This window comes from Amycolatopsis speibonae (assembly GCF_042647925.1).
GTDB lineage: Bacteria > Actinomycetota > Actinomycetes > Mycobacteriales > Pseudonocardiaceae > Amycolatopsis > Amycolatopsis speibonae.
In genome coordinates, this window is sequence record NZ_JBHRWK010000161.1 from 1 (window position 1) to 56,224 (window position 56,224).

The 56,224-nt window shown below is 69.7% G+C and carries 54 protein-coding genes and 1 pseudogene (1 of these 55 cut by a window edge); 17 read left to right on the forward strand and 38 right to left on the reverse strand.

Translation table 11 applies throughout. The annotated features are described in order from the left end of the window. Positions 1–220: 220 nt before the first annotated feature. Positions 221–2,563 (reverse strand): FtsK/SpoIIIE family DNA translocase, encoded by a 2,343-nt coding sequence (locus ACFOSH_RS43715; protein WP_378247670.1) that lies wholly within the window; start codon positions 2,561–2,563, stop codon positions 221–223. Here ACFOSH_RS43715 and ACFOSH_RS43720 point away from each other — a divergent pair. From ACFOSH_RS43720 to ACFOSH_RS43750, 7 genes are all read left to right on the forward strand, one after another. Further along, a complete protein-coding gene (locus tag ACFOSH_RS43720; protein WP_378247672.1) occupies positions 2,553–2,747 on the forward strand; it encodes a hypothetical protein in 195 nt (64 codons plus the stop codon). The two genes, ACFOSH_RS43715 and ACFOSH_RS43720, sit on opposite strands and share 11 nt — an antisense overlap. A 114-nt stretch (positions 2,748–2,861) precedes the next feature. Beyond that, positions 2,862–3,671 carry a lysophospholipid acyltransferase family protein gene (locus tag ACFOSH_RS43725; protein ID WP_378247674.1) on the forward strand — a complete coding sequence of 270 codons (810 nt, stop codon included), beginning with the start codon at positions 2,862–2,864 and terminating at the stop codon, positions 3,669–3,671. 48 nt (positions 3,672–3,719) lie between these two features. Further along, a complete protein-coding gene (wrbA, locus tag ACFOSH_RS43730) occupies positions 3,720–4,334 on the forward strand; it encodes an NAD(P)H:quinone oxidoreductase (protein ID WP_378247676.1) in 615 nt (204 codons plus the stop codon). A 70-nt stretch (positions 4,335–4,404) separates the two neighbouring features. Beyond that, on the forward strand, positions 4,405–4,710 hold the full coding sequence (locus tag ACFOSH_RS43735) for a hypothetical protein (RefSeq protein WP_378247678.1): 306 nt from the start codon (positions 4,405–4,407) through the stop codon (positions 4,708–4,710). After that, a complete protein-coding gene (locus tag ACFOSH_RS43740) occupies positions 4,710–6,245 on the forward strand; it encodes an alpha/beta hydrolase (protein ID WP_378247680.1) in 1,536 nt (511 codons plus the stop codon). The genes ACFOSH_RS43735 and ACFOSH_RS43740 overlap by 1 nt, the downstream gene beginning before the upstream one ends. 68 nt (positions 6,246–6,313) lie before the next feature. Next, entirely contained in the window at positions 6,314–6,862 is a 549-nt protein-coding gene (locus ACFOSH_RS43745; protein WP_378247682.1) for a hypothetical protein, read from the forward strand. Positions 6,863–7,192: 330 nt separating this feature from the next. Beyond that, on the forward strand, positions 7,193–8,164 hold the full coding sequence (locus tag ACFOSH_RS43750) for an EamA family transporter (protein ID WP_378247684.1): 972 nt from the start codon (positions 7,193–7,195) through the stop codon (positions 8,162–8,164). On the opposite strand, the gene ACFOSH_RS43755 is transcribed toward ACFOSH_RS43750, so the two are convergent. Next, complete coding sequence (locus tag ACFOSH_RS43755) at positions 8,141–8,752, reverse strand: DUF305 domain-containing protein (protein ID WP_378247686.1); 612 nt, start codon at positions 8,750–8,752, stop codon at positions 8,141–8,143. The genes ACFOSH_RS43750 and ACFOSH_RS43755 overlap by 24 nt on opposite strands. A 153-nt stretch (positions 8,753–8,905) precedes the next feature. Here ACFOSH_RS43755 and ACFOSH_RS43760 point away from each other — a divergent pair, with 153 nt between their 5' ends. Further along, complete coding sequence (locus ACFOSH_RS43760; protein ID WP_378247688.1) at positions 8,906–10,327, forward strand: amino acid permease; 1,422 nt, start codon at positions 8,906–8,908, stop codon at positions 10,325–10,327. On the opposite strand, the gene ACFOSH_RS43765 is transcribed toward ACFOSH_RS43760, so the two are convergent. The 7 genes from ACFOSH_RS43765 to thyX all read right to left on the reverse strand — a co-directional run bounded on the left by ACFOSH_RS43765 (position 10,257) and on the right by thyX (position 18,623). After that, a complete protein-coding gene (locus tag ACFOSH_RS43765) occupies positions 10,257–11,831 on the reverse strand; it encodes a VWA domain-containing protein (protein WP_378247690.1) in 1,575 nt (524 codons plus the stop codon). The two genes, ACFOSH_RS43760 and ACFOSH_RS43765, sit on opposite strands and share 71 nt — an antisense overlap. A 273-nt stretch (positions 11,832–12,104) precedes the next feature. Next, positions 12,105–12,887: a pentapeptide repeat-containing protein gene (locus ACFOSH_RS43770; protein ID WP_378247692.1), complete on the reverse strand. Its 783-nt coding sequence runs from the start codon at positions 12,885–12,887 to the stop codon at positions 12,105–12,107. 185 nt (positions 12,888–13,072) lie between these two features. Beyond that, a complete protein-coding gene (locus ACFOSH_RS43775; protein WP_378247771.1) occupies positions 13,073–14,761 on the reverse strand; it encodes a ribonuclease J in 1,689 nt (562 codons plus the stop codon). Between the two features lie 5 nt (positions 14,762–14,766). Then, complete coding sequence (dapA, locus tag ACFOSH_RS43780) at positions 14,767–15,780, reverse strand: 4-hydroxy-tetrahydrodipicolinate synthase (protein WP_378247694.1); 1,014 nt, start codon at positions 15,778–15,780, stop codon at positions 14,767–14,769. Positions 15,781–15,890: 110 nt separating this feature from the next. Continuing rightward, positions 15,891–17,396 carry a serine/threonine-protein kinase gene (locus ACFOSH_RS43785; protein WP_378247696.1) on the reverse strand — a complete coding sequence of 502 codons (1,506 nt, stop codon included), beginning with the start codon at positions 17,394–17,396 and terminating at the stop codon, positions 15,891–15,893. An 82-nt stretch (positions 17,397–17,478) separates the two neighbouring features. Then, positions 17,479–17,871 (reverse strand): ACT domain-containing protein, encoded by a 393-nt coding sequence (locus ACFOSH_RS43790; protein ID WP_378247698.1) that lies wholly within the window; start codon positions 17,869–17,871, stop codon positions 17,479–17,481. Then, entirely contained in the window at positions 17,871–18,623 is a 753-nt protein-coding gene (gene thyX, locus ACFOSH_RS43795) for an FAD-dependent thymidylate synthase (RefSeq protein ID WP_378247700.1), read from the reverse strand. Before thyX ends, ACFOSH_RS43790 begins: the two co-directional genes overlap by 1 nt. Before the next feature lie 133 nt (positions 18,624–18,756). On the opposite strand from thyX, the gene ACFOSH_RS43800 reads away from it, so the two are divergent. Both ACFOSH_RS43800 and ACFOSH_RS43805 read left to right on the forward strand, forming a co-directional pair. Then, complete coding sequence (locus ACFOSH_RS43800) at positions 18,757–19,287, forward strand: toxin-antitoxin system HicB family antitoxin (protein ID WP_378247702.1); 531 nt, start codon at positions 18,757–18,759, stop codon at positions 19,285–19,287. 10 nt (positions 19,288–19,297) lie between these two features. Beyond that, positions 19,298–20,206 carry a DUF4097 family beta strand repeat-containing protein gene (locus tag ACFOSH_RS43805; protein WP_378247704.1) on the forward strand — a complete coding sequence of 303 codons (909 nt, stop codon included), beginning with the start codon at positions 19,298–19,300 and terminating at the stop codon, positions 20,204–20,206. A gap of 564 nt (positions 20,207–20,770) precedes the next feature. Here ACFOSH_RS43805 and ACFOSH_RS43810 read toward each other — a convergent pair. Beyond that, positions 20,771–21,991: a winged helix-turn-helix domain-containing protein gene (locus ACFOSH_RS43810; protein WP_378247706.1), complete on the reverse strand. Its 1,221-nt coding sequence runs from the start codon at positions 21,989–21,991 to the stop codon at positions 20,771–20,773. A 59-nt stretch (positions 21,992–22,050) separates the two neighbouring features. Between ACFOSH_RS43810 and ACFOSH_RS43815 the strand changes: the two genes are divergently transcribed. Next, positions 22,051–22,611, forward strand: a complete 561-nt coding sequence (locus ACFOSH_RS43815) for a GNAT family N-acetyltransferase (RefSeq protein WP_378247708.1) — start codon at positions 22,051–22,053, stop codon at positions 22,609–22,611. Positions 22,612–22,677: 66 nt separating this feature from the next. Here ACFOSH_RS43815 and ACFOSH_RS43820 read toward each other — a convergent pair. Then, a pseudogene (locus ACFOSH_RS43820) lies at positions 22,678–22,911 on the reverse strand (GtrA family protein); the annotation flags it as partial. A gap of 323 nt (positions 22,912–23,234) precedes the next feature. On the opposite strand from ACFOSH_RS43820, the gene ACFOSH_RS43825 reads away from it, so the two are divergent. Continuing rightward, a complete protein-coding gene (locus ACFOSH_RS43825; protein WP_378247710.1) occupies positions 23,235–23,756 on the forward strand; it encodes a YqaA family protein in 522 nt (173 codons plus the stop codon). Positions 23,757–23,824: 68 nt separating this feature from the next. Here ACFOSH_RS43825 and ACFOSH_RS43830 read toward each other — a convergent pair whose 3' ends face one another. The 13 genes from ACFOSH_RS43830 to ACFOSH_RS43890 all read right to left on the reverse strand — a co-directional run bounded on the left by ACFOSH_RS43830 (position 23,825) and on the right by ACFOSH_RS43890 (position 37,489). Then, on the reverse strand, positions 23,825–24,271 hold the full coding sequence (locus ACFOSH_RS43830; RefSeq protein WP_378247712.1) for a tetratricopeptide repeat protein: 447 nt from the start codon (positions 24,269–24,271) through the stop codon (positions 23,825–23,827). Then, positions 24,268–25,014, reverse strand: a complete 747-nt coding sequence (dapB, locus tag ACFOSH_RS43835; RefSeq protein ID WP_378247714.1) for a 4-hydroxy-tetrahydrodipicolinate reductase — start codon at positions 25,012–25,014, stop codon at positions 24,268–24,270. Before dapB ends, ACFOSH_RS43830 begins: the two co-directional genes overlap by 4 nt. Further along, complete coding sequence (locus ACFOSH_RS43840) at positions 25,011–26,375, reverse strand: M16 family metallopeptidase (RefSeq protein WP_378247716.1); 1,365 nt, start codon at positions 26,373–26,375, stop codon at positions 25,011–25,013. Before ACFOSH_RS43840 ends, dapB begins: the two co-directional genes overlap by 4 nt. 97 nt (positions 26,376–26,472) lie before the next feature. Next, on the reverse strand, positions 26,473–28,722 hold the full coding sequence (locus ACFOSH_RS43845) for a polyribonucleotide nucleotidyltransferase (protein WP_378247718.1): 2,250 nt from the start codon (positions 28,720–28,722) through the stop codon (positions 26,473–26,475). A gap of 246 nt (positions 28,723–28,968) precedes the next feature. Next, the gene (gene rpsO, locus ACFOSH_RS43850) at positions 28,969–29,238 is read right to left on the reverse strand and encodes a 30S ribosomal protein S15 (RefSeq protein WP_003084034.1); all 270 of its coding nucleotides are present in this window, start codon (positions 29,236–29,238) and stop codon (positions 28,969–28,971) included. Positions 29,239–29,366: 128 nt separating this feature from the next. After that, a complete protein-coding gene (thpR, locus tag ACFOSH_RS43855) occupies positions 29,367–29,876 on the reverse strand; it encodes an RNA 2',3'-cyclic phosphodiesterase (RefSeq protein ID WP_378247720.1) in 510 nt (169 codons plus the stop codon). 2 nt (positions 29,877–29,878) lie between these two features. Then, complete coding sequence (locus ACFOSH_RS43860) at positions 29,879–30,358, reverse strand: XRE family transcriptional regulator (protein ID WP_378247722.1); 480 nt, start codon at positions 30,356–30,358, stop codon at positions 29,879–29,881. 115 nt (positions 30,359–30,473) lie between these two features. Beyond that, the gene (locus ACFOSH_RS43865) at positions 30,474–31,436 is read right to left on the reverse strand and encodes a bifunctional riboflavin kinase/FAD synthetase (RefSeq protein ID WP_378247724.1); all 963 of its coding nucleotides are present in this window, start codon (positions 31,434–31,436) and stop codon (positions 30,474–30,476) included. A gap of 39 nt (positions 31,437–31,475) precedes the next feature. After that, entirely contained in the window at positions 31,476–32,399 is a 924-nt protein-coding gene (gene truB / locus ACFOSH_RS43870) for a tRNA pseudouridine(55) synthase TruB (RefSeq protein WP_378247726.1), read from the reverse strand. A gap of 29 nt (positions 32,400–32,428) precedes the next feature. Then, the gene (locus tag ACFOSH_RS43875) at positions 32,429–33,739 is read right to left on the reverse strand and encodes an MFS transporter (protein WP_378247728.1); all 1,311 of its coding nucleotides are present in this window, start codon (positions 33,737–33,739) and stop codon (positions 32,429–32,431) included. 143 nt (positions 33,740–33,882) lie between these two features. Continuing rightward, complete coding sequence (locus ACFOSH_RS43880; RefSeq protein ID WP_378247730.1) at positions 33,883–35,211, reverse strand: MATE family efflux transporter; 1,329 nt, start codon at positions 35,209–35,211, stop codon at positions 33,883–33,885. 44 nt (positions 35,212–35,255) lie between these two features. Continuing rightward, positions 35,256–36,437, reverse strand: a complete 1,182-nt coding sequence (locus ACFOSH_RS43885) for a preprotein translocase subunit SecY (protein WP_378247732.1) — start codon at positions 36,435–36,437, stop codon at positions 35,256–35,258. Between the two features lie 56 nt (positions 36,438–36,493). Beyond that, on the reverse strand, positions 36,494–37,489 hold the full coding sequence (locus ACFOSH_RS43890; RefSeq protein ID WP_378247773.1) for a DHH family phosphoesterase: 996 nt from the start codon (positions 37,487–37,489) through the stop codon (positions 36,494–36,496). 40 nt (positions 37,490–37,529) lie between these two features. Here ACFOSH_RS43890 and ACFOSH_RS43895 point away from each other — a divergent pair, with 40 nt between their 5' ends. After that, positions 37,530–38,573, forward strand: coding sequence for a TRM11 family SAM-dependent methyltransferase (locus ACFOSH_RS43895; RefSeq protein ID WP_378247734.1), 1,044 nt, complete (start codon positions 37,530–37,532; stop codon positions 38,571–38,573). Positions 38,574–38,879: 306 nt separating this feature from the next. On the opposite strand, the gene ACFOSH_RS43900 is transcribed toward ACFOSH_RS43895, so the two are convergent. From ACFOSH_RS43900 to rimP, 7 genes are all read right to left on the reverse strand, one after another. Next, entirely contained in the window at positions 38,880–39,746 is an 867-nt protein-coding gene (locus ACFOSH_RS43900; RefSeq protein WP_378247736.1) for an alpha/beta hydrolase, read from the reverse strand. Next, positions 39,727–40,203 carry a 30S ribosome-binding factor RbfA gene (gene rbfA / locus ACFOSH_RS43905; RefSeq protein ID WP_020637755.1) on the reverse strand — a complete coding sequence of 159 codons (477 nt, stop codon included), beginning with the start codon at positions 40,201–40,203 and terminating at the stop codon, positions 39,727–39,729. The genes ACFOSH_RS43900 and rbfA overlap by 20 nt, the downstream gene beginning before the upstream one ends. Before the next feature lie 28 nt (positions 40,204–40,231). After that, the gene (locus tag ACFOSH_RS43910; RefSeq protein ID WP_378247739.1) at positions 40,232–40,525 is read right to left on the reverse strand and encodes a DUF503 domain-containing protein; all 294 of its coding nucleotides are present in this window, start codon (positions 40,523–40,525) and stop codon (positions 40,232–40,234) included. 74 nt (positions 40,526–40,599) lie between these two features. After that, positions 40,600–43,632: a translation initiation factor IF-2 gene (gene infB, locus ACFOSH_RS43915; RefSeq protein ID WP_378247741.1), complete on the reverse strand. Its 3,033-nt coding sequence runs from the start codon at positions 43,630–43,632 to the stop codon at positions 40,600–40,602. A gap of 144 nt (positions 43,633–43,776) precedes the next feature. Further along, on the reverse strand, positions 43,777–43,992 hold the full coding sequence (locus ACFOSH_RS43920; RefSeq protein ID WP_101606280.1) for a YlxR family protein: 216 nt from the start codon (positions 43,990–43,992) through the stop codon (positions 43,777–43,779). Between the two features lie 110 nt (positions 43,993–44,102). Continuing rightward, on the reverse strand, positions 44,103–45,143 hold the full coding sequence (gene nusA, locus ACFOSH_RS43925) for a transcription termination factor NusA (protein ID WP_378247743.1): 1,041 nt from the start codon (positions 45,141–45,143) through the stop codon (positions 44,103–44,105). After that, complete coding sequence (rimP, locus tag ACFOSH_RS43930; RefSeq protein WP_378247745.1) at positions 45,140–45,679, reverse strand: ribosome maturation factor RimP; 540 nt, start codon at positions 45,677–45,679, stop codon at positions 45,140–45,142. Before rimP ends, nusA begins: the two co-directional genes overlap by 4 nt. A 135-nt stretch (positions 45,680–45,814) precedes the next feature. Here rimP and ACFOSH_RS43935 point away from each other — a divergent pair, with 135 nt between their 5' ends. Beyond that, the gene (locus ACFOSH_RS43935; protein ID WP_378247747.1) at positions 45,815–46,753 is read left to right on the forward strand and encodes a ferritin-like domain-containing protein; all 939 of its coding nucleotides are present in this window, start codon (positions 45,815–45,817) and stop codon (positions 46,751–46,753) included. 85 nt (positions 46,754–46,838) lie between these two features. Here ACFOSH_RS43935 and ACFOSH_RS43940 read toward each other — a convergent pair whose 3' ends face one another. The 5 genes from ACFOSH_RS43940 to ACFOSH_RS43960 form a co-directional block, all read right to left on the reverse strand. Beyond that, positions 46,839–47,459 carry a hypothetical protein gene (locus ACFOSH_RS43940; RefSeq protein WP_378247749.1) on the reverse strand — a complete coding sequence of 207 codons (621 nt, stop codon included), beginning with the start codon at positions 47,457–47,459 and terminating at the stop codon, positions 46,839–46,841. Positions 47,460–47,547: 88 nt separating this feature from the next. Then, positions 47,548–48,525 carry an aminotransferase class V-fold PLP-dependent enzyme gene (locus ACFOSH_RS43945; RefSeq protein ID WP_378247775.1) on the reverse strand — a complete coding sequence of 326 codons (978 nt, stop codon included), beginning with the start codon at positions 48,523–48,525 and terminating at the stop codon, positions 47,548–47,550. A 52-nt stretch (positions 48,526–48,577) separates the two neighbouring features. Beyond that, a complete protein-coding gene (locus ACFOSH_RS43950; RefSeq protein WP_378247751.1) occupies positions 48,578–49,339 on the reverse strand; it encodes an isocitrate lyase/PEP mutase family protein in 762 nt (253 codons plus the stop codon). A gap of 467 nt (positions 49,340–49,806) precedes the next feature. Further along, positions 49,807–51,312 (reverse strand): PH domain-containing protein, encoded by a 1,506-nt coding sequence (locus ACFOSH_RS43955; RefSeq protein ID WP_378247753.1) that lies wholly within the window; start codon positions 51,310–51,312, stop codon positions 49,807–49,809. Further along, a complete protein-coding gene (locus tag ACFOSH_RS43960; RefSeq protein WP_378247755.1) occupies positions 51,309–51,851 on the reverse strand; it encodes a PH domain-containing protein in 543 nt (180 codons plus the stop codon). Before ACFOSH_RS43960 ends, ACFOSH_RS43955 begins: the two co-directional genes overlap by 4 nt. A gap of 56 nt (positions 51,852–51,907) precedes the next feature. Here ACFOSH_RS43960 and ACFOSH_RS43965 point away from each other — a divergent pair, with 56 nt between their 5' ends. After that, complete coding sequence (locus tag ACFOSH_RS43965; protein ID WP_378247777.1) at positions 51,908–52,528, forward strand: TetR/AcrR family transcriptional regulator; 621 nt, start codon at positions 51,908–51,910, stop codon at positions 52,526–52,528. Here ACFOSH_RS43965 and ACFOSH_RS43970 read toward each other — a convergent pair. Together ACFOSH_RS43970 and ACFOSH_RS43975 are read right to left on the reverse strand one after the other, a co-directional pair. Next, positions 52,511–53,164, reverse strand: a complete 654-nt coding sequence (locus tag ACFOSH_RS43970) for a GOLPH3/VPS74 family protein (protein ID WP_378247757.1) — start codon at positions 53,162–53,164, stop codon at positions 52,511–52,513. The two genes, ACFOSH_RS43965 and ACFOSH_RS43970, sit on opposite strands and share 18 nt — an antisense overlap. A 2-nt stretch (positions 53,165–53,166) precedes the next feature. Continuing rightward, positions 53,167–54,621, reverse strand: a complete 1,455-nt coding sequence (locus tag ACFOSH_RS43975) for an ArnT family glycosyltransferase (protein ID WP_378247759.1) — start codon at positions 54,619–54,621, stop codon at positions 53,167–53,169. Positions 54,622–54,736: 115 nt separating this feature from the next. Here ACFOSH_RS43975 and ACFOSH_RS43980 point away from each other — a divergent pair, with 115 nt between their 5' ends. Next, the gene (locus ACFOSH_RS43980; RefSeq protein ID WP_378247761.1) at positions 54,737–55,945 is read left to right on the forward strand and encodes a sensor histidine kinase; all 1,209 of its coding nucleotides are present in this window, start codon (positions 54,737–54,739) and stop codon (positions 55,943–55,945) included. Further along, positions 55,942–56,224, forward strand: the beginning of a protein-coding gene (locus tag ACFOSH_RS43985) for a response regulator transcription factor (protein ID WP_378247763.1). Its footprint extends 368 nt past the window's final position; only the first 283 of its 651 coding nucleotides appear in the window; it begins with the start codon at positions 55,942–55,944; its stop codon lies off the right edge, out of view. Before ACFOSH_RS43980 ends, ACFOSH_RS43985 begins: the two co-directional genes overlap by 4 nt.

Sequence of the window (56,224 nt, forward strand, 5' to 3'; positions counted from 1 at the left end):
CACCGGATGCGACGACCGGTGATCCACCACACCCACCCACCAAACACATGATCAACAAACACCATCAAGACCATCCAACAAACACGCCGGTGGATCCAGGCTCAACGTCTCTATTTCCACACACCCGTCACCCTGAGTGATCTCTCACGCTCTCGCCGGCCACAACGACCCGACACCTTTGCCCGGCCCGTCGATAACCGTCATTAACACTCACGAGGCGTCAGTCGTCGGAAACGTCCCCACCGTTCGCGTCCCCGCCACCGCGGATCATGAACAGCACCGACTCCAGCTCCTCCGGCTTGATCAGCACGTCCCGCGCCTTCGAGCCCTCCGAAGGACCGACGACGCCCCGGCTCTCCAGCAGGTCCATCAGGCGTCCGGCCTTGGCGAAGCCGACCCTCAGCTTCCGCTGCAGCATCGACGTCGAGCCGAACTGCGAGGTGACGATCAGCTCGGCGGCCTGCAGCAGGACGTCGAGGTCGTCGCCGATGTCGGAGTCGATCTCCTTCTTCTCGCCCGCCTTCGCCGCGGTGACGCCGTCCTGGTAGTCCGGCTGCGCCTGCTCCTTCGCGAAGTTCACCACGGCGGCGATCTCTTCGTCGCCGACGAAGGCGCCCTGGATACGGACCGGTTTCCCGGCGCCCATCGGCAGGTACAGGGCGTCACCCATACCGATGAGCTTCTCCGCGCCCGGCTGGTCGAGGATGACCCGCGAGTCGGTGAGCGAGGAGGTCGCGAACGCCAGCCTCGACGGCACGTTGGTCTTGATCAGGCCGGTGACGACGTCGACCGACGGGCGCTGGGTCGCCAGGACCAGGTGGATCCCGGCGGCACGCGCCTTCTGGGTGATCCGGACGATCGCGTCCTCGACGTCACGCGGGGCGGTCATCATCAGGTCGGCGAGCTCGTCGACGATCGCCATGATGTACGGGTACGGCGCGTACACGCGCTCGCTGCCCGGCGGCGCGGTGATCTCGCCCGAGCGCACCTTCTTGTTGTAGTCGTCGATGTGCCGGACCTTGTTGACCTGCATGTCCTGATAGCGCTGCTCCATCTCCTCCACCAGCCAGGCCAGCGCGGCGGCGGCCTTCTTCGGCTGGGTGATGATGGGCGTGATCAGGTGCGGGATGCCCTCGTACGGGGTCAGCTCGACCATCTTCGGGTCGATCAGGATCATCCGGCACTCGTCCGGCGTCGCCCGCGCGAGCAGCGACACCAGCATCGAGTTCACGAAGCTCGACTTACCGGAACCGGTGGACCCCGCCACCAGCAGGTGCGGCATCTTCGTCAGGTTCGCGGTGACGAAATGGCCTTCGATGTCCTTGCCGAGCCCGATGACCATCGGGTGGTTGTCCTTGACCGTGGACGGCGCGCGCAGCACGTCGCCGAGGCGCACCATCTCGCGGTCGGAGTTCGGCACCTCGATGCCGACCGCGGATTTGCCGGGGATCGGCGCCAGCAGCCGGACATTGTCGGTAGCCACCGCGTAGGCGATGTTCTTGGTCAGCGCGGTGATCTTCTCGACCTTCACACCGGGGCCGAGTTCGACCTCGTACCGGGTGACGGTCGGGCCCCGCGTGAAGCCGGTGACCTGCGCGTCGACGTTGAACTGCTCCAGCACGCCGGTGATCGCCTCGATCATGGCGTCGTTGGCCTTGCTGCGGGACTTCGGCGCTTCGCCGAGCTTCAGCAGATCCGGCGGCGGCAGCTTGTAGTCGCCCTCGACGGTCCTGGTGACCGCCAGCGGCGCCTCAGCCTTCTTCGGCTTCTTCTCCTCGACAGCGTTTTTGGATGAACTCTGCGGGGCGGGCTTCGGCGGGCGCAGCGGCGTCGGCACTTCGGCCAAAGCCGCCTCGATGTCGAGCTGCTCGCCCTCTTGGTCACCCGAGGCCTGACGGCGCCGCGACGGCTTCCGCAGGCGCACCGCCTTCGGGTCGGCTTCGGTGACGGCGTCGCGTTCGTCGTGGATGGCCTGGCGCTCGGCCTCGGCCTCTTCGATCTCTTCGGGGTCGAGACCCCAGTTGCGCAGCCGGTGCGGGATCTCGCGGACCGGGGTGCCGGTGAACACGAGCGTGCCGAACAGCAGCGCCAGCACCAGCAGCGGCACGGCGACCCACGTCGTGACGCCCATGGTCAGCAGGCCGCCGGAGAACGCGCCGATCACCCCGCCGGCGTACATCCGGCCGTCGTTGGTCTCGGGCAGCGCGGTGAAGATGTGCAGCATGCCGAGCACGGCCAGGATGACCAGGATGGTGCCGATGACCATCCGCGGCCGGGCCTCCGGCACCGGTTCCGAGCGCATCAGCGCGACGGCGACGACGCTGAGCACCAGCGGCAACGTCACCGCCCCCGCACCCAGCAGCGAGCGGGTGCCGACCTCCACCCAGCCGCCGATCGGGCCCGCGGCCCGCCACCAGACGCCGAACGCGATCACCAGCGCCAGCGCGATCAGGCCGAGCGCGAGACCGTCGCGGCGGTGTTCGGGTTCGAGTTCGCGGCCGCGGCCCACCGTCCGCGCCAGGGTGCCGAGGCCCTTCGCGAGCAGGTTCCAGATGCCGCGCACGCCCTTGGAGAACGTGCCGGACGACTTCTTCCGGGGTGCCGGACGCCGTGGAGCGGGCTTCCTCGCAGCCGTTGACCTGGGCTTCGCCGGGGTACGCGGCTTTCGCGCCGGCCCCTTGCTGCCGCCGCTTCGCGCCGTACTCCGCTTCCTGGTCGTCGACCCGCTAGCCATGTCTCCACGGTAACCGCCTCGACCCTCCAGCCCCGGCTGCCACTCGGAGCACATGCGGAACATTCGTCTCAGGTCACAGCTTGAGCGGCCATCCGGGTGAAAAGCGGTTCATGACATGCTCTGCCCCATGTTCGCGCTGCATCAGGATGAAAATTCGGCTCGCCGCGCCCCAGCGATCTGGCGCACGATGCTGAACATCGACCGGGGGCTGGTCAACTTCGTCGGCAAACTCACCGTGACCGGCGGTGTGCCGGCGGAACTGCGCCGGAAGCCCTTGCTCATGACGGCCAACCACATCGGCGTGTTCGACGCGTTCGTGCTGATGGCGGCCTGTAAACGGATCGGCATCAACCCGCGGTTCATGCTGGCGGGCGGCATCCTCGACGCGCCGGTCATCGGCCCCGCGCTGCGGGTCAGCGGCCACCTTCGGGTCGACCGCAAGGAGTCTTCGACCGCCATCGGCCAGTTCGCCGAAGCCGCCGAGGCGCTGCGGACCACCCATGACCCGCTGATCGTCTATCCCGAGGGCCGGATCAGCCACGATCCCGGACTGTGGCCGGAGCGGGGCAAGACCGGCGCCGCGCGGCTCGCGCTGGCGGCCGGGGTACCGGTGATCCCGATCAGCCAATGGGGCGCGCACGAGGCCGTGTACTGGGGGACGGAGACCGTCAACGGACCCGCCGACCTGCTGCCGCTCGCCAAGTCCGGGCTGAGCGCGCCCATGCGGCGGCCGCGGTTCCAAGTGCACTTCGGCGACCCGGTGGACCTGTCGGAGGTCGAGCCGGAGCGGCCGGGCGCCGGGGTCCGCGCGCACGCCAAGATCATGCAGGCGATCACCGACGGCATGGTCCCGTTGCGCCGCGGCGAGCTGGACAAGCCGCGGTTCCACGACCCGACGCGGCCGACGGACACGGTCAGTCCCTGGAAGAAGTACTGAGTCCCGGATCATGGGACGGGTGTTCACGCTCGCCTAAGGTCGGCGGACGTGAGCACCCGCATCCTCGTCGTCTACTACAGCGCGACAGGCAACACCGCGAAACTGGCGTCGGCGCTGGCCGAAGGCGCGCGTGAGGCCGAAGCCGACGTCCGTGTCCGCACGGTTCCCGAAACCGCGCCGCCCGGCGCGGTGGCGAGCAATCCGCGCTGGCAGGCGTGGGTGGACGCGGGGCCGCACCACGAGACGGCGACGCTCGAAGACCTGGAGTGGGCCGACGGTTTCGCGGCCGGGAGCCCGACCCGCTTCGGTGGCCCCGCCGCCCAGCTGAAGTCCTTTTTGGACAGTACCGGCGGCCTGTGGGCCAAGGGAAAGCTGGCGAACAAGGTCGCGACGTCGTTCACCACCGCGTCCACCGCGCACGGCGGTCTCGAAGCGACGCTGCTGGCGACGAACAACATCTTCTACCACTGGGGCGCCATCGTCCTGCCGCTCGGCTACACCGACCCCCGGTTGCTCGAATCGGGCAATCCGTACGGCGGCTCGTTCGTCTCGCGCAAATCCGCCGAACCCGACGAGCTCGCCCTGGACGCGCTCCGGCTGCAGGGGCGGCGGCTCGCCACCGTGTCGCGCTATATCGCCGACGGCCTTTTCAAGGACGGGTGACGGGAACCGCACGGCCGTCCCCCGCGTCGTAGAGTGGTCACACAGCGTCACTCCACGGGGAGGAAGCGGGATGGCCGGCGGGTACGAGGTGGTCCTGGAAGCGATCGGCTCCGCGTCAAGCGCGGCGAAACGGGCTTCGGACGACGTCGGGCAAGTGGACCTCGCGGTCACGCTCGCCGGCGTCGCGGCTGGTTTGCCGGGTGGCGTGTCCGGCGAAGCGGCCCGGCTGCTCGCGGACGCCTGGGGCCGTGCGGTGCCGGGCTGGGCCGCGAACACCTCGGACTACGCCGAGCGGCTCGGCGAAGCGGCCGTCCGCTACCGCTCGAACGAGCAGGAGGCGTCGAGGGACCTGCGCGCCGCCGGGACGCCGGTCTGATGCTCACCTGGGGTGACGTGCGCCGGTGGGATCCGGCCGCGATCGGCCGGGTCGCCGACGCGCTCAACGACGGCTGCTCCCGGATCATCGCCGCGAACGACGACGTCGAAGCCATGGCCCGTTTCACGGGCTGGGCGGGTGACGCCGCCACCGCCGCCTCGACACGGGGCGAATCGCTGACCTCCACCCTGGAACAGCTCGTCGCCGAGGCGTCCGCTGTCCGGCGGGGCGCGCACGAGGTGCAGATCGCGCTGGACCGGATCGTCGCGTTCGTGCGGGAGACCGACGAGCTCGCTTCGCGGCACGGCCTTCTCATCAGCGCCGGGGGTGATATCCGGCCATCCGGTCCCGTTCTGCCCGACCAGCCGCGTGTGACGGCGGAACTCGCCGACCGGGTCGAACAGATCCTGCGCCGCGCGACCGACGTCGACGCCGATTTCGCCGCCATCATGCGTCGGGCCCTCCGCGGCGAGATCACCGAACAGGGCGGCAGCACGCTCGCCCAGGCGGCGGACGCCGGAGCCGCGCAAAGCGGCCTGTCGATCATCGGCCCGCCGGAGAACGGCTCCCCCGGTGACAACAAGGCCTGGTGGGCCAGCCTGTCGGATACGGCGAAAGTCGCCCTGCTGCAAGGGAATCCGGGTCTCGTCGGCAACCTCGACGGCATCCCGGCGACCGACCGCGACGCCGCCAACCGCGCCGTCCTCGCCCGCGAGATCGCACGGCTGCAGGGTGATCCCAAACTCAAGGGCTTGGAAGCCATCCGTGACCGGCTCGAACGCACGGGACCCCAGGCGTTCCTGCTGGGGCTGGACACCGGCGGCGACGGGAAGGCGATCGTTTCCGCGGGCAATCCCGACACGGCGGCGAACGTCGCGACGTACGTGCCGGGGACCGGTTCGGAACTGTCGAAGATCGGCGGCGATCTCAACCGTTCCGACAAGATGTGGGCCGCGGCGACGACCTCGGGCTCCCCGTCGACCGCCGTCATCACCTGGCTCGGCTACGACGCGCCGAACGAGATCACCGACGCCGCGAAGGACAAGTACGCCGACGGCGGCAAGGCCGCGCTCGCCGGATTCCAAGACGGGCTGCGGGAAACACACCAAGGACCGCCTTCGCACAACACCGTGATGGGCCACAGTTATGGCACCACCGTCGTCGGCCACGCGGCCCGCGACGGCGGCCTCGCCGCGGACGAACTCGTCTTCGTGGCGAGCCCCGGCGTCGGCGCGCACGACGTGAGCCAGTTGCACCTCGATGGAGTGGATCAGGGCGAGACCGGCGAGCATGTGCACTCGACCGTGGCCGAACACGACGTGATCAACCTGGCCAATGTCGAGATCGCCGGGTACGACCCGATCCTCGGCCAGGACCCGACCGACAAGGACTTCGGCGGGCAGGTGTTCACCTCGGCGCCGGGCACGGACGGGTGGGGCGGATACAGCACTGAAGCGCACAGCGAATACTGGGAAGACAACAACCCTTCGCTGAACAATCTCGGCCAGATCATCGCCGGGAAACCGACGACGTGAATCGCCGGGCACTTCCCTCGATCCTCGTCCTGCTGATGCTCTCGGCGGCCTGTTCCTCTGGAGACGACATGAAAGCGACGATCACCGAACAGCAGGCTCGCGACAAGGTCGAGCAGTACATCCAGGGTGCGCTGTCGGCGCTGCCCGCCGCAGCCGAGCTGAAGCCGTTCACCCGCAACCGTTCGGAGTGCACGGACCCGACCGACAAAGGCCCGCAGGGCCGGTTCGAGATCTCCGCGACCTACGAGATCACCGGCTTGGATCCAGCCCACTTCCCCGAGAATTTCACTGCTGTCATCCAATGGTGGGAGTCGCACGCGTTCAAGGTCCTCACCGACTCCCGGCCGACGGATCAGTACGTCTTCGCGCGCAACACCGGCGACGCCTTCGACATGTCGATCAAGGCGAACGATCTCGGCAAGTTCTATGTCGGCGCGACCTCACCCTGCGTCTGGCCGAACGGCACTCCTGAACCCCAAGCTCTCGAAGCCACCGAAGCCGAGCAGCCGGTCGCCGCTCCCCCGGAACCGGCCCCGGCGCCCAAGCCGCGTCGCGCTCCCGTCGACGACGAGGACTTCGCCCAGACCGACTGGACCGACGGCGGCACCTCCTACTGACGCGGGGTTCCGGACCGCGCCCCTCACTTGGGTCGTGAGTGGTAAGTGCCGTTAGAACGGCACTTACCACTCACGACCACCCCGACCCACCACACGTCCCGCGCCCTTATCGCCTGAAGCCCCCTTTACTACCGTCAGGGCGGGGCGGGGAAGGAGGCCCTCACGGACAGGCCGCCTCCAGACCGCGCCCCTCACCGTGGTCGTGAGTGGCAAGTCGCGTTCTAACGACACTTGCCACTCACGACCACCCCGACCCACCCCGACCTGCACCGAGCCCAGCCGCTGGGAAAACGGGTCGCCCCGCCCGCACCCGACCTCTACCCTCCGGCCGTGACCGCCGAACTCGCCGCCGCCCCCACTCCGCACGTCGCGCATCGCGGCCGGGGCATCACGCTCATCCTGCTCGCCGCGCTCTTCTTCGGGACCTCCGGCGTACTGGGCAAACCGGCGATGCAGGCGGGCCTGTCACCCGAGCAGGTCGCGGCGATCCGCATCGGGCTGTCGGCGATCGTGCTGCTCGCGCTGGTCGCGGTCTTCCGCCCGAAACTCCTGAGGGTGACGAAGCGCGAGTGGCCGCTGCTCCTGGCGTACGGCTCGCTCGGCGTGGCCGGCGTCCAGCTCATGTACTTCCTCGCGGCGGGCCGGATCCCGGTCGGGATCGCGATCCTGCTCGAGTTCACCTCGCCGGTGCTGATCGCGCTGTGGGTGCGGTTCGTGCGGCGGGTGCACCTGCCGCGGGCGATGTGGGCGGGGATCGCGCTGGCGATGGCGGGGCTCATGCTGGTCGCGCAGGTCTGGGAGGGCCTCAGCCTGGACGTCGTCGGGTTGCTCGCCGGGCTGGGCGCGGCGGTCTGTTCGGCGGGGTACTTCCTGCTCGGCGAGCGCGGCGTCGCGGACCGGGATCCGCTCGGCATGGTCACCTGGGGGATGACGATCGGCGCGGTCCTGGTCTGCGCGGTCGCCCCGCCGTGGACGATTCCGTGGAGTGTCCTCGGCAAGGCGACGTCGTTCGGGCCGTGGCAGCCGCCGGTGTGGTCGCTGCTGGTCGCGCTGGTGCTGATCGCGACAGTCATCGCGTACGCGACGGGCATGGCGGCGCTGCGTCATCTCCCCGCCTCGGTGGCGAGCGTCGTGGGACTGGTCGAGCCGTTGATCGCGGCGGCCGCGGCCTGGCTGCTGCTGGGTGAGGCGCTCAGCTGGATTCAAGCCGCTGGCGCGGTGGTGCTGCTGACCGGCGCGTACATCGTCCAGTTGACCACGAACGTGGTCCAGACGGACTCAACCGTTCTGGAAGCCCCGTAGGTCGCCGATCTCCTGCTGCTGCGAACGCGACGTCGTCGCGGCGAGATCGCGGGCGTCGGGGTTGCGGCCGTGCTGCGTCTCGGCGTCGGCGATGCGGACTCCCGCCTCGCGCTGGCGAAGCAGCCGTGTGACGAACTGGCGGTCGAAGTCCTTTCCGGACAGTCCCGCCAGTCCCGCCATGTCGTCCGGGCCGATGTACCCGTCGTGCTGGACGTGTTCGATGTTCGGGTCGTCCGGCGCGGGCTGGCCCCACGACTCGATGAGCCCGGAAAGCCGCGCGATCTCCGGCTCGTGCGTGTCGATGATCCGCTTCGCGAGCGCCTTCAGTTGCTCGTTCGCCGCCCGGGTTTCCGCCAGGGAAGCCAGATCCACACCCTGCTGGTGGTGCGCGAGAGCCTGCCGCGCGAACGTGAGATCGGCGTCGTTGAACGGAACGGCCGCCTGCTGCGCCACGGGCGACGACCCGGGAGGCGGCGTCTGCGACCGGGGTGCCGCGTCCGAGCAGCCCGCGAGCACGACGGCGGCCAGGGCGGTGGCCAGGGCGGTGGCCAGGGCGACGGGCAGGGATCGGAGGACGGCGTGCGGCATCGAAGAGCTCCTCGGAACGCGCGGTGGAGGGACCTAGGTTGGCAGAGTCCACTTCGGCCTGTTCACCGGGGGTTGCGCAAACACTTTTCCTCTCGCACTTGCGGTGGGACAATCCCGCGATTCACCGCCACCGGCGACAGGAGGTAACCGCGAATGAGCGCAGAAACCACTCCCGACCGGACCACCGAACGGGCGGGCCTTCGCCCGGACCTGCGACAACGCCACGTCCGGATGATCGCGCTCGGCGGGATCATCGGGGCGAGCCTGTTCATCGGCAGCGGCGCGGTCATCCACACCGTCGGCCCGGCGGCCGTCCTCTCCTACGCCATCGGCGGCCTGATCGTCGTGCTGGTGATGCGGATGCTCGGCGAAATGGCGACGGCCGCGCCGTCACAGGGTTCCTTCATGGAATACGCGCGGACTTCGCTCGGCGGCTGGGCGGGTTTCACCGTCGGCTGGTTGTACTGGTACTTCTGGGTCGGCGTGGTCGCTTTCGAGGCCGTCGCCGGGGCGAAGATCCTCCAGACCTGGATTCCCGTTGTGCCGCAATGGATCTTCTCGCTGATCTTGATGCTGTTGCTGACCGCGACCAACCTCGCCTCGGCCCGTTCGTTCGGAGAGACGGAGTTCTGGCTCGCCTCGGTCAAGATCGCCACGATCGTGGTGTTCCTCGTGGTGGGCGTCCTGTTCGTACTCGGGGCCTGGCCAGGAGGATCGTTCTCGGTCGGCAACATCGCGCAGGACGGCTTCCTGGTCAACGGCCCGTTCTCGGTGGTGCACGGCGTGGTTATCGTGATCTTCTCCTACTTCGGCGCGGAGATCGTCACCATCGCCGCCGCCGAATCACGGGAGCCCGAAACGGCCGTGCGCAAGGCGACCTCGTCGATCGTCTGGCGGGTCATCGTGTTCTACGTCGGATCCGTGACGCTGCTGGTGATGATCACGAGCTGGCGGGACATCCCGACGACGACGAGCCCGTACGCCGCCGCGTTCGGCCGGTTCGGCATCCCCGCCGCCGAGACGATCGTCAGCGCGGTGGTGCTGACGGCCGTGCTTTCGGTGCTGAATTCGGGGCTGTACACCGCTTCCCGCATGCTGTTCGCGTTGCACGGCAACGGCTGGGCACCGAAGTGGATCGCGGACACGAACCGGCGCGGCGTGCCGTGGAAGGCGATCCTGGTGTCCACTTCGGTCGGTTACGTCGCCGTGGTGATGAACTTCGTGTCACCGGACAAGATCTTCTACTTCATCATCAACTCCGCCGGCGCGGTCGCGTTGTTCGTCTACGCGATCATCGCAGGCTCGCAGCTGCGGATGCGGCGCCGCCTGGAGGCAGAGGCACCGGAGCGGCTGAAGCTGCGAATGTGGGGCTACCCCTGGCTGAGCTGGCTCACCCTCGCCGGGACGCTGGCCGTGGTCGCGTCGATGCTGTTCGTGGACGCGGACACGCGGGTCCAGCTGTACCTGAGCCTGATCAGCCTGGCGGTGATCCTCGGCGTCTACTTCATCCAGCGCCGGCGATCCGGCCGAGAGCACCGTAAAACACCTCTCCGATCTTCGCGGGATCGCGGCTGAGGAAGGCCTGGCCGCCGACGGGCGCGACGAGCTGCGCGAGCTCGGTCTCGTCGGCGTCCGGGCCGATCCCGATGGCGATCAACGGCACCGGACGATCCGGGTCACGCAGCTTTCCCAGCTCCGCCATCAGGTTCTCGCGGCTGATGCCGCCGGGGTCGGTGTTGCGGCCGTCGGTCATCACGGTGACCAGGTTCAGTTTCCCCGGCTCCCATTCCTTGCGCGCCAGCCGATAGATGTCGAGGACACTGTCGTAGAGCCCGGTCTGCCCGTCCGGGACGGCCCGCACCGCGCGCAACCGGTCCACCGCGGCCAGCTGCCGCCCGACCGGCGCCATCGGCAGGATCTCCCGGTAGTCGCGCTCACCGTCCATCTTGGTCGCGAAGGCCAGGAAACGGACCTGTGACGTGGATTTGAACAAATGCAGCGCGTTCTCCACCGCTTCCAGCGTGATCCGCAGGCGGGACTTGCCGGTACCCGGGACAGGCGCGCTCATCGAACCGGAAACGTCGATGAGCACCTGGACCCGGGCGCTCACGTTCACCCCGGCCCACTGGCTGAGCACTTTGTCGACTTCGGCGGCGGCCGGGATCTCGGCGCTGCGCTGCCCTTCCGCCGCGACGCGTTGATCGGTTTCGGTCAGGCGCAACGCCTGTCCGCCCGAGGCGCGGAGGCCCGCCTGCGGGCCGGTCGCGGAACCGTAGAGCAGGGCCCGCTTCAGTTCCGCGACGGCTCTGCCCTGCCGCTCGTTCGCGCCCGCGATCTCGACGAACGGGTAGTCGAGCGACAGCGACGCGGGTGAGTACGCGGCCACCAGCGCCGCCTCCCCCTCGGCGAGCGCGGAATTGTGCCGCAGCACGGCGTTCTCCGACGCCGGGAACACCGTCGGCGAACCCGCCGTCGTGTCGGACGTGGTGGTGGAGAACTTCCGGAGCAAGGCCATGTACGCGGCGGCGGGATCCGAGGCGTCCTTCGCGACATCGCGGAGCGCCAGCAGCGCGGAAACACCGACGGGGTCGCGCACGGGATCCGGCATTCCGGCGACGATTCCCGGGCTGCCGAGCACTTCCGGCCAGGTCAGCGGCTTGCGGGGCCAGCCGAGCTCTTTCGCGACCGGTTCCGCGACCGCGAGCACCACCGGTGAACTGGCCACCGACGGCCCGGAGGCCGGAACCCCGTCGGCGCGCCGCAGGAACAGCGTCGAGGACGGGATCCAGGCTTGAGGCCGGGGCGCCGTTCCGGACAGCTCTTCCGCCATCTGGAGGGATTCCCTGGGCTGGACGTCGAAAGCGACACAGGCGAGTGCGAGGTCGCGAGCGGTCTGGGTGACGGCGGGGGCGATGTCGGGCGACGCGGCGACGACCACTCGCGCGGGCTCGCATCCGGGGTCGGACCGCGCCAGGGCCACGGCCGCCCAAGTGGCCGCGCCGAGCACGGCCGCCAGCGCGAGCGCCATCAGGGGGAGCAGCATCCGTCTTCGGGTCCGGGCGGTGGTGTGGCGTCCCATCGACTCTCCCGGCCTGGGGTTCGAGGAGCGTCCGAGGGTACGCCGCCCGCACCCCTAGGGGAAGGCTGCGACTTTCGTCGTAGGCGAACCCTACCGAGGCGGGAGGTGCCCGAGAGCGCGTCACGGAACACTTGTCCCGTAAGGAAAACACTCGAAACCGGGGGAATCCGTGATGAACCGGCCCACTCGTGCGGAACAGCGCAAAGCCCGCAACGCCCTCTTCGGTCAGGCGCTCACGATCGCCTTCGCCCTGCTGATAGCGGCCGCCACCCGCTAGTCCTTGCGCGGCACGAGCCGCCCCTGTGCGACCGGCGAAGCCACCCAGACACGCCAGGGATACGGCCACGAGTGCTCCTCGTCCGGCCGGTCCACCCGCGCGTCGGCGAAGTCCACGCGGTCCTCGAACTCGGCCCCGGCGAAGGTGGTCGTCCCGGCGAACATCGCGCCGCGGAAACTGGCGAACCGGGGGAAGACCGCCTCGCGGAAGTCGGTGGCGCCGGTGAAATACGCCCGGTCGAAGTTCGCGAAGCGCGAAAACCGGGCACCCCGGAAGTTCCCGTCGGCGATCACGCCGTCCCGGAAGTCGGCGCCGCTGAGGTCACAGTCCGCGAAATCCGGCTCGACGAGCACCGCGTCTTGAAGGTCGAACTCCTCGGCTTCCCGGATTTCGACGCCGCCGGAGCGCCGGAGATACCGGGTGAGCAGGCCCTGTGCGGCGAGCCTGATCTGGAACTCTTCCTCGTCCTCGACGGGGAAATGAAAGGGCTTGCGCAAGTACGCGCACGCCAGCTCGATGACGTCTTCGCTCGCGTTGGGGTCTTCCCGCCCGTAGCGCTCCAGGTCCGCGAAGCTCGCGAGGCGCTCTGCGGCGTCCTCGCTGTCCATCTTCTCGACGACGCGCTCCCAGCGATCCCGCCGCAGCCCGACGGCGAGTTGCTCGGGCCTCAGCTTCCGGTCGCGGCGAGCACCCTCGATGAACGTCCGCCCCAGGTAGACCGCGCCCACCCCGAGCGCGACACCCGCCAGCGCCGCCAGTACCTGCAACCCCACCATCATGCGGTGATTATCTCTGAAGTACGTGGTGGCCCCCTTCACTGCGCCTAGCGCAGTGAAGGGGGCCACCACGTACTTGGAGAGGTGTGAAGGTCGAGTTCCCTCGGCTGAGCCGAGGGAAGGAGTCCTTCACGCGCAACCGCTGCGACTGCTGGTGCACCTGTGACGATCCGCAAGTCCGTAAAGGCCTAGACGGGGATGACCGTCGGCACGATCATCGGGCGGCGCCGGTAGGTGTCGGCGACCCAGCGGCCGACGACGCGGCGCACGGCCTGGGCGATGCGGTGCGTGTCGGTGATGCCCTCGGCCTCGGTCCTGGCCAGTTCCATCTCCACCATCGGGAGCACGGCGTCGAGCGCCTTCGGGTCGTCGGAGAACCCTCGCCCGGACACGGTCGGGCGCGTCACCGCGCGGCCGGTGCTGGTGTCGACGGCGACCGTGATGGCGATGAACCCGCCCTCGCCGAGCACGAGCCTGTCGGACAGGGTCGACTCGCCGACGTCGCCGACCGAGAGGCCGTCGACGTACACGTGCCCGACCTCGACCCGGCCGGTCCGCGAAGCCTTGCCGTCGACGAGGTCGACCACGACACCGTCTTCGGCGATGACCACGTTCTCCGGCGCGACACCGGTGCGCACGGCCAGTTCACCGTTGGCGCGCAGGTGCTTCCACTCGCCGTGCACCGGCATGACGTTGCTGGGGCGCACCGCGTTGTACAGGTACAGCAGCTCGCCCGCCGACGCGTGCCCGGACACGTGCACCTTGGCGTTGCCCTGGTGCACGACGTTCGCGCCGAGCCGGGTGAGGCCGTTGACGACGCCGAAGACCGCGGTCTCGTTGCCCGGGATCATCGAGCTGGCCAGCACGACGGTGTCGCCCGCGCGGATCGAGATCTGCCGGTGCTCGCCGCGCGCCATCCGCGACAGCGCCGACAGCGGCTCGCCCTGCGAACCGGTCGAGACGAACAGCACCTTGCTCTCGGGCAGGTCGCTGGCCTGGTCGAGGTTGACCAGCAGGCCGTCGGGCACGTTCAGCAGGCCGAGGTCGGCGGCGATGCCCATGTTCCGGACCATCGAGCGGCCGACGAACGCGACCCGGCGCCCGTGCCGCACGGCGGCGTCGAGCACCTGCTGCACGCGGTGCACGTGACTCGCGAAACAGGCCACGATGACCCGCTGGCCGACCTTGCGGACGACGTCGTCGAGCACCGGGCCGATGTCGCGCTCCGGCATGACGAACCCGGGCACCTCGGCGTTGGTCGAGTCGACGCAGAACAGGTCCACGCCCTCGTCGCCGAGCCGGGAGAACCCGGCGAGGTCGGTCAGCCTGCCGTCGAGCGGGAGCTGGTCGAGCTTGATGTCACCGGTGTGCAGCACGACACCCGCGGGCGTGCGGATGGCCACCGCGAGCGCGTCCGGGATCGAGTGGTTGACCGCGAAGAACTCCAGGTCGAACGCACCGACCTTGCGGCGCTCGCCCTCGCGGACCTCGATCAGGTTCGGCCGCTGACGGTGCTCCTTGGCCTTGGCCGCGAGCAGCGCGTTCGTGAACCGGGATCCGTAGATCTTCAGATCGGGGAAGAGCCGCAGCAGGAACGGGACGGCACCGATGTGGTCCTCGTGCCCGTGGGTGAGGACTAGGCCGTCGATGTCTTCGAGGCGGTCTTCGATCGCGCGGAAGTCGGGCAGGATCAGGTCGACGCCGGGCTGGTCGTCTTCGGGGAAGAGGACACCGCAGTCGACGATCAGCAGACGGCCGCCGAATTCGAAGACGGTCATGTTGCGGCCGACTTCGCCGATCCCGCCGAGTGCCACGACGCGCAAGGCGCCTTCGGGCAGCGCCGGCGGCGGGGTGGTCGGTCCGGGTCCGGTTGACAATGAACTCACCGAGGCATGGTCCCTACGCTGGTGTGTGAGGTCGGCGCCGTATAGGCCGCCGCTGAATCTGCTTGTGCCACTCGTGCACCATGCCAGTCACTGGCGGCGCTTTCGCCGAGCGGCACGCCCCCCTGGGCGAGATCGGCGGAAATCGCCTGGAGCTGCTCGTCACTCGCGGCCACGATGGGCAGCCGCGGGTCACCGATGTCGAAGCCGCGCAGCCGCAGGGCCGCCTTCGAGAACGCGACACCGCCGACGCGGGACATCGCCCGCAGGACCGGCAGCATGCCGCGGTGGTTGGTGCGCGCGGTGGAGGTGTCGCCGGACTCGTAGGCGTCCATCATGCCGCGGATCCGGCCGGCCACGACGTGCCCGATCACGCTGACCACGCCCGCGCCGCCGACGGCGACCCACGGCAGGTTGAGACCGTCGTCACCGGAGTAGTAGGCGAGCTGCGAGTTGGCGATGACCTCGGAGCCGGCGATCAGGTCGCCCTTGGCGTCCTTGACCGCGAGGATGCGCGGGTGCTCGGCGAGCCGCAGCAGCGTGTCGACCTCGATGGGCACGATCGAGCGCGGCGGGATGTCGTAGAGCATGACCGGCAGGCCGGTGGCGTCGGCGACGGTGGTGAAGTGCGCGTAGAGCCCGGCCTGGCTGGGCCGCGAGTAGTAGGGCGTGACGACGAGGACACCATGGGCGCCCGCCGCTTCGGCCTGCTTCGCCTGCTCGATGCTGTGCGCGGTGTTGTTCGTGCCCGCCCCGGCGACGATCGTCGCACGATCACCGACGGCTTCGACGACGGCGCGGACCAGCTCGGCCTTCTCGGCGTCGGTCGTGGTGGGGCTCTCCCCGGTCGTGCCGTTCACGACGAGACCGTCGTTGCCCAGTTCCACGAGGTGTTCGGCCAGCTCCTGCGCCCGCTTCAGGTCCAGCGCGCCGTCGGCGTCGAAGGGGGTGGCCATCGCGGTGAGCACGCGCCCGAACGGTCTTCCCGGCGCTGCGGTGGGTGGAGTGGACATGGTGTGAAGGTACCTCCTGCGGCGCCGAACCCCTCGCCGACGTGGTCGTTCCCTACGAATGCGGGAGATTTTCCGCGATCAAGGCGAACTCGGCGCAAACTCTCTGTGAGCTATTTGACCTTCGTGGTGATCTGGGAGGTGAGCTGCCCGCCGTCGGTCTTGGCCAGCAGGCACAGATACTCGCGCGAGTAGTCGTGGTCTTCCTCGCCCAGCGGCCGGTTCCACTCGGCCTCGGTCGGGACGACGGCCCGCCAGTAGAGCCCGCTCCGCTGCTGCGCGGGCACCGCGTCCGAGTTGAAGGTCGCCGAACAGACCGCTTCGGCGATCCGGTTCACGACTTCCGCGCCGGGGTACGCGACGACCGTGGCCTCCTTGTCGCTCGCCGATTCGACGCCGAGCAGTTCACCCTTCGCGTAGACCTCGACCAGGTGGTTCTTGGCGCAGTTGCCGCTGGTCTCGCTGTTCATCGTGGTGTTGTCCGCGAGAGGGACGTTGTAGCAGTCCCCCGACAGGTCGATCTTGAGCTGGCCGTTGATGCCGTAGGTCAGCGTGGGCTGCGCCTGGTTGTTGCCCTCCGGCGCGGCCATCCAGCGGCCCAGGAAGATCCCGCCGACCAGGGCGCCGATCACGGCGACCGCGGCCAGGCTCAGCCACAGTGGACGGAGGTTGCGTTTGGCGGGGGCGGGCGCGAGCCGGGTCATCGGCTGGCCGGGCGGCATCATCGCCGTACCGCCCGAGGGCGGGGTGGGCTGGGCCTGGACGCCTTGTGCCGCCGAGAGCAGGCTGCGCACCTGGTCGTACGACATGCGCGCTTCGGGCTTGGCGACCAGGAGACCGAGGATCGCGGCGGCCAGCGGGCCCTGGATCCGGGTCAGGTACGGCGCCTCGGTCATGATCGCGTGCAGTGTCGCCGCGGTGGTCGAGCGTTCGAACGCGACGATGCCTTCGGCGGCGAAGAACAGCGTCGTGCCCAGCGACCAGAGGTCGGATTCGGGCATCGCGTCGCGGCCTTCGACCCGCTCCGGCGCCATGAACGCGGGCGAGCCGACGATCATGCCGCTGGTGGTGAGGCGCGGGTCGTCGGCGGCGTGCGCGATGCCGAAGTCGGTGAGCTTCACCCGGCCGTCCGGCGCGACCATGATGTTCGCCGGTTTGACGTCGCGGTGGACGATCCCGGCGGCGTGCGCGGCCCGCAGCGCGGACAGCACCCGCTCCCCCACCACCGCGATCTGCTGGGCGGGCAAGGGTCCCCGCTCGCGCACGAGATCAGCCAGCGTCGGCGCCTCGACCAGCTCCATCACGATGTACGTCGCGCCGTTTTCGGTGACGACGTCGTACACGGTGACCACGGCCGGGTCGTTGAGACGCCCGGCGGAGCGGACCTCGCGCAGCATTCGCTCCGAAAGCACCGAGGCGTCCTCGGGAGCGTTCGGGAACTTCAGTTCCTTGATCGCCACCTGACGGCCGATCACCTGGTCCTGCGCGCGCCAGACGATGCCCATCCCGCCGCGGCCGAGCTCGCCCAGCAGGGCGTATCGGCCGGCGACGATCCGCGTGCCGGCGGCCTGATACGTCTGCTGGGGCGGCCCGTACGGACGGGTCTGTTCGTCGGTCAAGGTTCGATGCTCCTTCGGTTCGCACAGGATGCCAACTCGGACCCGTTCGCGCCCCGAAAGGTTCCTTCTCCGAGCTGATGGATCAGACCGTGACCTCGTGCCCGGATTCCCGGAGCGCCTTCACCGCGCGCTCCAGCTCGGAACCCCGGACCAGCACGTGGTCGGTGTCGAAAGTGGACATCGAGAACAGCGCCACCCCGGCGGCGGCCAGCTCGCTCGACAGCGCCGCGATGACGCCGGTCAGCGTGAAGGCCAGCGGCCCGCGGACCGACAGCAGCCGCCAGCCGTCCTCGACCGTGGCCTCGGCAGGGGCGAGGCCCGCCGGGCAGATCACCGACAGCTCCTCGGGCGTCCGCGTGATGGAGATCAGCACGGGCTCGCCGGGGTCGAGCAGGTTCGCCGGAACCGGCGCGTCCGGGGCCAGGCGGGCGACCGCGTACTCGCCTGGCCGGACGTCGATCGCGAGACGCCGCATCAGCCCTCGAGAACCTTCGGGCTGGACGCGACCTCGGTGCCGTCGGGCAGCGCGGAGATGGTGAAGTCCGCGAACACGTTGCCGGAGGCCTTCTGCAGCTCGCGCAGGCAGTCGATGGCCAGGCCGCGGATCTCGACGTCGGCGTGCTCGGTGGCGCGCATCGCGATGAAATGCCGCCAGGCGCGGTAGTTGCCGGTGACCACGATGCGGGTCTCGGTCGCGTTCGGCAGCACGGCGCGGGCGGCCTGGCGGGCCTGCTTGCGGCGCAGGGTCGCGCTCGGCACGTCGGCGAACTTCTCCTCCAGCCCGGCGAGCAGCTCGGTGTAGGCGTCGACGGCGGCCTGGGAGGCGGCGAGGAACTTCGCGTGCAGCTCCGGGTCCTGCGCGATGACGTCGGGCTCGACGAACGCGGCGTCGCGCTCCGGGACGTAGCGCTGCGAGAGCTGCGAGTAGGAGAAGTGACGGTGACGGATCAGCTCGTGCGTCAGCGACCGGGAGATCCCGGTGATGTAGAAGCTGACGGAGCCGTGCTCCAGCACCGACAGGTGGCCGACGTCGATGATGTGCTCGAGGTAGCCGGCGTTGGTGGCCGTCTTCGGGTTCGGCTTCTTCCAGGACTGGTAGCAGGCCCGGCCCGCGAATTCGGCCAGCGCCTCACCACCGTCGGCATCGGTCGACCACGGTACGTCCGACGGCGGGAAGAACTCCGTCTTCGCGATCAGCTGAACCTTGGGTGACACGGTCTCGGCCACGTTCGCACTCCCTTTCGACCCCTGCTCCACGACTCCGGGCAGCGTAACCGCAGCGGTCTCTGACACCCCGCCGACATCACGGTGACGTCATGACCTCCTTGACTGACGTCAGGAATGACGTCATAGTGGTGTCATGGATCTGACGCCGTACATCACAAGCCTTCGCGAGGACCTCGCGAACACGGCTTCGGCCGGCGACGAGCAGACGCGGCGCGCTGCCGCGCTGCTGTCGTCGGCGCTGGAGCCGGCCGCCCGACTGACCATCATGAACGCCCTCGCCGACCTGGCCGCCGAAGTGACTTCGGCGCTGCCCGGACATGTCGTCGACGTCCGTCTCGACGGCCGCGACGTGCGCGTCGTCGTCACCGGCTCCGGCTCCGCGGAGGGCGCCGAGCGGTCCGCACCCCGCCACGAGCCGCCGCGGGAAGCCCCGCGCGCGCCCAAGGTGGACACGGGCGACATCACGCGGATCACGCTGCGCCTGTTCGAGCAGGTCAAGGGCCAGGCCGAGGCCGCGGCCGCCTCTCAGGGCGTCTCGCTGAACACGTTCGTCTCGCAGGCCGTCCAGGGGGCGCTGGGCAAGAGCGGGAGCGAGCACTGGCAGTACAAGCAGAAGCCGGGCGGCGGTGCCGGTTCGCACCTGCACGGCTGGGTCCAGGGCTGAGGGGACGAAGATGACCGAGGAAAGCATTCCCGCCGGTGAAGAGACCGTGCGCGTCGAAGACTTCGAGGCCGAGGGCCCGATCGAGATCGACGTGAGCGTGGCCATCGGCCGGGTGACCATCGAACTGACCGGCGAGAGCGGTGTCCACGCCGAGGTCCGCCGGGACGGCGGCGAGCAGCAGCCGTGGGTCGACGGGATGACGAGCCTGCTGAGCTGGGTCGGGGAACGCTTCGGCGACCAGCTGGGCGGATCGCCGGGGAACCCGGTGAGCGACGCCGTGGCGCAGACGCGGATCGAGAAGGTGGGCAACCGGCTGGTCGTCCAGGCGCCCAAGGCCTGGCAGCTGAAGAACGTCCCGCTCGCCGTGACCGTGCGGGCGCCCGCCGGTTCGCATCTGGAGGTGCGGGCCGGGGCGGCCGACGTCACGGTGAGCGGATCCGCCGGGCGGGCCGACCTCCTCACCGGCTCGGGCAAGATCTGCCTGGAGCGGGCCGACGGTTCGGCGATCGTCCGCACCGGCACCGGCGACATCAAACTCGGGCCGACACTGTCCGGTCTGCAGCTGCGCACCGGCAGCGGCTCCGTCGAAGCGGCTTCGGTGAGCGGTTCGGCCACGGTCGCGACCGGCACGGGTGACGTCTGGCTCGGCGAGATCGCGGGCGAGGTCCTGGCGCGCACCGGCTCGGGCGACCTCTCGGTGGCCGACGCCGCCTCCGGGTCGCTGGAGCTGACCACCGGATCGGGCGAGGTCCGGGTCGGGATCCGCGGCGGGGTTCAGGCGGAGATCGACCTCTCGTCGACGACCGGGGCCGTGTCCAGCGAGCTGGATGTCGTCGAGACCGCTCCTGCCGAAGTCTCGCTGAAGGTGCGGGCGCGTACCGGCACCGGCGACGCGAAGGTGACCAGCGCGGCCCGGTGAGCCGCGGACTGCAGGGGGATCGAGGGACCTTTGCTCTCACTTTTCCACGGGGGTGGGAGCGAAGGTCCCTCGCTTCAGTTCAGGTGCTCGCGGACGGCCGGGTGCCGATGATCCCCGTGTGCGGATCGACCCGCACCAGGCCTGACCTTCCCGGCCCTGCGGGCCAGGAACGCGTCCCGGGCGGCGGGGTACAGGTCGAAGTCGTCGTCGAGGAACAGGACCCGGCCGCATGCGGCCATGATGCCCCAGCGAGCGGCTTGACCTCGTGAGCGGTGAGGGCGGACCGGTATTCGCCTACCGACTGGGATCTGGTCTCGCCTCGATGTCGTCGCCCCAGCACTCTCCTGAATCGCCGTCTTCGCCCAGGTCAGGCGTAGGTAAGCAAGCCCGGTCCGCCCTGATCGTCCTCACCACTCACGGATCGACGGTGGAGAAATCGGGACACTCAACGTCCCGATTCCTCCACCGTGGCGAGGCCATCCACATCGAACGTGTGCGAGCGGCCTGTCGCCACCCCCGAGGGGCCTGTGGTCCCAGCTCAGCTGAGGTCCTCGTGAGTGGCTTCTAAGCCACGAGACGCGAAAGCACGGGAGCGAGATCGCCCCGCGCCCCCACCACGACCCCGTCCAGCCCCTGCCACTCCGCCATCAGCCGCAGCTCGCCCGCGAGCTCACTCGCGACCCGCGCGACGTCCACCCCAGGCTCGGTGAAGGCGCCCTGAACGCGAAGCACGCCGGCGGCACGATCGCATTTGAGGTCGACGCGGCCGACGAGTTCGCCATCGAGAAGGAACGGGAACACGTAGTACCCGTAGATCCGCTTCGGCTCGGGGACGTAGATCTCGATGCGGTAGAAGAAGTCGAAGATGCGCTCGGTGCGGGCGCGTTCCCAGATCAGCGGGTCGAACGGCGACAGCAGCGCCCGGCCGGTGACCGACCTCGGCGCCTTCGCCGCGACATGCCGGTACGCCGGGGCGGGCCAGCCGTCCACGGTCACCGCTTCCAGCACGCCCGCGTCGACCAGTTCGGCCACCGCCCGCTTGCTGACGTCGGGGCCGAGCCGGTAGTAGTCCCGCAGATCCGGTTCGGTACCGATGCCCAGCGCGACGGCCGCGCGGGTGATCAGCTCGCGGGCGCCCTCCTCCGGGCTCACTCGCAGCGACAGGATCTCGGGCGGCACGACGCGTTCGGTCAGGTCGTACAGCCGCTCGAACGACCGGCGGGTGCCGGTGGTCAGCTGGCCCATGCCGAAGAGCCACTCGCAGGCCTTCTTGACCTCCGAGCGCTCCCACCACGAGCCGGGCTTGTAGCCGCCCGAATCGCTCTCCAGCGCGCGCTCGATGCCGCCCGCGCCGATCGGCCCCTGTTCCTTGACCACGGCGAGGATGTCGTCCACCAGCTGGGGCGTCTGCTCCAGCACCCGCGCGTAGTTCGTCCACCAGCCCATGCGCTTCGCCCCGGACCGCAGCAGCGGCCAGTCCGCCACCGGCAGCAGACTCGCCTCGTGTGCCCAGGATTCGACCAGCATCCGGGGCTTGCGCGCGGAATGGGACCAGGCCGCGTCGTCCACCAGCGTGGGCTCGTACGCGCCGAGCCGGGAGAAGATCGGCATGTAGTGCGCGCGGACCGCGACGTTCACCGAATCCAGTTGCAGCAACTGGGTTCGCGACAGTACGCGCTGCAGATGCCGTCTAGTCACCGCCCCGCTCGGACGCGATTCGGCGAATCCCTGCGCGGCCAGGGCGATCCGGCGCGCGACCGGTCCGCTGATGGTCGAAGTGCTCATCATCCGCATGGTGCCATCCACCACCGACAGTTTCTGACGGCAGCAGTAGATTGCCTGCCATGGCCGCCGCCGAAGTCCGCCCAGCAGTCGTGTCCGACGCCCCCGAAATCGCCCGCATCCAGCGCGACACCTGGAAAAGCGCGTACACGGAACTGCTCGGCGAAGCGGCCGTCGCCGAGCTCGACGTCGTGGAGCTCGAAAAGACCTGGGCCGAGACGATCGAGTACCCGGGCACGCGGGTCTTCCTCGCCACCGAAGGCGAGTTCACCGTCGGTTTCTGCGTCGCCGGCCGGGCCCCGGAGAGCGAGGTGGCCACCGCCGACGGATCGCTGCCCGACGACGCTTCGACGACGGCGCTCATCGCCTCACTGCTGGTCGAGCCCCGCTGGGGGCGGCGCGGACACGCGGGACGGCTGCTGGCGAACGCGTCGGCCTGGCTGCGCGAGGACGGCGCCACCCGCGGGATCAGCTGGGTCGCGCAGACCGATCACGCGTCACTGGGGTTCTTCCGCCGCGCGGGCTGGTCCCCCGACGGGACCGTCCGCATCCTCGACACCGGAAGCACGAACGTGCGCGAAGTCCGGCTCACCGGCGGCCTCGACCTCGAGCTCACTCCCTGACTTCGCGAACACGACCCAGCGCATCACCGAGTACATGAAGACGCCTTCGCACGCCCCGGCGATGAGCCGGGAAAGGCGATAGTCGACACCCAGCGCGGCCAGTCCCGCACCGACACCGAGCAGGAACGCCACGTAGTTGACGACGATCGCGACGGCGTACAGCACCGCCTGCCTGCCGACGGGCGCGTGCGAGCGGAAGTTCATGCTGCGGTTCAGCACGAAGCTCAGCCCGAACGCCGTCGCGTACGCGAGCGTGATCGCCAGCCACACCGGCAGGCCGAGCCAGCCGCGAAGCAGCATCAGCAAGATCAGGTCGACCCCGAAGGTGAACCCGTTGATGAGCGCGAAACCGAGGAAACTCGGCGCCACCAGCCGGGAGAGCCCGAAGGGGAGGCGCCGGACCACGGCCGCGCAGAAGTCGGCGAAGCGATCCGCGAAACTCTTGCCGCGAACCGCGTCGTGCACGTCGGCCACCCGTTCAGCATGGCAGCGGCAGGTGGCCGCGAGCCGACGAGCAGGTGATCTTCTGGTGCCCGCCCGAAGCCGGTAACGGGGGCTGGCCCCAGTGCGACCCGCATTTCAGCTGATAACTTGGAGAAGACGAAGATAACGGGGAGGCAACGATGGTGGGCTGGTTGCTCCTGTCGTTCGGCATCGCCTTCGGCTCGGCGATCCTGCCCGTGGTCAGCATCGAAATGTTCCTCATCGGCCTGTGCGCGAGCCAGCCGACTTTGCCGTGGCTGCTGCTCGGCGCCATCGTCGCGGCCGGTCAGGTCGGCGGGAAGACGCTGTACTACCTCGCCGCGAAGGGCACGATCAAGCTGCCGAAACCCCTGCACGACCGACTGCACCGGGTACGGCCGCCCACCCCGCGCCGGGAACGGTGGCGGGCTCGCACCAAGAAGATGCGCGCCCGGCTCGACGCCCTTCGCGAACGCTGCCATCGGCATCCGCACTGGATGGCGGGCACATACGGGGTGAGTTCGATCGTCGGGCTTCCGCCGTACATGGCCACGAGCGTGCTCGCGGGGCTGGTGCGGATGCCGCTGGCGAGTTTCCTGGCCACCGGCTTCCTGGGCCGCTGGCTGCGGTTCAGCCTGCTGGCCGCCTCACCCGCCCTGTTCGCCGGCTGGTTCCACTACTGACCGACCCCGCAATCAGTCACCTACTTGCGGGGTTACCGGACGCAAGTAGGTGACTAATTGCGTGGGGGTCAGCGGGAAGCGGCCTCGAGTTCGACGGCCCGCCGCATCGTGGAGCGGGCCCGCTTCCGGTCCCCCGCGATCTCGTAGGCGTAAGCCAGCCGGTACCAGACGCGCCAGTTCTCCTGATCCGCCTCGACCTCGGCCCGGCGTTCGTCGAACCAGGCGTCCGCGGCGTCGCGATCAACCCGGCCCGAAGGCCGCCGGGGCAGATCGGACACGTCGGGCAGCCCGCCCTCTTCGTCCAGCCGCCGCGAAAGCCGCTGGATCTGGACGCCGGAGCGCCAGGTGGTCACGATGATCCAGATCCCGAGCAGCGGCAGCAGCAGGACACCGACACCGAAGAGCACCGGCACCGTCTCACCGGTGCCCAGCAGCGCGATCCCCCGGCCCGCCAGCAGCACGACGTAGATCGCGAGCGCCGCCGTCATCACCAGTGCGAAATTGCGGGCCCTCACAGGTCGAGGATGTTCTCGAGACCGACCGTCAGACCGGGCCGCGTGAGCACCGAGCGCACGCCGAGCAGCACCCCCGGCATGAACGACGTGCGGTGCAGCGAGTCGTGCCGGATGGTCAGGGTCTCCCCCTCGCCGCCGAACAGGATCTCCTCGTGCGCCACCAGTCCGGGCAGCCGGACCGAATGCACGCGGACGTCGTCGACGAGCGCGCCGCGAGCACCGTCCACTTCGGACGTCGTCGCGTCTTCGCCGGGCGAGAGACCGGCTTCCGCACGGGCTTCGCCGATCAGCCGCGCGGTGTGCGCGGCGGTGCCGGAGGGCGCGTCGGCCTTGCGGTTGTGGTGCAGTTCGATGACCTCGGCCGAGTTGTAGAACCGGGCCGCCTGCTGGGCGAAACGCATCGCCAGCACCGCGCCGAGAGCGAAGTTCGGCGCGATGAGCACACCGAGCGACGGGTCGGCGGCTAGCCACGAACGCAGCTTCTCCAGCCGCTCCCCGCTGAACCCGGTGGTGCCGACGACGGCGTGGATCCCGTTGGCGGTCAGGAACTCCAGGTTGTCCATCACCGCGTCGGGATGGGTGAAGTCGACGACGACCTGCGCCTGCTTGAGTGCCGAGAGGTCGTCCCCGGCGTCGAGCTCGGCGACGAGGTCCATGTCGTCGGCGCCGTTGACGGCGTTGACCACTTCCTGGCCCATCCGGCCGCGTGCGCCCAGCACACCGACGCGAATTCCAGCGGTCATGATGCGATCACCTCGTGCAGATCGTCCGGCAGGTCGTCGGCGTGAGCGTACGGCCCGACGACCGCCGCCGCCGTGACGCCACCAGGGCGGCGCAGCAGAGTGCGAGCGAGCGCACAGACCTCTTCGGTGGTGACTGCGTCGATCCGCGCCACCGTGTCGTCGACGCCGAGATAGCGGCCGTAGTTCAGTTCGTTCTTGCCGATCCGCGACATCCGCGAAGACGTGTCCTCGAGGCCGAGCACGAGCCCGCCCCGCAACTGCCCCTTCGCCCGCATGACCTCGGCTTCGCTCAGCCCGTCCTTACCGACGAGTTCGAGCACCTCGCGGATCACCCCGGCGACCTCGCCGAGCTTCTCCGGCTGGCAACCCGCGTAGACGGCCATGTGCCCGGTGTCGGCGTAGCTCGCGGCGGACGAGTACACCTGGTACGCCAGCCCGCGCTTCTCGCGGACCTCTTGGAACAGGCGTGAGCTCATCCCGCCGCCGAGCGCGGCGTTGAGCACCGACTGCGCGAACCGCCGGTCGTCGTGCCGTGACAGCGAACGCAGGCCGAGCATCACGTGCGCCTGCTCGGTGTCGTCGGTGTGCAGGGCGAGTTTCGGCGCCATCGCGATCCGCGCGCGCCCGCCACGCGGCGGTACCGGCGTCGCCGTCCCGGTCAGCCGGTTCCGCAAAGCCTTGCGCACCAAGCGAAGCACCTGGCCGTGCTCGATGTTCCCGGCGACGGCGAGCACCATCCGCGGCAGCGTGTAGCGGCGCCGGTAGAACCCGCGCAGCGCCGACGCCGACATCTCGATGATGGACTTCTCGCTGCCGAGCACCGGACGGCCCAGCGCGTGATCGCCCAGGATCGCGCCGACGAACGTCTCGTGCAGCAGGTCTTCGGGATCGTCGTCACGCATCGAGATCTCTTCGAGCACGACACTGCGTTCGGTCTCGACGTCCTTGTCCGTGCACAGCGCCTCGAACACGACGTCGGTGACGAGATCCATCGCGAGCGGCAGGTCCTCGTCGAGCACCTGCGCGTAGTAGCAGGTGTGCTCTTTCGCGGTGAACGCGTTGAACTCCCCGCCGACCGCGTCGATCTCCTCGGCGATCTGGGTGGCGTCACGGTTCGTGGTGCCCTTGAACAGCAGATGTTCGAGGTAGTGCGCCGCGCCTTCGACCGCCGACGGTTCGTCCCGCGACCCGACGCCGACCCACAGCCCGACCGTCACCGACCGGGACGCGGGCACGTGCTCGGTGATGACCCGGAGGCCACCGGCGAGGACACTGCGCTTGACCACCGCACCGTCCGAAGTGGACTCCAAAGTGCGGGTGCTGCCGATGGGCTGTTCGTGCCCGGAGATCTGACGAGCCAACGGATCCCTTACTCACATGTCATGAAAGGGTCGTTCAGGACGAAAACTGTCCTGAACGACCCTTTCATGACGTTTCACATCGGTTAAGCAGGACTGCCTACGCGTCGGCCTTCGGGGCCTCGGCGGCGTCCTCGGCCGGCTTGGCCTCGGCGGCGTCCTCTTCCTGGACCACGATCAGGCTGATCTTGCCGCGGTTGTCGATGTCGGCGATCTCGACGCGGAGCTTGTCGCCCACGTTGACCACGTCTTCGACCTTGGCGATCCGCTTGCCGTTGCCCAGCTTCGAGATGTGCACCAGGCCGTCCTTGCCCGGCAGCAGCGAGACGAACGCGCCGAACGCGGCCGTCTTCACCACGGTGCCGAGGAAGCGCTCGCCGACCTTGGGCAGCTGCGGGTTGGCGATGGCGTTGATCAGGTCGATCGCCGCCTCCGCCGACGGGCCGTCGGCCGCGCCCACGTAGATCGTGCCGTCGTCCTCGATGGAGATGTCGGCACCGGTCTGCTCGGTGATCGAGTTGATCATCTTGCCCTTCGGGCCGATGACCTCGCCGATCTTGTCCACCGGGATCTTCACGCTGGTGACGCGCGGGGAGTACGGGCTCATCTCGTCCGGGCTGTCGATCGCCTCGGCGATGACCTCCAGGATGGTGAGGCGAGCGTCCTTCGCCTGCTTCAGCGCGGCGGCGAGCACCTCGGAGGGGATGCCGTCGAGCTTCGTGTCCAGCTGCAGCGCGGTGATGATGTCCTTGGTGCCCGCGACCTTGAAGTCCATGTCGCCCATGGCGTCTTCGGCACCGAGGATGTCGGTCAGCGCGACGTAGCGGGTCTCGCCGTCGACCTCGTCGGAGATGAGGCCCATGGCGATGCCGGCGACCGGCGCCTTCAGCGGGACACCCGCGTTCAGCAGGCCCATGGTCGAGGCGCAGACCGAGCCCATCGAGGTGGAGCCGTTGGAGCCCAGCGCCTCGGAGACCTGGCGGATCGCGTAGGGGAACTCGTCCCGCTTGGGCAGGACCGGGACCAGGGCGCGCTCGGCGAGCATGCCGTGGCCGATCTCGCGCCGCTTCGGCGAACCGACGCGGCCGGTCTCGCCGGTGGAGAACGGCGGGAAGTTGTAGTGGTGCAGGTACCGCTTCGTGGTCTCCGGGGAGAGCGAGTCGATCTGCTGCTCCATGCGGAGCATGTTCAGCGTGGTGACGCCCAGGATCTGCGTCTCACCGCGCTCGAACAGCGCCGAACCGTGCGCCCGCGGGATCACGGCGACCTCGGCTGCGAGCGACCGGATGTCGGTCAGGCCGCGGCCGTCCATGCGGATCTTGTCCGTGAGGACGCGCTTGCGCATGATCTTCTTCGACAGGGCCTTGAACGCCGCGCCGATCTCCTTCTCGCGGCCCTGGAAGGCTTCGCCCTCGCCCAGGCCGATCTTCTCCAGCACCGCGGCCTTGACCTGGTCGGTCGCGTTGTCGCGATCCTGCTTGCCCGCGATGGTCAGGGCGTTGGCGAGGTCGTCGGTCGCGATCGCGGCGACGGCTTCGAACGCGTCCTGCTCGTAGGCGAGGAAGACCGGGAACTCGCCGGTCGGCTTGGCGGCCACCTCGGCGAGCTGCTGCTGGGCCTCGCACAGCACCTTGATGAACGGCTTCGAGGCCTCGAGGCCCTCGGCGACGGCGATCTCGTCCGGCGCCTTGCCACCCGCGGCGATCAGGTCGAGCGTCTTGTCGGTGCCTTCGGCCTCGACCATCATGATCGCGACGTCGTCACCGACGATGCGACCGGCGACCACCATGTTGAAGGTGGCGTCTTCCAGCTGCTTCCAGGTCGGGAACGCGACCCACTGGCCCTCGATCAGCGCGACACGGACGCCGCCGACCGGGCCCGAGAACGGCAGGCCGGCGATCTGGGTCGAGGCCGAAGCCGCGTTGATCGCGAGCACGTCGTACGGGTCGTCCGGGTTGAGGCTCTGGACGGTGATGACGACCTGGATCTCGTTGCGGAGACCGTCGGTGAACGACGGGCGCAGCGGCCGGTCGATCAGGCGGCAGGTCAGGATCGCGTCGGTCGACGGGCGACCCTCGCGACGGAAGAACGCGCCGGGGATGCGTCCGGCGGCGTACATCCGCTCCTCGACGTCCACGGTCAGCGGGAAGAAGTCGAAGTGGTCCTTCGGGTGCTTCGACGCGGTGGTCGCCGAAAGCAGCATGGTCTCTTCGTCGAGGTACGCGACGACGGCGCCGGCGGCCTGACGGGCCAGGCGGCCGGTCTCGAAGCGGACGGTGCGGGTGCCGAAACGGCCGTTGTCGATCACGGCTTCGGTTTCGTGCACGGTGACTCCGGTGGAGTCGGTCATAGGGTGTATCTCCTCTTTTGATCCTCTGTAACGGCGCGAGTCTCCCACCCTGGGACCTGTTTCGCCTGCGGACGCTCGAGGAGTGAGGCCGGTCTTCGATCGAAGCCCCCGGGCCGTTGCCCGGGAACCACTACCGAGGACCGGCGGACGGTTCCTCGGGCGCGCTCGCGCCACGCTCTTCGCAAAGACAGAGCTTCTTGGACCGAGGGGGAGCGACCGATGTGGTCACTCCCCCTCGGGTTCAAGCTATCGGCGAAGGCCGAGACGCTGGATCAGCGCACGGTAACGCTCGATGTCCACCTTCATCACGTAGTTCAGCAGCCGGCGGCGACGGCCGACCAGCAGCAGGAGCCCGCGACGGGAGTGGTGGTCGTGCTTGTGAGCCTTGAGGTGCTCGGTGAGGCCGACGATGCGCTTGGTCAGCAGCGCGACCTGGGCCTCGGGGGATCCGGTGTCCGAGTCGTGCACGCCGTACTCGGCAAGGATCGACTTCTTCTCTTCGGTGGACAAAGCCACAGTGGTGCTCCTAGATATTCTGTGCCGTGCGGCCCGGACGATGCTTCACGCCGGGTGAGACGGTCACGGCCGCCACGGACTGCAGCCGGACCCGATCATCGAGGTTACCAGCCTCGTGATCAGCGGCTTCAGTCGCGGGCGTGGTGCAACTCGTACGACCGGATCACCCGGTAGCGCGACACGCCCTGTTCACGTTCACTGCTCATCAGAACGGCTTCCGCCGCCGTCCAAGTCTCACTGGTGAACCCGGCCAGCCGCTCCTCCCACGCGCTCGCGGCTTCCGGCCGGTCGCGGGGGAAGCGGGCCAGTGTCAGGTGGGCCGTATACGGCCTGCCTTCGCCCTCCGCGCCGGCCTTCAAGGCCAGCTCGTGGAGCCCGGTTCCGATCACACTCAACCACAGGACCCCGGGGAATGTCGCGGCCTTTTCCAGCCGGAGGTCGATCGCCCCCGCGCCGGCCAGCCGTCCGGCCAGCCACTCGCCACGCTCGCCCGCGTCGTCCTCGCCGTAGAAACCGAGGGTGACGTGCCAGTTCTCACGCGTTGACCAGCGGAAATCGCCGTCTTCGGGCGTGCCCAGCGCCGCGGCGACCTCGTCCAGGACACCAGGCGGCGGGATCAGGGCGCTGAAGAGCAGCATCGTCAGGAGTTCTTGGCCGCCCGGCGCAGCAGGTCCGCCAGGGCCGGGAAATCCTCGTCGAGCAGCTTCGCGGCTTCGGTGAGGTCTTCGTCCTCGCCGATGTCCCGCAGCGCCACGAGTACACCCTGGTCGTCGGCGACCGCGCCGACCGGGATGCTGTCACGGCCCACCGTCGGCCGCGAGTCGCGGACGTCTTCGAGTGCCTCCTGCATGGCCTTGCGGTCCCCCGCGGCGACCGACGGGACCAGCACCTTGCGTTCCAGCATGATCATCTTGGCGAGGACGACCGGGTTGCCGATCTTCGCCCGCCGCCCGCTCATCACCTGGCTGAGCATGGGCGCGCTGATGCCGAGGACCTCGGCGAGGAAGGCCTGGGAGATGTCGAAGGCGACGACCAGTCTCCGCACGCGATCGCCGAGCGGCTCCCCGTACCACTCCTTCTGCAGCGCGATGTTCCGCTGGACGATCTTGTGGTCCTCCACCTGGTCCGCTCCCCTAACCCCGTCGAACGCCCTGCGCGGTCCGTGACATCTTGCCACCGGAACGCACCGTGACGGGTGTGTTTGTAGATTCTCGTCCGGCTCCGTCCGGGGCCGGTCAGTCCTGCTCGCCCAGCAGGTCCCTGGTCCGCGCGACGTCCTCGTCGATCTGCTTCACCAGACCTTCCGACGTCGGGAAGCGGACCTGATCCCGCAGCTTGGCGGCGAAATCGAGCGAAACGTGCTGTCCGTAGAAATCCTCGTCGATATCGAGGACGAAGGCCTCGACCGTGCGTTCCCGCCCGGAGAACGTCGGGTTCGTCCCGACCGAGACGGCGGCGCGAAGCCGCCGGCCAGGATCCGACGAACGGGTGAACCAAGCGCTGTAGACACCGTCGGCGGGCACGGCGGCGAACCGCGGCGTCGACAGGTTCGCCGTCGGGTAGCCGAGGTCGTGCCCCCGGCGGTCACCCCGGACGACGATGCCCTCCAGCCGGTGCGGCCTGCCGAGCGCCTCGGACGCCGCGACGACGTCACCCGCGTCGATGCACGAGCGGACGTAGGTCGAGGAGAACGTGATCTCGTTGTCCGCCTGCTCCTGCGCGAGCAGCCCCTGCAGTTCCGCCCCTTGCGCCACGAAACCGAACCGCTTCCCCAGCGCGCGCAGAAGTTCGACGTCGCCGGCGGCCTTGGCGCCGAAGGTGAAGTTCTCCCCCACGATCACCGCGGCCGCGTGCAGTTTGTCCACCAGGACCTCGTGCACGAACTCGTGCGCCGTCAGCCGCGAGAGTTCCAGCGTGAACGGCAGCACGCAGAAGACGTCCACGCCCAGGCCCTCGACCAGTTCCGCCTTGCGGCGCAACGTGGTCAGCTGCGCGGGATGGCTCCCCGGCCGGATCACCTCCGACGGATGCGGGTCGAACGTCAGCACCACACTCGGCATACCGCGTTCGGCGGCGGCGCGGACCGTCCTCGAGATCAGCTCCTGATGTCCGCGGTGCACGCCGTCGAAGACGCCGATCGTCACCACGCACCGTCCCCAGCTCCCGGGAAGGTCACCCAAACCACGCCACCGCTGCACTTGTGCCCCGTCTCCTCCAGGCCTGCTCTGTGCACCACCCTAGGCGGGCAGCAACACGACCACCGAGCGGGCCAGTTCGCCTTCGTCGGCGGCGAGCGCGAGCACCCGGCCGTCCGGTCCGAACATCCCGTAGGTGCCCTCGATCCCGGCCGCGGGCACCCTCTGTCCATATCGGACCGCCTGTGCCGCGCGCGCGTCCAGATCGCGGCGCGGGAACGCGGCGGCGACGGCGGCGTCGAGGTCCAGCGACAGCTCCGGCGCTTCTTCGAGCTGATCGAGCGTGCGCGCCTTGGCGAGCGTGAACGGCCCGACCGTGGTGCGCCGCAACGCGAGCAGGTGGCCGCCGACGCCGAGTCCGGCGCCGAGGTCGCGGGCCAGGGCCCGGACGTAGGTCCCCGACGAACACTCGACGACGGCGTCGAGTTCGATCCGGCCCGCCTCGCGGCGGGTGGCGAGCAGATCGAAGCGGTGGACTGTGACCGGGCGCGGCGGGATCACGACCTCTTCGCCTGCCCGGACGCGGGCGTACGCGCGCTTGCCGTCGATCTTGACCGCGCTGACCGCGCTGGGCACCTGCTGGATGTCACCGGTCAGTACGGCGATCCCGGCGGCGATCTCGTCGTCCGTGATCTTCTCGACGGCGTCCGGGGCGGCCTCGGCGATCGGTTCGCCTTCGGCGTCGTCGGTCGTGGTCGACAGTCCCAAGGAGAGGGTCGCGAGGTAGGTCTTGCGGTCCAGGGCCAGATGGCCGAGGAGTTTCGTCGCGCGTTCGATGCCGAGCACCAGGACACCGGTGGCCATCGGGTCGAGGGTGCCGGCATGCCCGACCTTGCGGGTGCCCATGAAGCGCCGCGCCTTGGCGACGACGTCGTGGGAGGTCATCCCGGACGGCTTGTCGACGATGACGAGACCGGGCGGCGGGGCGGGACGTTTCTTGGCTTGAGCCTGATTGGGGCGCGACACGGGCCGAACCCTATCTTTCGGGCTTTCGCCTAGGACGAGACGGGCAGCGGCGCTTCGGCGTCCCAGCGGCGGCGCCGGATCTGCACCGGGATCTCCTCGCCGCGGGCCTCGGCCTCGAACAGCGCGGCGCGGGTGCGCCGCCACCACACGAGCATCCGGAAGGTGCCGAACGAGAGCACCACGACGACGGACAGCAGCGCCAGGCGGAACGCGCCGCCCGTCCACTCCAGCAGCACACCGACCGCGAGCGCCGAGATCGTCGTGGCCACGAACCCGCCGACGTTCACGACCCCGGTCGCGGTGCCGACGCGCGAGAGCGGGTTGTAGTCCCTCGCCAGCGCGAAGCCGATCATCGACGCGGGGCCGCCGAGGGAGAGGAACGCGAACGCGGGGACCAGGACCGCGACCGGGGTCGTCCCGCTCCAGCCGAGCAGGACCGCCCACACCACCGCGGCGCCGCCGATGTACCAGCCGACGAGCGGCATCCGGAGCGACGGACGGCGGCCGATCAGGCCGCCGATCACCGGACCGCCGATCATCGAGCCGAACACGAAGACGATCAGCAGCGAACTCGCGGTGGCCTTCGGGATTCCCTGTCCCTGCACCAGGAACGGGACACCCCAGAGCATGGTCAGCACGTTGGGCGCGAACATCGTGCTGAAGTGGACCCAGAATCCCAGCCGAGTCCCCGGCGTGCGCCACGCCTCGGCGACCTGGCGGCCGAGCAGTTTCGGATGCACTCTTTCGCGCACGGGCTCCGGCTCGCCGGGCGGGTTGTCCTTGACCCGGAGGGCGACGACGGCGGAGTACAGCGCCGTCACCAGTCCGACAGCGAGGAACGTCGGGGTCCAGCCGGGGCCGTCGAGCAGCAGGCCGAGCGGGACGGTCGCGGCGAGGTTGCCGACGTACCCGATGGCCCCGGTCAGCGCGGCGAGCAGGGCGTACTGGCGGCCGGGGAAATGCGCGGCGATCAGCCGCATGATGCTGACGAACGTCAGCGCGTCCCCGAAGCCGACGACGGCGCGGGCGAGCAGGCCGAGCGGGTACGAATCGGCGATCGCGAGCAGGATCTGCCCGAGTCCGAGGAAGAACACGGCGGCGGTGAGCACGCGGCGCGGGCCGTAGCGGTCGACTAGGACGCCGGTGGGGATCTGCATCGAGGCGTAGACGCCGACCTGCAGGACGGTGAACGTGCCGAGCGCGGCCGCGCCGACGCCGAAACGATCGGCGGCCTGGAGCCCGGCGACGCCGAACGACGTGCGGTGGAAAACGGCGAGGAGGTAGACGGTGACGGCGGCGAACCAGATGAACCAGGACCGGCGGGTGGCTCGGCCTGTCACAGTGATTCCTCCTCGGGAACGGTTTTCGGGCAAGACAGACGCCCGCGCTGCCGCCTCATATAGTTGTAGCTCCTAAGCAACGGCGAAACCTACCCGTTACCCGGGTGCTTTTCGCCACAGCGCGTACCTCCTACCGGCGCAGGTCAGGCCGCGCGGACGGCGCCTTCCACGGCCCAGCGCCCCGAGCGCCACCGCACGAGCAGGGTCGCCAGCCGCAGCAGCATGAACAACGAGAGTCCGGTCCAGATCCCGGCCAGCCCCCACCCGAACGCGAGCGACAGCCAGATCAGCGGCAGGAACCCCGCCGCCGCGCTCAGCAGCGTCGCGTTGCGCAGGAAGGCGGCGTCGCCCGCGCCGAGCAGGACACCGTCCAGCGCGAACACCACCCCGGCGATCGGTTGCAACGCGACGAAGAACCACCACGCGTGCGGGATCTCGCCGAGCACGGCCGCGTCCGAGGTGAACACCTGCGGCAGCACCCCGGCCAGCGACGCGAACACGACACCGAGGAAACAGCCGAACACGAGGCCGTAGACGGTGATCTGGCTCGACAGGCCCCGCGCCCGTTTGCTCGCGCCGGCGCCGAGGGCGGCCCCCACGAGCGACTGCGCGGCGATCGCGAGCGAGTCCAGCACGAGCGCGAGGAACGTCCACAGCTGCAGCACGACCTGGTGCGCGCCGACCGCCTCGGTGGACGTCCGCGCGGCGACAGCGGCGGCCGAGACGAAGCACGCCTGGAAGGCGAGACTGCGCAGCACCAGGTCCCGGCCGAGGCCGAGCTGGGCACGCATCACCGGCGGTTCCGGGCGCAGCGGGACCCGCTCCCGCACCAGGGCCACGATGAACAGCGACGCCGAGATCACCTGCGCGACGACGTTCGCGATCGCCGAACCTTCCAGCCCCCAGTCCGCGCCGTACACCAGCACCGGGCACAGCACGGCGGAGATCCCGTTGCCCGCCAAGACATAGCGCAACGGTTTCGCGGAATCCTGCACACCGCGCATCCAGCCGTTGCCCGCCATCGTGATCAGGATGAACGGCGTCCCGAACAGCGCGATCCGCAGCCAGGAGACGGCGGCGTCGGTGATCGCGGCGTCCCCGGAGAGGACCCGCGCGATGGGCGCGGCCAGCAGCTGCCCGGCGACGATCACGACCAGCCCGACGATCACCGCCAGCCAGGTCGCCTGGACACCTTCGCGGACCGCCTCGCCACGACGTCCGGCGCCGTGCAGCCGCGCCGTCCGCGAGGTGGTGCCGTAGGAGAGGAACGTCAGCTGGCTCGAAACCTGCGAGAGCACGACACCGCCGACGGCCAGCCCGGCCAGCGGCAACGCGCCGAGGTGCCCGACGACGGCCGTGTCCACCAGGACGTACAGCGGTTCCGCGGCGAGCACGCCGAGTGCGGGTACAGCGAGGCCGAGCACGCGTTTCGGCGGGACGCGCTCGTCGGGTTCGGAAACTTCAGGCACCACCGCAGACTAAACGTCTGGTACGACAGTCCCAGTCGCCGGGAAGATCAGCGCAGGAACGGTTCGTACCTTTTCCGCTGTCGCAGTGACTCGATCTGCCGCGTGGTGTCGAGCGAGACGCTGACGAGGAAGACGAGGACCACCTGCAGGGCCACCCCGGCGACGGGCACCCTCGGGCTCACGTCCAGCAAGGCCAGGCCGACGGCCGGGATCAGTGCGACCACCCCCGAGCAAAGCGCTCCGAAGCCGACGATCCGGCGGTACACGTAGTCGAGGTATTCGGCGGTCGGGTTTCCCGGCCGGATCCCGGGGACGAAACCACCCACCCGCACCAGTTCGACGGCCACCTTGTCCATGTCCTGCGTCACAGCGGCCCTGACGAAGGAGAAGAGGCAGACGAGCACGAAGTAGAGCGCGATACGTCCGGGGTTTCCCTCGTCGCGCAGCCAGTCCACACCGGGCCAGAGCGCCGGCAAGGACAGCAGCACCGCGGCCAGGACGGCCGGGCTGTTCGCCTGGGGGAACCGAAAAGGAATGTAGGTCGGGCTCCCGCCGTAGGCACGGACGCCGACCATCCGCTTGGCGTACTGCACCGGCACGCGGCGCTGTCCCTGCGCGACGACGATCGTGATCACCGCGATCGACAGCGCCACCACGGCCATGACCACGACGGCGGCCCAGCCCTTCGTTTCGTACAGTCGCGGGAACTCCCGGGACAGCACCGCCAGGACCTGCGCGAGCAGCAGGATCCGGACACCGTCGCCGAATCCGCGATCGGTGATCACCTCGGTCAGCCGCAGGACCAGCGCGGCGCCCGCCGTCAGGCACGCCACCGCGACGGCTCCGCTGAAGACGTCCGGGCCGCGGAGCACGACCACGGCGACGGCGCCCAGCAGACCGAGCACGACGACGAGCCGTCGCCGGTACCGCGTCAGCACACGGGCGCCGGCTTCGCCTTCGGCCCGGAGCGCGGCCAGCCGGGGGATCAGGACGGTCAGCGCCCGCAGGACCGGTGGGGCGGCCAGGCAAGGCAGAACACCGAACGCGAACACCGGCAGGGTGGACAGGCCGCCGCCGGTGAACAGGTCGAGGATCCAGCGCAGCGGGTGATCGTTCTCCGGCGCGCGGACGGTCACGTGGGGAGTGGGCAGGCTCTGCCCCAGCCGGAACAGCACGATCACGCCCAGCGTGACCAGGATCCGGCGGCGGAGGGAGGCGTGATCGTTCATCGTGGATCACGTTAGGAACCGCCGATGAAATTACGATGACATCGATCGTCACCGGGTCACAGCAGCGGCGCCCTCGACAGTGCCAGCCGCAGCTTGCCGAGCACCTCCTCCGCGGTGCCTTCCGCGGTACACCCGGCCGCCTGACGATGTCCGCCGCCGCCCAGTTCCCCGGCCGCGGCGGAGACGTCGACACCGCCCGCCGAGCGGAGTGAGACCGTCCACCGCCGCCGCGGGCCGGTCGCTTCGGCTTCCTTGAGCACCACGGCGACCCCGGCTTCACGAGTGGACCGGATGACGTCGATGACCGCTTCGACCTCCTCCGCGCGCACGCTCCGCGCGGCGTCGAGCGTCACGACAGCGTGCGCCAGCCCGAAGCCGCGCGCCTCGTCCGGTTCGAGCCGGGCCCCCGCGAGGACGTCCGAAAGCATCGGCAACCACGCGAACGGGTGATCGTCGACGATCTCGCGGACCACCTTGTCCGGGTCGACACCGGCTTCGAGCAGTTTCGCGGCCATCAGGTGCGTGGACGGCCTGGCCCGGCGGAACCCGCTCGTGTCGGTGACGAGCCCCGCGTACAGGCAGCGCGCGATCGGCTCGTCGATCTCGGCGCCGAGCTCCTGCAGCAAGTCGCACACGAGGACGGCGGTGGCTTCGGCGGTGTCGTCGACGACATGCGTCGTGCCGAAGAAGACGTTGGACGCGTGGTGGTCGATCACCAGGACCTCGCCCCCCGCCGCGCGCACGGCGTCGACGCGCGGCGCGAGTTTCCCGAGCCTGCCCGGGGTCGGCGTATCGAGCGCGACCAGTAGTTGTTCACTCTCCGGCAGCTCGCTCGCGGGGACGTAAAGCCCGCCGACGTCGAGGCTCCGCAGGGTCTCGGGCATCTCCTCGGGCTCGCCGACGGAGACACGGACCTTGACGCCACGCAGCTGCAGGGCCCGGCCCAGTGCCAGCGCGCTGCCCAGCGCGTCGGCGTCCGGCCGGACGTGGCCGAGCAGGGTCACGTCGTTCGCACGCGCCAGGATGGCGGCGGCTTCCTTCAGGTTCGGCACTGGAGTCGCTGTCACAATCAGTCAAGCTACGCTCTACCGGATGTCCGAGTACGCGATCCTGGTCTACCCGTCCGCCAACCGGGTCTACGCCGATTCCACCCCCGCCCTGCTGAGCGCGGAGCTGGCGGTGTTCGGTCTGTCCGCTTTGGAGAGCGAGATCGCGGAGATCGGCGAGACGCGGCTCGGCGGTGTCGGCTACCTCACCTTCACCACGCCCGCCCCGTTGAGCGGGCGCGATCTCGCGCTCCTTTCGAACCTTTCCGCGCTGTACGCGCTGTTCGAACTCGGCGACGGCGTCCTCAAACCGGTCACGATCAGCCCGCTCGCGAACTTCGACTCGGATCTGCTGACCATCCAGAAGTACCCGGGCAAGACGAACGAACTGTTCACCAAGCTCCTCGTCAACGTCACCCTGCTGGCGACGGCGGACCCGGCCGCGATGCTGGACAAGCCGCTGCACCTGCTGGATCCGCTGTGCGGCCGTGGCACCACGCTGAACCAGGCGATGATGTACGGCTTCGACGCGACCGGGCTCGACGTCGACGGCAAGGATTTCGACTCCTACGAACTGTTCGTCAAGACCTGGCTGAAGCAGAAGCGCATCAAGCACAGCGCCGAATCCGGCCAGGTGCGCCGCAACAAGGTCCGGCTCGGCAGGCGGCTCGACATCGGCTTCGGGATCACCAAGGAGCAGTACAAGGCGGGCGAGGTCCGCAAGCTGAGCTACCTCAACTGCGACACCCTCACCACGGACGAACTGCTGCGGCCGAACTCGGTGGACCTCATCGTCACCGACGCCCCGTACGGCGTGCAGCACGGCAGCCACCGCACCCAGGACGCGTCGCTCGCGCGCAGTCCGCGAGACCTGCTCGCGGCCGCCGTCCCGGTGTGGACGCGGGTGCTGAAGCCCGGCGGCGCGCTCGGGATCTCCTGGAACACCAACGTCGCGCCGCGCGAGGAACTCGCCGCGATCCTGGACAAGGCGGGGCTGGACGTCCGCGAAGACGGCCCGTACGCCGGCTTCTCCCACCGGGTGGACCAGGCGATCGTGCGGGACCTGATCGTCGCGGCCAAACCGGTCTGAGCTTGCCTGTCTCGTGAGTGGTGTCCTCGTGACGATGGGGGATTTGGGACGCTGAACGTCCTGATTCCTCCACCGCCGGCCCGGAACTCTCTTGAATCGCCACCTTCGCGCAGGTCGGGTGTCGGTAGGCACAAACCGGTCCGCCCTAACCGTGCTAGCCACTCACGAAACCTGACCGACTCGGTACCGGCGTGTTCCTGGGAGCGGTCAGTGGCTCCGCGCGACGCCGGGCCTTTGGGTGCAAGGGCCTCCGACGCAATCAGTCCTCTGGATGCGGGCCGGTCGACGGTCGGAGGAGTGGCCTGGTCAGGCCATGCGTTCCCCGACGAACTTCATCATCTCGGGCAAGATGCCCCGCCAGTAGTCGTCGTTGTGCTCCCCAGGAGTCATCTTCCCGACGGCCGGGTCGAGTGCCTTGATGAGTTTGCGGTCGGCGCGGGCGAAGGGATCCGAACTCCCGCACCACACCCCTGTCGACGCCGCGGAGAGATCGCCGGCGTGCAGCAGCGGCTCATGCGATTCCCATTGCTCGCGGTCCGCGAAAACCTTGCGGGACTTGGCATCGGGCCAGCTCACGAAGAGCGCGGCGCTCGCCACGGCGACGGCTTTGAGGTTCTTGTGCTCGCGGGCGTAGCGCAGGGCGCCGAAACCGCCCATCGAGATCCCGAACATCGCCGACGGCGGCCGCAGCTGGCGCTGGGAAAGCCAGCCGGGCAGTTCGTCGGACAGCATCCGCTGGGGATCGTCGGCCTTGCCGACGTCCACCCAGTAGTTGTCTCCGTCGACGGCGGCGACCGCGAAGCCGGGCAACCCGGCCGCGACGACTTGGTTCAGCGCGTTCTGCACCCCGAGGTCCAGGAACGTCCGGGCGTCCGCGCCGCGCCCGTGCAGGGCGACGCAGACCGGCATCCCGACCCGGGACACGCCGTCGGGGGCGATGATGACGAGGTTGACATCGCGGTTCCGGGCGGCGGACCGCATCTTCTGCACCGTGACCGCTTCGGTGAGCGGCGTCGGGGTGGTCGGTGGGGCCACCGGAGGCGGCCCCACCAAGGGTGCTTTCTCAGCGCCACAGGCGGAGATCAGCGCCGAGCCGCCGAGAGCCGCGGCTCCCAGCAGCAGGCCACGCCTGCTCACGGCGTGGCTCACCTGCTCAGCCCCGGGTCTCCTCATCGGCGAACTCATCGTTTTCGGCCTCTTCCCGTGGCGGCTTGTACGGGTCGGCTTCACCGGCGTGCTGTGCTCCGGTCGCCCGCCGGGCGACCTCCGCATCCGCTTCCCTGGCCTTCGCGAGGAGGTCCTCGATGCGCTTGGCGTCCTCAGGGATGCTGTCGGCCACGAAGGCCAGCGTCGGCGTGTAGCGGACTCCCGTGCCCTGTCCGACCTTCGTGCGCAGGACACCACGGGCGGATTCGAGCGCGGCCGCGGCACCGGCGTGGTCGGGCGTGGACTCCAGGTTTTCGCCGAGCACCGTGTAGTAGACCGTGGCGTCGTGCAGGTCGGCCGTGATCTTCGTGTCGGTGATCGTCACGTGGTTGAGCCGCGGATCCTTGATGTCGTGCTCGATCGCGTGCGCGACGATCTGTGAGATCCGCTTGGCGAGCTTACGAGCCCGAGCGGGGTCGGCCATGGGATTCTTCTCCTCGAAAGATCTTCCGTCAGTCATCCGGGCCGAGCAGCCGGCGGTGGGCGGAGAGCAGTTCGAACTCCGGCCTTCCGGCCACGAAGCGCTCACACGAGTCGAGCACGTCACGGACGTGCTCGCCACTCGCCGCGACCACGGCCACGCCGATCAGCGCGCGCCGGTGCAGGTCCTGCTGACCGGCTTCGGCGACGGAGACGTCGAAACGCCTGCGTACCTCGGCCAGCACCGGCTTGATCACGGATCGCTTCTGCTTGAGCGAATGAACGTCGCCCAGCAGGATGTCGAGCTCAAGAGCTCCTACGAACATGGGGTTTTCTGGATTGTTCGGAAGGTGAAGCGGCGCTCCCCCGCCCAGATGCGGAGGAGCGCCGCCCGTGTCACTTAGGCACGCGGCTTTTCGCGCTGCTCGTACGTCTCGATGACGTCGCCGAGCTTCAAATCGCTGTAGTTGCCCAAGGTGAGACCACACTCGAAGCCCTCGCGGACCTCGGTGACGTCGTCCTTTTCGCGCTTCAGCGAGTTGATCGGCAGGTTCTCGACGATGACGTTGCCGTCACGGAGGAGACGACCCTTGGCGTTACGCCGGATCTCGCCCGAGATGACCATGCAACCGGCGATCGTGCCGACCTTCGACGACTTGAAGATCCCGCGGATCTCGGCCTTGCCCAGCTCGACTTCTTCGAAGATCGGCTTGAGCATGCCCTTGAGCGCGGCTTCGATCTCGTCGATCGCCTGGTAGATGACCGTGTAGTACCGGACGTCGACGCCCTCGCGGGTGGCCCGCTCGGTCGCCTTGCCCTGTGCCCGCACGTTGAAGCCCAGGACGATCGCGTTGGACGCGGTCGCCAGGTCGATGTCGGACTCCGTGACGCCACCGACACCGCGGTGGACCACGTTGAGCTCGACCTCTTCTTCGCCGACATCCAGCTGCATCAGCGAGGCTTCGAGGGCCTCGACCGTACCGGAGTTGTCACCCTTGATGATCAGGTTAAGGGTGCTCGTCTCCTTCAAGGCCTCGTCGAGGTCTTCGAGGCTGACCCGCTTACGACGCGACGCGTTGAGCGCGTTGCGGGTACGGGCCGAACGCCGCTCGGCGATCTGCCGGGCGACCCTGTCCTCGTCGACGACGAGGAACGTGTCACCGGCGCCGGGCACCGAGGTGAACCCGATGACCTGGACCGGACGCGACGGGGTCGCTTCGGTGACGTTGACGTTGTGCTCGTCGACCATCTTCCGCACGCGGCCGTACGCGTCACCGGCGACGACGGAGTCACCGACGCGCAGCGTTCCGCGCTGGACCAGCACCGTGGCGACCGGACCGCGACCGCGGTCCAGGTGCGCCTCGATCGCGACACCCTGGGCCTCCATGTTCGGGTTGGCCCGGAGGTCGAGTGCGGCATCCGCGGTCAGCAGGATCGCCTCGAGGAGACCATCGATGTTGATGTTCTCCCGCGCCGAGATCTCGACGAACATCGTGTCGCCGCCGTACTCCTCGGCCACGAGGTTGTACTCGGTGAGCTGCTGCCGGATCTTGTCCGGGTTCGCGCCCTCCTTGTCGATCTTGTTGATCGCGACCACGATCGGGGCCTTGGCGGCCTGCGCGTGGTTGATCGCCTCGACCGTCTGCGGCATGACGCCGTCGTCGGCCGCGACCACGATGACCGCGATGTCCGTGGCGTTCGCACCACGGGCACGCATGGCGGTGAACGCCTCGTGACCCGGGGTGTCGATGAACGTCACGAGACGCGGGTTGCCCTCGAGCTCGGTCTCGATCTGGTAGGCGCCGATGTGCTGGGTGATGCCACCGGCTTCGCCCTCGCGCACCTTCGTCTTGCGGATCGTGTCGAGCAGGCGGGTCTTACCGTGGTCGACGTGACCCATGATCGTCACGACCGGCGGCCGGACCTGCAGGTCTTCTTCGCCACCGGCGTCGTCGCCATAGGTGATGTCGAAGGTGCCGAGCAGCTCGCGGTCTTCTTCCTCGGGGCTGACGACCTGGACGACGTAGTTCATCTCGCCGCCGAGCAGCTCGAGGATGTCGTCCGACACGGACTGCGTCGCCGTGACCATCTCACCGAGGTGGAAGAGCACCTGCACCAGCGAAGCCGGGTTGGCGTCGATCTTCTCGGCGAAGTCGGTCAGCGAAGCGCCACGCGGCAGGCGGATCGTTTCGCCGCTGCCCTTGGGCAGGCGAACGCCACCGACGCTGGGCGCCTGCATGTTGTCCATGTACTCCATGCGCTTCTGGCGCTTGGACTTCCGGCCCTTGCGAGCGGGACCACCGGGACGCCCGAAGGCACCCGCGGTACCACCACGGCCGCCGGGGCCACCACGACCGCCGCCGCCACGGAAACCGCCGCCACCGGCCGGGGCACCGCCGCCGCCACCGGGGCCACCGCCACCGGGACGGAAACCGCCGCCACCGCCACCGCCGGGACGGAAACCGCCACCGCCGCCAGCGCCACCGGGACCGCCGCGGAAACCGCCGCCGCCACCGCCACCGGGACCGCCACGAGCGCCGCCGCCGGGGCCACCACGGGCTCCGCCACCGGGGCCACCACGGCCGCCACCGGGACCGCCGGCCGGACGGGCCGGACGGCCGGGCATCATGCCGGGGTTCGGCCGCGGGGGCATGTTGCCCGGGTTCGGCCGGTTACCGCCGGGAGCGCCGCCACCGGGACGCGGGGCCGGACGGTCGCCGCCCTGCCCGCCACCGGGACGCGGCGGACGGTTGTCGCCGCCCTGCTGGTTCCCGCCACCGGGACGCGGTCCCGACGGGCGCGGGGCCGGGGAACCGGAACCCACACCGAACGGGTTGTTGCCGACGCGCGGGGTGCGCGGGCCGGGCTTCGGGCCACCGGGCTTGGGGCCCTGCGGCTTCGGCGGCACGACCGAGCCCTGCGACGGCGTCTGGGACGCCGGCGGGGTGGCCGGTGCTGCCGGGGCTTCGTTGACGGGCTCGGCCTGCTTGGGTTCGGCCGGAGCGGCCTTCGCCGCCGGAGCCACCTCTTCCTTGGGCGCCGGCGGCCGGGGGCCGGGGCGCGGACCCGGGCGGACACCCGGGGTGGAGGGGCGGGACGGCTGCTGGGCCGGAGCCGACGTCGCGGGCGCCGCCGGGGCGGACGCCGCGGGGGCGGCCTCGGTCTTCGCCGCGGGCGCGGGCTGAGCCGGCTTCGCGGCCGGAGCCGGGGCAGCGGGCTTCGCGGGCGGACGCGGGCCGGGGGTCGGAACCGGCTTCTTGCTCTGGCCGTCCTTGGACGGGTACGCGTCACGAAGACGTCGGGCCACCGGGGCTTCGACGGTCGACGACGCGGACTTCACGAACTCGCCCTGGTCCTTCAGCTTGGCGAGAACTTCCTTGCTGGTGATGCCGAGCTCTTTCGCGAGCTCATGTACTCGGGCCTTGCCTGGCACAGCTCTCCTCATCTGGGGAGGCCGGCGGCAGACCCGCAGACCTCGTCCTATTGTCGCGCGTTCATTGATTCAGCTTCACGGCTGACTCATGACGGGTCGACCTGCTTCCTGATTCCAACTGGCACCGGGGATGTCCCGGCGCCTTCAGCTTTCGGCGAGCCGCTCCAGGCGTTCGTGGACACCTTGGGCGTCGAGCGAACCCGGAACACGAAGTGCCCGTGGAAACGCCCTGCGCCGCTCGGCCTTGGCAAGACAGTCCGGCACGGGGTGCAACCAAGCACCCCGGCCCGGCAACCGCCGACGTTCGTCGACGATCAGCCGCCCGTCCGCCGCGACCACTCGCAGCAACTCGCCGATCAAGGCCCGCCGACGGCAACCCACACAGGTGCGAACCGGAGATTCCCGGTCGTGCTGGAGGTCGGTTCCCGGCCGCGGGCTCTGAACCACTCGTAAGTCTAGCGCTTCGACCTTCACTCAGCCGAACCGGTCGCCGCGGCGGGCCGCGGCTGCCCGGCGTGTGCTTCGTCACCCTGCTCAGGGGCGGCGTCGCTGCGGATGTCGATCCGCCATCCGGTGAGGCGTGCGGCGAGGCGGGCGTTCTGCCCTTCCTTGCCGATCGCGAGCGAAAGCTGGAAGTCCGGGACGACGACGCGAGCGGTCTTGGCCCGCTCGTCCACGACCCGTACCGAGACAACCTTCGCGGGCGACAGAGCATTCCCGACGAACCTCGCCGGGTCTTCCGAGAAGTCGATGATGTCGATCTTCTCGCCCGCGAGTTCGCTCATCACGTTGCGCACGCGCGCGCCGACCGGGCCGATGCACGCGCCCTTGGCGTTGACGCCGGGCACCGTCGAGCGGACCGCGATCTTGGTCCGGTGGCCCGGCTCACGCGCGATGGCGGAGATCTCCACCGTGCCGTCGGCGATTTCGGGGACCTCGAGGGCGAACAGCTTGCGCACCAGGTTCGGGTGCGAACGCGACAGCGTGATCTGCGGGCCGCGGTTGCCGCGCGCGACGGTCACGACGAACGCCTTGATCCGGTTGCCGTGCTCGTAGGACTCTCCGGGCACCTGCTCGACCGAGGGCAGTACGCCTTCGATGTCGCCGACCTGGATGACGACCATGCCGCGGGCGTTGGCGCGGGCGTCGCGCTGCACCACGCCGGCGACGATCTCGCCCTCCTTGGCGGAGAACTCGCCGAAGGTCTTCTCGTGCTCGGCGTCGCGCAGACGCTGCAGGATGACCTGCCGCGCGGTGGTCGCGGCGATCCGCCCGAAGCCCTCCGGGGTGTCGTCCCATTCCTCGTCGGTCTGGCCGTCCGGGGTGAGGGTGTGCGCGAGGACGCGCACCAGCCCGCTCTTGTGATCGATGTCGATCCGGGCGTGCGGCTGGTGCCCCTCGGTGTGCTTGTACGCGGTGAGCAAGGCGGTTTCGATCGCTTCGATCACCGTCTCGAAGGGGATGTCCTTGTCCCGTTCGATCGCGCGCAGCGCTGCGATGTCGACGTTCACTTCGGCTCCTCCTTCGGCTCCGTGGTGGCGGCGTTCAGGGCCGACGCATCGGTTTCCAACAGTTTCAGGTCCTCGGCAGGTGGTTGCTTGAACTCGATCTCGATGACCGCTTTGGCCACCGAGGCAAAACCGACGTCCCGGATCTCGCCGTCGACGAGCACGCGCGCGGACTTCTCCCCCGCGTGCCCGACACGGCCGATGAAGGCGGTGCCCTCGGCCGGGGTGATCTTGACGAGGCGGAACTTCGCGCGGCGCCAGTGCCTTTGCTGGGTCAGCGGCCGGTCGAGGCCCGGCGAGGTGACTTCCAGCGTGTACGCGCTGGCGATCACGTGCTCGTTCTCGTCGAGCGTGGCGGAGACGGCCCGGCTGACGCTCGCCACCTCGTCCAGCCCGACGCCGTCGTCCCCGTCGACGACGACCTTGACCAGCTGACGGCGGCCTGCCTGCTGGACCTCGAAGGAATCGAGGTCGAAACCCGCGGCCTTGACGGCTTCGGCCACGATGGGCTCCAGCCTGCTGGCGAGGTCGTTGGGCACGGTGAAGCGCTCCTGTTCGGCTGGGGGCGACCCGGCGGCGTGGATCCGGGTTCGGTAGTGGACCAGCTTATCTGGTGACCCCCGCGTGACGCGCGAGCGGCGGCCCCGCACGGGGTACTGGCAGGATGGGGCGGCGTGACCGGAAGATCGACAGAGCCCACCTTGCCGAGCCGTCGCGCTTTCCTGCGGATGGCGACGCTGGCCGCGGTGGCCGTGCCGCTGGCGGCCGCCTGCTCCCCCGGGTTCGACGAAACCCCCGATCCGCTGGGCCCGCTGCTGCGCGCGGCGGAGACCGACGCGACGGGCGCGAAGGCGGTGACAGGCGCCGAGGGCGAAGCCGTCGCGACGGCGCGGGCAGCGCACGCGACAGCGCTCAAAGCCGAGGTGGACAGGCTCAACCGGCCCAAGCCGGAGCAGTCCGGCCCGGCGGAAACCCCGCCGTCGTCGGTGGACGGGCTCAAGGAACGGCTCGCCCAGGCCCGCAAGCAGGCCGAGGGCCTCGTGCCTTCGCTGCCCCGTTACCGCGCCGGGATGGTCGCCTCCGTCGCTGCGGGCTGCGCGGCGCTGCAGCAGAGTTCGGACAAACTCGGCCGCGGCGACGACGCCGGAGCGGTCGACGTGCCCGCCGGTGTCACGCTGAGCCAGGAAGGGTCGGAGGCCGTCCAGCAGGCGCTGAGCGCCGAACACGCGGCGATCTGGGTGTACGGGCTGGTCAGCGCCTACCTGCCGGCCGCTTTCACCGGTGCGGTGTCGCGAGGCGCGGCCGAGCACGTCAAGCGGCGGAACGTCTGCGAGCGGATGCTTTCCGCGGCGGGACAGACGCCCACGGGACCGGAGGCCGCGTACGTGCCGCCGAAGCCGGTGACGGAGGCGAAGTCGGCGATGGAGCTGGTGTCGACGGCCGAATCCGATGTTGCGGCGGCTTGGCTCGGCGTGATCGACCGGACCGACGACGCGGCTTTGCGGACGACGGCGCTGAACGCGCTCATCGGGTCGGCGCGACGGGGGACGGCCTGGCGGGCGGAGTTCGGCGCGAAGCCGGTGGCGATCGCGATGCCGGGCCAGTCGGTCTGACGCTCTCCAAGAGCGCTATGAAAGGTCCTTTCCTTGCAAATTTTGCAAGGAAAGGACCTTTCATAGCGTCCGGAGGGTGAAAAACTCAGCGGCGCAGGTCACCCGAAAGCCGCAACGCGTCGGTCGCGATCCGCTCCAGCAACGGCTTGTCCTTCTGCTTGTCGTAGAAACCGGCCAGCACGATGGCCACTTCGGGTCCGGTGACGTGGGAGTCGTAGGCCGCGTCCTGCCCGGAGATCTTCGGGGCGCCCTGCGCCTTGAAGGTGCCGTCGCGCACCAGGTCGGACACGTTGCCCGTGCCGTCCTTGTCGGTGAGCGCCTTGAGCTGGGTCGCGGTGACCTCGCCCGGCATGGTGACCAGGACGACCGACACCAGCGCCTTCTTCCCGCCGCTCTCGGTCGTGTACAGCGCCCGCGACAGCCGCGTGCACGGCGTCTCGGTGAAGAACCCCTTGGTGTCGCCGTAGGCCTTGCTCGCGCAGTCGGTGGTGACCTGCGGCCCCTCGGCCAGCGTGTACTGGAACTGGCCGGTCTTCGACGGCGGGTCCGCGACAGGAGCCGCTTCCGGCTCGTGCCGGATCAGCCACCAGAGCAGCGACGAAACGACCGCGATGGCGACCAGGCCAGCGCCTTTCAGCGCCAGGGCCTTCGTGTCCCTCGACGGCTTCGGCGCGGGCGGCGGCCCGCCCGGCCCTGCCGGTCGCACCGGCTGAAGCCGGGCCGTTTCCGTCGGTCCCGGGGAATATTGCGCACCAACCACGGGAACATACGGTAGTTCACGCCGGTCCGGCGGTTCACCTGAACGTGCTTATCACCCGTTCGACGTCGTCAGTGGTGTTGTGGAGATGGAACCCGAAGCGCTGCCTTCCGGCCCGGGTACCGGCCACGATGCCCGCTTCCCGCACCTTGTCGGCGTCAGCGTCGAGCGAGACGATCGCGCTCCCCTGAACGGGTGACCCGAGCGCTTCGAGGAGTGAGTCGGCGAGACCCACGCAGTGCGCGCGGACGGCGTCGAGGTCCAGGGACCCGAGGTAGTCGAGCGAGGCGGCGGCGCCGACGTAGGCGAGCCAGGCCGGGGACAGGTCGAGCGACCGGGCGCCGCCCGCGAGCCGCAGCGGGAGGCCGTAGACGGTCTGCCAGCGGTCCTCCCCGGCGTACCAGTTCGCGGCGACCGGCACCGCCCGCTCCAGCACCCGCGGGTGCGCGGCCAGCCACGCCGCCCCGCGCGGCGCGAGCAGCCACTTGTAGCCGGCGGCGACCACCCAGTCGGCCCAGCCGAGGTCGAGCGGCTGCCACCCGGCGGCCTGGGTGGCGTCGAGCAGGACGGCCGCGTCCGCCGCTTCGGCCGCCGCGCGGAGCCTGCCGAGATCGACCTGGGCGCCGTCTGCCGACTGGACGACGCTGACCGCGACCAGGTCATGACCCTCGACGCGTTCGGACAGCTCGGCCAGCGAGACTTCGGTGACCTTGACCCCGCGGTGCGCTTGAGCCGCGAAGGGGAAGGTGACGCTGGTGAAGTCGTTCCCGGCGGCCAGCACGCCGGCGCCGTCGGGCAGCCCCGCCGCCACGTTCGCGATCAGCTGCGAGACGGACGCCCCGATCGCGACCCGCTCAGCCGGGACCCCGATCAGCGCGCCGAACCCGCCCCGGGTCCGCGCGACGGGCTCGTCGAAGTCCGCCGGGCGGGCCTCGCCGCGCCGCCACCGCTCGACCGCCTCCGCCACCGCGTCGGCCACGTGCGTCGGCGGGATGCCGATGCTGGGGGTGTTCAGCTAGCCGGGCGGGACGGCGAATTCGGCTCCGAAGGTCTGCATGCTCCCGAGGCTAATGAGATTCCGGGAGCAGGGCCGCGACATCGGCATAGGACGGCGGGGTCAGCGGGAGTTCGCCGCCGTCGCGGATGGCCGTCACCGTGCGCAACGTGGCGGCCAGCGCCATCCGGTACGGCAGCGAACCGAGGCTGATCCGCGCGACGCCGAGCCCGGCCAGAGCGGCGACGGTGACCTTGCCGGGGAGGAACAGCAGGTTCACCGGCACCCCGACGGCCTTCACCAGCCGCTCGACGTCCGAGGGCTCGGCGAGCCCCGGCACGAACACCCCGTCGGCACCGGCGTCCACATAGGACAGCGAGCGCTCGATCGCGGTCCCGAGGTCGGGCTCCCCCAGCCAATGCGTGTCCGTGCGCGCGTTGACGAAGAGACCGGGAGCGCGTTCCTTCGCCGCCGCGATCTTGGCCGCGTGCCGCACAGGATCGCCGAGGGCGTCTTCGAGATTGATGCCCGCGACACCGGCTTCGGCGAGTTCCGCCGCCAGCGCGCCGACCTCGCCCGGGTCTTCGCTGAACCCGTCAGCGAGGTCGACGCTGATCAGCGCGTCCAGTCCGGTGAGCCGCCGGGCCAACCGGACGGTGGCGTCCTTCGAGGACGGGGCACCGTCCGGCTCGCCCTCGGCGGCCGAGACCCCGAGGCTGGTCGTGCCGAGCGCCGGGAAGCCTTGCGCGGCGAGGAAGGCGGCCGTGCCGAACTCCCAGACGTTCGGCAGGAGCAGCGGGGACCCGGGGACGTGCAGTGCGGCGAATGCGGTCATGACACGACGGTAGCCAGCGGACGCTTCGGCGGCGGCCGAAGTGTCGGCTTGGGTCGCCCTCGTGAGTGGTAAGTGTCGTTAGAACGGCACTTACCACTCACGACCACAGTAGGGGGCACGGTCCGGAGGCGCCGGTCCGGTATCGCCACTTCCGGCACTGGCCACAGCGGAGGTGCGCGAAGGGCCCCTTCCCCGCACCAGACGCAAAGAGGGACGTTCATGCACGGCGAGCAGGCCCTGGGGCACGGTATTTGCCTACCCACCGGGATCCGGTGTCTTCGTGCTGGGTGGAAGGTGTGACGGGGGAAGACGTCCTCGCGACGATGGAGGAATCTGGACACTGAACGTCCCGATTCCTCCATCGTCGACCCAGCACTCTCCTGAATCGCCGCCTTCGCCCAGGTCAGGCGCAGGTAGGCAAATACCGATCCGCCGGAACCCGAATCGCCACTCACGATCCCAGAGCGTCAGGCTCGCTCAAGGAAAGGCGTCAGCAGCTCCGGCACAGAAGCCTCCGCGAACAGCAGGCCCTGCTCCTCCCCCGCGTCGTACACCGAGTACGCCCCGGTCCCGGCCGCCGTGGTCGCCACGACGGTCAGCAATCCCTTGCGCCGCTGGAAGACCGACTGCTTGACCGTCCAGCCGATCACGCCGTCCCGTTCGAGCGCGAACGTGCTCCGCCGCACGGTCCCGTGCCGCCCGACGAGGTACCGCCCGGTGATCCCGTGCCCGAGGTTGCGATAGGCGTCCAGCGCCAGCAGCACCGACACCGGCAGCAGCACGACACCGAGCGCGGCGCCGATCACCAGCAGGACGTCGGTCAGCAGGAGACCGAGGATCGCGAAGATCGCCAGCAGTACCACCACCGAACCGACCCACCAGCGCAGCAGCCGTCCCCGCGCGGCGCGCGGATGCCCGGCGAGCCGGACGGCTTCGGTCGGCGAAACCGGTTCGCGCAGGACCTCCGCGGCGATCCGGGTGGCCGTCGCGACCGGCGCGGCGGGCAGGAGGGTGTGGTAGTCGGTCTTGTCCTGGTCGTCGCTCTGCCGCATGCCGGTGGCGATCGCGTCGACGCGGGCCGCGCCGGAGATCCGGTTCCCGAGCGGCTCGACGAGTTCGATACCGCGCATCCGGCGTTCCTCGATCGAGATCGAGCGCGTGGTGAACAGTCCTCGGCGCACTCGCAGCGTGCCGCCGGATTCGCGGTCGAGCCGGAAGTTCCACCACATCTCGACCCACAGGCCCAGCGCGCCGACCACGCCGACGAGCATCGCGACCGCCAGCAGGATCAGGATCGCCACCACCAGCGGGATGCCGAGGAACAGGTCCATCACCCAGTCGATCAGGCCTTTCTGCAGCCCCGTCCACTCGGAGAGCTGCATGAGCCCGCCGCCCGCCGCGAGGCCGAGCGCCGGGGAGAGGAACGACATCGGCGCGTAGCGAATCCAGCTCCGGTCCAGTTCGGCGAGCGGTGCGTCGTCGTCGGTTCCCGCGATTTCCGCGCGACGCAACAAATCCGCGCGCAGTCGCTCGGCCTCGGCGCGCGAGACGGGATTGAGCTTGATCCTGCCTTGCCCGCCCGACTCGTGCGAGCCGGTGCCGATGGCCACCACGGCGACGCCGAACAGCCGGTGCAGCGGGTTCGCGGTCAGGTCGACGTTGCGGATCCGTTCGCGCTGCAGGGACTTCCGCGAGCGGAAGACCAGGGTGAACGCCGTCTCCAGCCGGTCCGGTGTGACCCGGTACCGCACGCCCTTCCAATAGAACAGTTCCGCCAGCACACCGCCGCCGACGAGTACCAGCCCACCGCCCACGACCCACGCGAGAGCGACCCAGAACCGTCCTCCGGCGCCCACGATCGCGGCCGTGGTCGGGATGGCGGCACCGATGGCCACCCCCGCCATCGTCAGCGCGGTGACAGGGAGGGTCCGCTTGTCGAGCGTGCTCCAGCCCTCGAACTCGCCCGAGGTCATGTCGCGTCCCCCGGCGTCGCCTGCGTCGTCTCCGTGAGCTGCTCCGCCAGGCTCGCGGCCAGTTCGTGGTCGAGCCCGCGGATCTTGACCGCGCCCCGGGCCGACGCCGTGGTGACCGTGACGGTCGCGAGCTTGAACACCTGCTGCAACGGCCCGCGCAGGGTGTCCACGGTCTGGATCCGCGACATCGGCGCGACCCGCCATTCCTGCCAGAAGAACCCGGAGCGCGCGTACACCGCTGTCTCCGTGACCTCCCAGCGGTGCACCTTGAACCACCACACCGGCATCGCGAGCACCCACACCAGGCCGAGCACCGTGAGCACCGCCGCCGGCGTCAACAGCCAGGTCCGCGCGGGCGCGATGAGCAACCCGAGCAGCACCAGCACCAGCACCGGCGACGCCCAGAAGAGCGTTCCCTGTAGCCGCCACCAGCCCACGACCCGCTGATCCAGCGCGTTCCGCGGCGGCCTCAGCCGCACCTTCCCCCGATCGGCTTCCACCGAATTCACCCCCGACGATCGTTTACAATGCGGTCGCATCGCAATAATCTGGGACCGTAGTGACAATGCGATCGCATTGCAAACGGCCGGAACGGATGGTGAAGGTGCCGAAGCAGGTGGATCACGCCGCGCGGCGTGGGGAGATCGCCGAGGCACTGACGCGGCTGACGGCCACGCGCGGTCTCGAGGGGGTCAGCCTGCGGCACGTCGCCGCCGAGGCGGGCATGTCGATGGGCTTGGTGCAGCACTACTTCAAGACCAAGGACGAGATGCTGCTGTTCGCCGTCCAACGCCGCTCCGAGGTGTACGAAGCACGCATCAAGGCCCAGGTGGAGGCCGGCGAGCTGCCGTCGACACCCAAGGCGATCCTCCGCGCGATCATGATCGAGATCCTGCCGATCGACGAACGCAGCCGCGGCAACTGGCTGATGGGCGTCGCGTTCTTCATCCGCGCCGTCTCCGACCCGTCTTTCGCGGCCGTGTACGCCGAGGGCGTTCCCGAGCTGTTCGAACTGTTCGCCATGCTCATCCGTCAGGGCCAGGAGGCGGGCGATGTCGACAAGTCGGCCGATCCGATGCACGAGTCCGCGATGCTCTGGGCGCTCGCCGATTCGCAGGGCACGAACGTCGTGCTGAAGCACCGGACACCGGACGAGGTGGTGTCCACTGTGGACTACTACCTCGACCGGCTGTTCGGCTCAGCTCCCGCCGGATGAAGCCGCGGCCGACGCCCGCACCGCGCGCAGCTCCCGGAACAGCTTCCGCAGCGCGGGAACCGCGTCGCCGCCACGCTCGGTCAGCTCCTCGATCCGGTCCTTGTACTGCCGCCTGTCCTTGCCGGAAACGACGCCCTTGAGCTCGACGGCGGCCGCGAGCGCGGTGAGGGCGGCGTCGCTCGCGTCCACATCGGACGCCGGCGAAGGCCCGCGCAACGTCTGATCGACCGTGGCCCGCAGCCTGTCGACGGTGGCGGTGTCCCGCACATTCGGCCGCCGCGACGGGAACAGGCCGAGCGTCCGGCCGGTCTTCAGCTCGATCACGCCCGCGGTGTCCAGCTGGGACTCCAGCGCCTCCAAGGTGCCGCGCGCGTCCTTGCGCACCCACCATTTCCACTTGCCGGGGCTCTCGGCCGCGATCTCGGCGAGCATCTCGTCCAGGACGAGGTCCCCGGTCTGCCCGGCACCCGACACCGCGACCCGGCCGTCCGCGTCGGCGACCCGGCCGCGCAACACGAGATCGGTCAGCGCGGCGCCGCGGATCAGCAGGCCCGCCCGCCGCCGGTCGCGCAGTTTGTTCTTCCCGACGTCGCAGGCGAGCAGATACGCCTTGGCGGGCAACGAAAGTTCGGTCATCGTCAGTGCCTTTCCAGCTTGGGCCAGATTTCGTCCCAGGAACCCTGCCTGCCGTCATACCGCCACAGCAGCCCTTCCACCACCGGGGTCACCGAGGTGAAGTACGGCTTGAGCAGTTCCGGGTCGAAGCCGAGGAACAGCACGCTGTCCGCGGACTCCGGTGGCCGGTCGAAGTACCAGTAGCCGCGGTGGCCACTGTAAACGTGGTCGATGCCGTACCGCTGACCGTAGAACTCGGTCGCGGCGGCGAACGGGTAGATCTCGGCGTAGACGGCGGTGCGCGCCCGCTGCTCCGGCGGCAGGGCCGCGTAGGTGTCGCCGATCGCCTTGACCAGCTCCTGCTGCGGCAGTTCACCACCGGCGAAGGAACTGCCGAGCGTGATCGGGCCGAAGTTCGTCCGGGTCACGCTCGCCGGATAGATCGGCAGGCCGGCGAGGGTGATCACGGCCGAAAGCACCATCGCCGGCCAGGCCACGAGCCGCCACTGGGGAACGTGCCGCGCGAAGCCCGTCGCCGCGGCGGCGAACGGCAGTGCGAAGACGCTCATCAGATAGTAGGAACGGCCGTGCAGCAGCAGGAACGCCAAGACGAGCGCGGCTATCGCTACCCCCAGGAAGCGATAGCCGCGAAGTTCACGGGAAAAGATCAGCCGGACGAGGCCGTAGACGAACGCGAGCACGCCCGCCCCGACGCCGGCCGTCAGGAAACCGTCGCGAAGAAAAGGCCAGGTGCCCGGGAATTCCGCCGAGACGACGTCGTTCATGACCAGGTACGGCCAGCCGTTCGACGCCTGCCAGACCAGCGTGGGGATCGTCGCGACGACAGCGATTCCCGCGCCCAGCCACAGTTTCGGCCGCCGCACGAGCTCCCGCGGCCCGAGTACGAGCGCGGAGAGCAGGGCCAGCACCCAGAAAGCGGGGATGAGGAACTTCGTCTCGAGAGAGATCGCGGTGACCACACCCGCCCAGACCAGCAGGCCGTCACGGCGGACACGCACCCAGCGGACGACCAGCCAGACGATCACCGTCCAGAGGAACGGATCGAAGACGTAGGTGCCGATCCAGTGGCTGACGATGATCACCCCGGACGTCGCGTAGAGCCCGGCCGCGAGCACCTGCGCGCCGCGTCCGCCGCCCAGTTCCCTGGCGATCAGCGCGGTGACGACCACCCCGGCGGCCGCGGCCAGCGTCATCGGCAGGCGCAGCATCACCAGCGAGCCGGGGAACAGCGAGTCCATCGCCCCGGCCAGCGCCGGGATCAGCGGCGGCTGGTCGAAGTACCCCCACGCCAGGTGTTCCCGGCCCGCCATCAGGAAGTACAGCTCGTCGAAACCGTGCGCGTAGCGGCCGCTCGTGGCCAGAAGCGCGGCGGCGGCCACCGCGGCGACGACGAACACCGGGAGCCGGGCGAAGGCCTGCTCCTGTCCTGTTCGGACTGTTGGGGTCGCGATGTCCATGTGCTCCAGTCCACCGGAGACGGCCGCGGCGCCGAAACCGGGTAAGGAGGGTCACCGGATAGACGAAAGTTGCGGATCTCCCCGCCTTCGGTCGACGGCTGGTTACCGTGACCGGGTGGAGAAAAGCAGGCCGTTCCGGCCGGGTCCGGCCGACACCGTGTGGCTCACGCTGGCGGCGCTCGCGTTCGTGGGCCTGGACATCACGCTGTACGTGTTCGGCGAACCGACGGCAGGCTGGGCGGGCCCCGCCGCGGGCGTCACCCTGCAGGTGCTGCTCGATCTCTCGCTGATCCTGCTGTTCCGGTACCCGAAACTGGTCGCGGGCCTGGTCACGGCGGGCGGACTGCTGATGCTCGCCTCCGACCTGTTCTCCCCCGGGCTGCTGGTGCCGGAGCGGCAGCTGACGCTGATGACCGTCCCGACGATCACCCCGGTGGTGCTGAGCCAGCTCGCCCGCCTGATGGACCGGCGGACCCTGCTCTGGCTGACCGGGATCCTGGTGCTGTGCGCGTCGCGGCCGTGGGACGCGCAGTGGAACACCACGCCGTTCGGCCTGCTGGGCACGGCGTTGCCGACCACGCTTTCGCTGTACTTCGAGGCGCGGCGCCAGTTGCTGCGCTCGCTGCGGGACCGTGCCGAACGGGCCGAGCGCGAACAGCACCTGCTCGCCGAACGCGCCCGCGCCGAAGAGCGGCGGAAGCTGGCCGAGGAGATGCACGACGTCGTCACCCATCGGCTGAGCCTGATGGTGCTGCACGCGGGCGCGCTCGGCGTCGTCTCGGCGGACGAAGCGGTGCGGACCTCGGCCGAGGACATCCGGCGCGAAGGCGCGCTGGCCCTGGACGAACTGCGTGATCTCGTCGGGGTGCTGCGCAACGGTGCGAACGCCGAACCGCGCACGCTCACCGACGGCGTGGCGGGCGATCCGGCGACACTGGTCGCGGAATCGGCGTCGGTGGGCATCCCGACCGAACTCACCGTGCACGGCGATCCCGGGCGGATCTCCCCGACCGTCGCCCGCACGGCGTACCGCGTCGTGCAGGAGGCGCTGACGAACATCCGCAAGCACGCGCCGGGCTCGACCGCGACCGTCGAACTCCGGTATCACGCGGGCGGTCTGGACATCGAGGTGGAGAACACGCGAGCGGGTGCCGCGCCGGATCCGGCGCTGGCGGGCAGCGGTTCCGGCGCGGGCCTGGCCGGACTGCGGCAGCGCGTCGAACTGATCGGCGGCCGGTTCGACGCGGGGCCGCGGCCGGGCGGCGGGTACCGCGTCGGTGCGATACTTCCGGCCTACGTCCCGACGACGGAAGGAGATCGGTGATCCGGGTGGTCGTCGTCGATGACGAACCGATGGTCTGCGCGCATCTGCGGACGATCCTCGGCTCCGCGGCCGACATCGAGGTCGTGGCGCAGGCGCAGGACGGCGCCGAGGCGGTCGAAGCCGTGATCCGGCACCGGCCGCGCGTGGTGCTGATGGATCTGCGGATGCCGGGCGTCGACGGGCTGACAGCCATCGAGCGGATCGCGAAGCTCCCGGAGCCGCCCGCGGTCGTCGCGCTGACGACGTTCGACGCGGACACCTACGTCATCCGCGCGCTGC

What these genes read in the sequence shown, in the direction of transcription:
- ACFOSH_RS43720 (WP_378247672.1), top strand. Translation starts at nt 2,553, where the DNA reads ATGCCGCGCACGCCCTTGGAGAACGTGCCGGACGACTTCTTCCGGGGT.
- ACFOSH_RS43725 (WP_378247674.1), top strand. Translation starts at nt 2,862, where the DNA reads ATGTTCGCGCTGCATCAGGATGAAAATTCGGCTCGCCGCGCCCCAGCG.
- ACFOSH_RS43735 (WP_378247678.1), top strand. Translation starts at nt 4,405, where the DNA reads ATGGCCGGCGGGTACGAGGTGGTCCTGGAAGCGATCGGCTCCGCGTCA.
- ACFOSH_RS43740 (WP_378247680.1), top strand. Translation starts at nt 4,710, where the DNA reads ATGCTCACCTGGGGTGACGTGCGCCGGTGGGATCCGGCCGCGATCGGC.
- ACFOSH_RS43745 (WP_378247682.1), top strand. Translation starts at nt 6,314, where the DNA reads ATGAAAGCGACGATCACCGAACAGCAGGCTCGCGACAAGGTCGAGCAG.
- ACFOSH_RS43755 (WP_378247686.1), bottom strand. Translation starts at nt 8,752, where the DNA reads ATGCCGCACGCCGTCCTCCGATCCCTGCCCGTCGCCCTGGCCACCGCC.
- ACFOSH_RS43760 (WP_378247688.1), top strand. Translation starts at nt 8,906, where the DNA reads ATGAGCGCAGAAACCACTCCCGACCGGACCACCGAACGGGCGGGCCTT.
- ACFOSH_RS43765 (WP_378247690.1), bottom strand. Translation starts at nt 11,831, where the DNA reads ATGGGACGCCACACCACCGCCCGGACCCGAAGACGGATGCTGCTCCCC.
- ACFOSH_RS43770 (WP_378247692.1), bottom strand. Translation starts at nt 12,887, where the DNA reads ATGATGGTGGGGTTGCAGGTACTGGCGGCGCTGGCGGGTGTCGCGCTC.
- dapA (WP_378247694.1), bottom strand. Translation starts at nt 15,780, where the DNA reads ATGTCCACTCCACCCACCGCAGCGCCGGGAAGACCGTTCGGGCGCGTG.
- ACFOSH_RS43790 (WP_378247698.1), bottom strand. Translation starts at nt 17,871, where the DNA reads ATGCGGCGTCTCGCGATCGACGTCCGGCCAGGCGAGTACGCGGTCGCC.
- ACFOSH_RS43800 (WP_378247702.1), top strand. Translation starts at nt 18,757, where the DNA reads ATGGATCTGACGCCGTACATCACAAGCCTTCGCGAGGACCTCGCGAAC.
- ACFOSH_RS43805 (WP_378247704.1), top strand. Translation starts at nt 19,298, where the DNA reads ATGACCGAGGAAAGCATTCCCGCCGGTGAAGAGACCGTGCGCGTCGAA.
- ACFOSH_RS43810 (WP_378247706.1), bottom strand. Translation starts at nt 21,991, where the DNA reads ATGAGCACTTCGACCATCAGCGGACCGGTCGCGCGCCGGATCGCCCTG.
- ACFOSH_RS43815 (WP_378247708.1), top strand. Translation starts at nt 22,051, where the DNA reads ATGGCCGCCGCCGAAGTCCGCCCAGCAGTCGTGTCCGACGCCCCCGAA.
- ACFOSH_RS43825 (WP_378247710.1), top strand. Translation starts at nt 23,235, where the DNA reads ATGGTGGGCTGGTTGCTCCTGTCGTTCGGCATCGCCTTCGGCTCGGCG.
- dapB (WP_378247714.1), bottom strand. Translation starts at nt 25,014, where the DNA reads ATGACCGCTGGAATTCGCGTCGGTGTGCTGGGCGCACGCGGCCGGATG.
- ACFOSH_RS43845 (WP_378247718.1), bottom strand. Translation starts at nt 28,722, where the DNA reads ATGACCGACTCCACCGGAGTCACCGTGCACGAAACCGAAGCCGTGATC.
- thpR (WP_378247720.1), bottom strand. Translation starts at nt 29,876, where the DNA reads ATGCTGCTCTTCAGCGCCCTGATCCCGCCGCCTGGTGTCCTGGACGAG.
- ACFOSH_RS43885 (WP_378247732.1), bottom strand. Translation starts at nt 36,437, where the DNA reads ATGAACGATCACGCCTCCCTCCGCCGCCGGATCCTGGTCACGCTGGGC.
- ACFOSH_RS43895 (WP_378247734.1), top strand. Translation starts at nt 37,530, where the DNA reads ATGTCCGAGTACGCGATCCTGGTCTACCCGTCCGCCAACCGGGTCTAC.
- ACFOSH_RS43900 (WP_378247736.1), bottom strand. Translation starts at nt 39,746, where the DNA reads ATGAGGAGACCCGGGGCTGAGCAGGTGAGCCACGCCGTGAGCAGGCGT.
- rbfA (WP_020637755.1), bottom strand. Translation starts at nt 40,203, where the DNA reads ATGGCCGACCCCGCTCGGGCTCGTAAGCTCGCCAAGCGGATCTCACAG.
- ACFOSH_RS43910 (WP_378247739.1), bottom strand. Translation starts at nt 40,525, where the DNA reads ATGTTCGTAGGAGCTCTTGAGCTCGACATCCTGCTGGGCGACGTTCAT.
- ACFOSH_RS43950 (WP_378247751.1), bottom strand. Translation starts at nt 49,339, where the DNA reads ATGACCGCATTCGCCGCACTGCACGTCCCCGGGTCCCCGCTGCTCCTG.
- ACFOSH_RS43955 (WP_378247753.1), bottom strand. Translation starts at nt 51,312, where the DNA reads ATGACCTCGGGCGAGTTCGAGGGCTGGAGCACGCTCGACAAGCGGACC.
- ACFOSH_RS43960 (WP_378247755.1), bottom strand. Translation starts at nt 51,851, where the DNA reads ATGCGACCGCATTGTAAACGATCGTCGGGGGTGAATTCGGTGGAAGCC.
- ACFOSH_RS43965 (WP_378247777.1), top strand. Translation starts at nt 51,908, where the DNA reads ATGGTGAAGGTGCCGAAGCAGGTGGATCACGCCGCGCGGCGTGGGGAG.
- ACFOSH_RS43970 (WP_378247757.1), bottom strand. Translation starts at nt 53,164, where the DNA reads ATGACCGAACTTTCGTTGCCCGCCAAGGCGTATCTGCTCGCCTGCGAC.
- ACFOSH_RS43975 (WP_378247759.1), bottom strand. Translation starts at nt 54,621, where the DNA reads ATGGACATCGCGACCCCAACAGTCCGAACAGGACAGGAGCAGGCCTTC.